Source organism: Halorubrum salipaludis, from assembly GCF_002286985.1.
In the GTDB taxonomy this organism is placed as follows: domain Archaea; phylum Halobacteriota; class Halobacteria; order Halobacteriales; family Haloferacaceae; genus Halorubrum; species Halorubrum salipaludis.
On record NZ_NSKC01000002.1, the window covers coordinates 447,723 to 505,393 of the forward strand.

Here is a 57,671-nt window from a genome sequence, read left to right on the forward strand (position 1 = left end):
GGCCGGCCGACGCCGCTCCAGCGCGCCGACCGGCTCTCGGAGCGCTACGACACGGAGGTGTACCTGAAACGGGAGGACCTCGTGCACGGCGGCGCGCACAAGCTGAACAACGCCCTCGGACAGGTCCTCTTAGCGAAGTACATGGGCAAAGAGCGGATCATTGCCGAGACCGGCGCCGGCCAGCACGGCACCGCGACCGCGATGGCGGCCGCCCACCTCGACATGCCCTGCACGATCTACATGGGCGAGCGCGACATCAACCGCCAGCGCCCGAACGTCTTCCGGATGAAGCTCAACGGGAGCGAGGTGAAGCCGGTCACCACGGGCCGCGGGACGCTGAAGGAGGCCATCTCCGAGACGATGCGCGACTGGGCGGCGACGGTGGAGGACACCCACTACGTGATCGGCTCGATCGTCGGGCCACACCCGTTCCCGGTGATGGTCCGCGACTTCCAGGCGGTCATCTCCGAGGAGGCGCGCGAGCAGTCGATCGAGAAGACCGGCGGCCTCCCGACGGACGTGGTCGCCTGCGCGGGGGGCGGCTCGAACACGATGGGGTCGTTCGCCGAGTTCGTCGACGACGAGGCGGTCGACTTACACGCCGTGGAGGCCGGCGGCTCGACGCTGGAGGTCGACGAGGAGGCCGGTGTCGCCCCGAACTCGGCGTCGCTGTTCGCGGGCGACGAGGGCGTGCTCCACGGCGCGCGCACGAAGCTCCTGCAGGACTCCGACGGCCAGATCATGGAGAGCCACTCGGTGTCCTCCGGGCTCGACTACGCCGGCGTCGGCCCGGAGCTCGCGTACCTCGTCGACGAGGGGCGGGTGAGCCCGGTCGCGGTCGACGACGACGCCGCGCTGGAGGGGTTCCACCGGCTCTCCTCGACCGAGGGGATCATCCCGGCGCTGGAGACCGCACACGCGTTCGGGTTCGTAGAGGAGCACCACGAGGAGCTCGGCGAGCGCGTCGTCGTGAACGTCTCCGGGCGCGGCGACAAGGACCTCGACGCCGCCATCGAGGAGACGGACAAGCGCGACATCGCCGGCGCGCCCGACATGTCGATGTTCACGGGGGGGATCTGAATGGCGGACGCCGGCAACTCGGCCGCGATCGCCGAGGCGTTCGCCGACGGCCCCGCCTACGTCCCCTACCTCGTCGTCGGCGACCCGGACTACGACTCCTCGAAGGCGTACGTCGAGGCGCTCGACCGCGGCGGCGCCGACGTGATCGAGCTCGGGCTCCCCTTCTCCGAACCCATCGCTGAGGGGTCGACGATCCAGGAGGCGCTCGTTCGCTCGCTCGACGCGGGGATGACGCCGGACCGGTTCTTCGCGTTCGCGGAGGAGCTGGACGTCGACGCCGCCCTAGTGTGTATGACGTACTACAACCTCATTTATCAGTACGGGTCCGGAAAGGCGCGAAGCGCCTCGGACGCGAGCGGTGAAACCGCGAGCGCCGGCCCGCGCCCCTTCGTCGAGCGCGCCGCCGCCGCGGGCATCGAGGGGCTCGTCGTCCCGGACCTCCCGGCGGAGGAGGCCGACCCGCTGCGGGAGGCCTGCGACGAGTTCGGGCTCGATCTGGTGTTCATCGTCGCGCCGACCACACAGGGAGACCGCCTCGACCGGATCATGGCCAACGTCTCGGGGTACGTCTACGTCCAGGCGCGGCTCGGGACCACCGGCGCGCGCAGCGACGTGTCCGACCAGACCACCGAGAGCCTCGACCGGCTCCGCGAGTACGACGTGCCGAAGGCGGTCGGGTTCGGCATCTCGACGGGCGAGCACGCCGAGCGCATCGTCGCCGGCGGCGCCGACGGGATCATCGTCGGCTCGGCGCTGGTCGACATCGTGGCCGAGGGCGTCGAGGACGACCTCTCGACCGCGGCGGTCGCCGACCGGCTGGAGGCGCTCTCGCGGGAGCTGAAGGACGGCGCGGAGCGCGGCTACGCCGCCCGCGTCGAGGCGGCGGAGGCGGCGGAATCGACTCCGCCCGAGTCGCGGTGACCCCGGCTTCGAGCCAATACGTCCCCGAACGAAACCCACTTACCTACGATTGCCACACTCTCACACAACGACCGACACCAATATGACAGCAGGACTCTCGGCACGACTCGACCGCATCTCCACGAACGACCGATACCTCATCGTCCCCATGGACCACGGGCTCACGATGGGCGCCGTCGACGGCCTCGTCGACATCGAGTCGACGATCGACGGCGTGACGAGCGGCGGCGCGGACGCGGTGCTCACCCAGCGGGGGATCGCGCCGCGCGTCCACGAGCACAAGAACGACGCGGGGTACATCGTCCACCTCAACGGGTCGACGACGATTGGGCCCGACGAGAGCGACAAGCGCGTCACCGGGACCGCGGAGGATGCCGTCCGGGCCGGCGCCGACGCCGTCTCCTTCCACATCAACGTCGGCTCCGACCACGAGCCGGACCAGATCGAGGAGCTCGCGGAGCTGACCGCCGACGCCGAGCGCCTCGGCCTCCCCGTCCTCGCGATGGCCTACGCGCGCGGCCCGGGCGTCGACGAGACCGACCCCGAGGCGCTCGGGCACGCGGTGCGGCTCGCCGAGGAGGTCGGCGCCGACGTAGTAAAAACGGGATACTCCGGCGACGGCGACTCGTTCGAGCGCGTCACCGAGTCGACGCGGCTCCCGGTCGTCATCGCCGGGGGGTCGAAGGGGACCGACCGCGACACGGTGGAGATGGTCCGCGGGGCGATGGACGGCGATGCGGCCGGCGTCTCGATGGGGCGGTCGATCTTCCAGCACGAGGACCCGGAGGGGATCGCCCGCGCCGTGTCGGCGGTCGTCCACGAGGACGCGTCGGTCGAGGAGGCGCTCGCCGCGGGCGGGTTCGTCGAGGCGTAGACGTCGAGCCGTAGGCGTCGAGGCGTTTCGGCGGCCCGGCTCAGCAGGCGGCCCGCATCTGCTCTTCCGGCTCCGGCTCGCCCACCGGTCCGTTCGGATCCACCGGCTGCTCGACGTGGAAGACGGTCACGGACTCCACGCTGCGGTCCGTTCGCTCACAGACGTAGTCCGCCACCGGTCGATACCGCGACTCTCCGGCGTTCTTCATCCTGAATCCGAACTGGTGCCAGAGGGTCGTCGGATACGTCTCCGCCGCGTCCGGCGGCGGGTCGTACGTGACCGCCTCCCCGTCGCGCATGTCGACCGAATCGCCCGATTCGAGCGTCCCCCGGACGACGTACCAGCCGGAGGCGTCCGGCGGGTTCGGCGCGAAGAACGACCAGCTCACTTCCGACAGTTCACCGCTCGATTCCGACGCCGGGAGGTCGACGAGTCCGATCCCCGCGGCCTGCCACCACACGAGCGCGAGGAAGAAGCCCACGAGCAGCAGGGCCGATCCCACCCGGATCCCGCGACGCACCCGTGAGGGAGCCGGAGACGCGGCCGCGGTCGCGCTTTCGCCGTCGCTTCGGTCGTCCCACTTTGCGCGTCCCCCGTCGCTGCGGGACGCGCGCTCGGTGGGTCGAGCGGAGCCGCGGAGCTTCGACGTGGCGGCCTCGACGAGGTTCCAGGCCCCGGGCGGGAAAAACAGGAGCAGGACCGAGATCATGACGAACGGGAACACGGCGAGCCGCATCGTCGCGGCCATGCCGAGGTGCGCGGAGACGAACGCGAGCGCGACTCCGGCCCTGAGCCACCCGGTCGCGACGACCAGCAGAACGGACGCCGAGAGGAGCGCGATCCAGAGCCAGTTTATGATCGCGAGGACTGCGGCGTGCTCCGAGACGAACGGACCCATCCCCACGATAAACTCCTCCAACTGGAAGATACGAGGGACCGCGACCCCCGACATCCACGCGTCGCTCTGGTACTTAGAGACCGCGTTCGCCGCGTAGATCGACACGAGCGTCAGGAGCGTGACGGCCGTTCCGAGCGAACAGACTCGGGGATCGGCGCCGTGCTCCGGCTCGTCACCGGCCTCTCCCCCGGCGTCGTCCCGATCGGTATCGCCGCTCCGGCGATCCGCGTTGAGCGACCACCGAGCGTCGAGCGGGAGAAAGAGGCTCAGGAAGAGGAACACGACCAGAATCGTGTTCCCGCCGTTGATCACGTACGGGTTCCGAGCGTACAGCGACGCGAGCAGGACGAGCGAGAGACCCGTCGATGTCCGCGTTCGATAGCCGACGAGCAGGCAGCCGGCGGCGCAAACCGCGGTCGCGAGGAGCCCCGTCTGCACCCACGCCGAACCCGACACCGCGTGGATCGAAACGCGCTCTAACAGCGGCAGGACCTCCGCGAGCGTCGAGCGCGGCAGGACGCCGTCGTCCGTGTAAAACGTCCGTACCGCCGGCAGCCGATAGACCAGCAGGTCCCCCAGAAGGAGGAGCGCCACCGCGATCCGGAACGCGCCGAGCGCTCGGGGATCGATCCCGAGGTGCGGCCTGGCGCGCTCGCGGAGGGTGTCGCGCGCCGCGGCGCATCGAGAGCGCGCCTTCGAGAGGCGCTTGCGTGGTGGCGTCATTCGGGTGTGTGATCTAAACGATGTGATCTCTCTGATAAGTGCTTTGTCGTCTCCGAGGCCCCCCTATCGAGCGCAACGCCCGACCCTTTCGCAGTTTTCAAGCCCGCCCGCCGTGAGGTTCCGACAATGACACGCACGGTCTGGGTGAAAGCCGACGGCGAGGTCGGCGACTGGGAGGCGCGCAAGCGACGGATCACGGCCGCCATCGAGGCCGGCGCGGACTGGGTGCTCGTCGACGAGGGCGACGTGGGGCGCGTCCGAGAGCTCGGCGACGTGAACGTCGCCGCCTTCCGTTCGGACGCCGACGTGATCGACGACGCCGAGAGCGACGCCGAGGCCGACGCCTACTTCGTCGGGAAGGGCGGCGAGGGCGACGGCACCATCGACATGCCCGAGGACCTGTCGGGCTCCGCGGACCTGACCACGCTCCGCCGGCGCGACGACCGCGCGCAGGGCGCGTACGTCCGGGTGCTCGGCACCGAGTACGAGCGCTTCGCGCAAGAGGCGGCCGCGGACGCCGAGTTCACGGTGATCGTCGGCGAGGACTGGTCGATCATCCCGCTGGAGAACCTGATCGCGCGGGTCGGCGAGGAGACGCACCTCGTCGCGGGCGCGACCACCGCCGCGGAGGCGAAGACCGCCTTCGAGACGCTGGAGATCGGCGCCGACGGCGTCCTCCTCGACGCCGACTCCCCGGACGAGATCCGCGGCGCTGTCGAGGCCCGCGACGCCGCCGACCGCGAGACGCTCGACCTGCGACACGCCGAGGTGACCGAGATCGAACAGACCGGGATGGCCGACCGGGTCTGTATCGACACCGGCTCGCTGATGGACGACACGGAGGGGATGCTCGTGGGATCGATGTCGCGCGGGCTGTTCTTCGTCCACGCGGAGACCGCGGAGTCGCCGTACGTCGCCTCGCGCCCGTTCCGCGTGAACGCCGGCGCGGTCCACGCGTACGTCCGCAACGCCGAGGGCGGCACCAACTACCTCGCGGAGCTGGCGAGCGGCGACGAGGTCCAGGTCGTCGACACCGACGGGCACACCCGAGAGGCGGTCGTCGGCCGCGTGAAGATCGAGAAGCGCCCGATGTTCCGGATTCAGGCCGAGGTGGAGACGGACGAGGGGACCGACCGGATCGAGACGCTCATCCAGAACGCCGAGACGGTGAAGATCGCCACGAGTGAGGGGCGGAAGGCGGTCACAGAGGTCGAGCCCGGCGACGAGGCGCTCGTCTACTACGAGGACGTGGCGCGCCACTTCGGCGAGGCGGTCGAGGAGAGCATCATCGAGAAGTAGCGAGACTGAGCGAAGCGAAGTCTCGTACGCGAACGGCGAAGCCGCGAGCCGAGCGGCCAACCGAAGGGAGGCCACTACCGAGGGGGATCCGGCGGCGACTCTTCGCTCCGGATCCGGTCGGCGTCGCGTCGACCCGAACGCATTTGTGTGACACGTCTGACTGCTGTCACATGGCAGTCGCGAACGAGCGCCGGCAGGTCGCAGAGTTGGGCTTCGTCGATCGGATCCGCCACCTCGCGGACGCCGCGAATCCGGCGTTCGCGGCCGGGAGCTTCCTCGTGCCGCTCGCCTTTCTCGCCGCGAGCCTCGCGCTCGCGAGCACGGAACTGCTCTTCTACACCCACGTCGCCGCGGGCGCGGTGTGGTTCGGCTTCGCCATAATCTTCCCCGCGATCATCGGCCCGACGCTCGGCGGCCTCGACGAGGAGGCGGCGGCCGCGGTGAACGCCACGCTCATTCCGAAGGCGGTCTTCTTCCTCGTCGGCTTCTCGCTGACGACGGTCCTGTCTGGCACGGTGCTTCTGACGCCCGATCTCGGGCTCGGCTACGGGTTCGTCGGCACGTGGTCGTCGATGGCGCTCGGCGTCGGCTGGGGGCTGTTCGCGTTCGGGCTCGCCGTCCCGCACCGGCTGCAGCTGTCGGCGTACTACGAGACGCTGTCGCCCGATCCGGACGGCTCGCGGCTCGAGTCGATCGAGAAGAAGAACCTCGTCGTCGGGCTGTTCGAGGGCGCCGTGATGCTCGGACTCGTCGTGTTGATGACCGGGTTCCGGCTGTAGGACGGGGCGGCGGAGTCCCGACCGTCTCGGCTCAGATCCCGTACAGCTCGCCGTACTTCTCCTCGACGTAGTCGGTGAACGCGTCCGCCGAGAACTCCTCGCCCGTCGCGCGCTCGACGAGCTCGTTCGTCTCGTAGCGGGCGCCGTGCCGGTGGACGTTCTCGCCGAGCCACTCCCGGAGCTCGTCGAACTCGCCGGCGGCGATCTTCCCGTCGAGGTCGTCGATGTCGTCCTCGGCCGCTTCGAACAGCTGGGCGGCCATCACGGAACCGAGCGAGTAGGTTGGGAAGTAGCCGAAGTTGCCGTGGCTCCAGTGGATGTCCTGCAGGCACCCCTCGGCGTCGTTCTCGGGGCGGATCCCGAGGTACTCCTCGTACTTGTCGTTCCAGACCTCCGGCACGTCCTCGACCGCGAGGTCGCCGCGGACCAGGTCCCGCTCGATCTCGAACCGGACGACGATGTGGAGGTGGTAGGTGAGCTCGTCCGCCTCGACGCGGATCAGGTTGTCCTCGTGGACCTGATTGAACGCTTGGTACGCGTCCTCGACGGTGGCGTCGTCGGTCTCGGGGAAGTGCTCTTTGAAGGTCGGCAAGAATAGCTCCCAGAACTCGCGGCTGCGACCGACGTGGTTCTCCCAGAGCCGCGACTGCGACTCGTGGACCGAGAGGTCTCGCGACTGGCCGAGCGGGGTCCCGAACTCCTCCTGCGGGAGCCCGAGGTTGTACTGCGCGTGGCCGAACTCGTGGACCGTCGAGCCGATCGCGCCGAGCGGGTCGGACTCGTCGAACCGGGTCGTCACCCGGCAGTCGAACTGGTTGCCCGCGGTGAACGGGTGCGAGGAGACGTCGAGCCGGCCGCGGTCGAAGTCGTAGCCGACCAGTTCGAGCGTCTCGCGCGCGAGCGCCTCCTGCTCCTCTTCGGGGAACGTCCCCTCGAAGGTGTCGACGGCGAGGTCGGCGTCGGACTCGCGGATCGCGTCGATCATCGGGACGAGCGTCTCCCGCAGCTCCGTCAGGATCGACTCCGCGCGCTCCATCGAGAGGCACGGCTCGAACTCCTCGAAGAGCACTTCGTAGGGGTCCCGGTCGGGGTCGATGTGCTCGGCGTACTCGCGTTTTAGCTCGACGTGCTTCTCAAGGTGGGGGGCGAACGTATCGAAGTCGTCCTCGGCCTTCGCCTCCTCCCACGCCTGCAGCGCCTCCGTACCGGTCTCGGAGATCTCCTCGACGAGGTCGACGGGGACGGCGTCGGCGCGCTCGTACTCGCGCCGGACCTCGCGCACGACGGCGGCCTGCTCGTCGGTGAGGTCGGCGTCGGCGAGTTCGTCGAGCAGCTCGCCCGTCTCCGCGTCGGTGACCATGTCGTGGCGGACCGAGGAGAGCGTCGAGAGCTGCTTCGAGCGGGCGGGGGTGCCGCCCTCGGGCATCATCACCTGCTGGTCCCAGCCGAGCACGCCGGCCGCGCTCCCGACCGCGTTCCACTTCCGAACCCGGTCTAAGAGGGCGTCGTACGCGTCCGGGGCGTCGGCTGCGTCGTCGGCCGCGGCTTCCGTTGCCATACCTCGCGGATCGGCCGCGTCGGTTAAGAAGGGACCGGACGCGGAACTCCGACGAGCCCCCCGCGTTCGGAACCGTTCCGCGACGACGCGGCGGTTCCTCGAACGCGAGATATATCCGAACCGCCGCTGAACGACCACCAACCGATGCCCGAAGCCGACGACGAGTTCATCGACCTGCGGTCCGACACCGTCACGACGCCCTCGGAGGCGATGCGCGAGGCGGCCGCGACCGCCGAGGTCGGCGACGACGTGTACCGCGACGACCCCACCGTCAACGAGCTGGAGCGCCGCGCCGCCGACGCGGTCGGCACCGAGGCCGCGCTGTACGTCCCCTCGGGGACGATGGCCAACCAGATCGCGGTCCACGTCCACACCGAGCCCGGACAGGAGCTCCTCTTGGAGCGCGAGTCGCACATCTACCGCTGGGAGCTGGCGGGCGCCGCCAAGCTCTCCGGCGCTCAGACCCGGACGATCGACGCCGGCGAGCGCTGCGTCCCGACGCCCGACGCGGTCCGAGAGGGGATCGTCGGCGAGGACCTCCACCGCCCCGGCACCGGGCTCCTCGCGCTGGAGAACACCCACAACTACCGCGGCGGGACGGCGATCCCGGTCGAAGCGATCGCCGCGGCCGCCGAGGCCGCTCGCGACGCCGACGTGCCGGTCCACCTCGACGGCGCGCGCGTGTTCAACGCCGCGGTCGCGCTCGGCGTCGACGCGAGCGAGCTCGTCGCGCCCGTCGACACCGTCTCCTTCTGTCTCTCCAAGGGGCTCGGCGCGCCGGTCGGCTCGATCGTCGCCGGCGACGAATCGTTCGTCGAGGAGGCCCGCCGCGTCAGGAAGCTGTTCGGCGGCGGGATGCGGCAGGCCGGACTGATCGCCGCGCCGGGCCTGCTCGCCTTAGAGAACGTCGAGCGACTCGCGGACGACCACGCCAACGCCGAGCGGCTCGCGGCCGGACTCGACGCCCTGGACGGGGTCGACGCGCCCGCTCCCGACACCAACATTGTCGTCGCGCACACCGACGACGCCGGTATCGCAGCGTCCGACCTCGTGGCGGCCTGCGAGGACGCCGGCGTCGGCTGCGTGGAGTTCGACGAGTACACGACCCGGTTCACCACCCACCTCGACGTCGGCCGCGACGACGTGGACGCCGCGGTCGAGCGGGTTCGCGACGTGATCAGGGAGCTGGCGTAGTTCCGGGGTTACACGCGACGCCGCGATCGGTTATCCGGGTTTTACTGAGGCGATTCCCAAGAGAATGTACATCCCGGTTCTCACCAGTACAGGCCGGCAGCGATCGACATCGGGGGTGAATGTAGCGAATTGGCTGATCGGTTGTTTATAAGTCAGGTTGCGACATCGCTGGCAGGCATTTATAAATGATTGACGGCTTAGGAGTGAGGGGCTGCAAAGCTCCAGTCGCTGCGGGCAGCGCACACTCGCTGTCGTCCGAAAGGCGCTTCGCACCTCTGGCAGTCGAGCAAAATTCGACCCGGCCGCGTCGTTCGTTATAAGTGCCCGTCGCTGTCGCTCACTGTCCGTTTAAAAACCGTCTTGCCACCGCCGATCTGCGAGACTCGCTCCCGCAGTTGGCGCAGGCTCGGACATCGAATGTCGACCGCGGACGTTTTCGGTCAACGTCGACCGCGGACGTTTTCGGTCAACGTCGACCGCGGACGTGTTCCGTCGGGCGATACGCACTCCTCGCCGACCGGCTGTTGGACGCGATACCGTCTCTGAACGAAAGGACTTCGACGGGGCCGGGAGCGTGACCCTCGGAACGACCCGCCCTACTCCCGGACGAGCAGTTCGATCTCGTGGCCGTCCTGGTCCTTCGTGAACGCGTAGTTGTGGTCGCAGGACTCCGGATCGCGGTAGTCGGGCGCCTCGCGGGTCATCAGGTCGTCCCACGCCTCGTCGAGGTCGTCGACTCGGACGCAGAGGTGGCCCCAGCCGTCGCCCATCGTGTACTCGCGGCCGTCGTAGTTGTAGGTGAGCTCCAGCTTCATCGCCTCCTTCGGCGCGTCCTCGGGGGCCATGAAGTAGTTCGAGAAGGTGTCGGCCTCCCAGCGCCCGGCCGGCTGCTCCGTGTACTCGAACTTGCGGGTCCAGTAGCCGAGCGCCTCGTCGGCGTCCTCGACGCGGATCATGGTGTGGTCGATGCTCCACTTCGCGCCGTAGTCGCGCTTGACGATCTCGATCTCGTGGCCGTCGGGGTCCTTCACGAACGCGTAGCGGTTGCCGCACGACTCGGGGTCGCGGTAGTCCTCGACGCCCTCGTCCATCAGCTGGTCGTACGACTCCTGGAGTGCGTCCTCGGGGACGCGCACGGCGATGTGGCCCCACGCGTCGCCGACCTCGTAGGTGTGGTCGCCGTGGTTGTAGGTGAGCTCCAGCGTCGCGCCGTCCTCGTGCAGCTCCTCGGGGCCGAGGTAGACGTTGGTGAAGGTGTCCGCCTCCCAGCGTCCCTTCTCCTCGTAGTTCAGGTGGGTCTGGTACCAGTCGAGGCTCTCCTCTAAGTCCTCGACGCGGATCATCACGTGATCGAAGGTTCCGTCCATACGCGATCCGTCGGTCGCTCGCCCCAAAAGCGTACTGAAGGGATCGGCGCTGGCCGCGATCCGGCCCCGCGGGGGAGCCGTCACGGCAAACGCGTTCCGCGTTTTCTCCGGTTATTTCCGTATTAATTGATTGGTACCGGAGATTGATACGTAACCGGCGGGACGCGCCGCGAACGGCGCCGCTCGCCGATCGATGCAAGACAAACGAGATCCGCCGTCGACCGCGATCGACGGCACCGACGAGTCGTATCACGCTGAAGCAACACTCGACGCGGCGTCGACCTCCCGGTCGAAGCCGATCGGTACCGAGGCGACGGTCGCGGCCGCGTCCGCGCCGACCGGCGCGGCGAGCGAGGCGAAGCCGACGCGCTCGGCCGAACCGAATGTGACCGAACCGAACGCGACGGAACCGAACGTGACCGAACCGACCGGCCCCGGACACGGGCTCCTGCAGTCGCTCGTCGGGCTCGCCTCCGGATCCCCGTTCGTGGCGGTCGTCGCCGCGCTCGAAACGGTCATCGCGACCGTCCTGCTGGGGGTGCCGCTCTCGGCCGCGCCGGCCGTGGTCGGGCTCGTCGCGTTCGCGGTGTACACCGTCGACCATGTCGCCGACGCGGCGGCGGACGCCCGGTCGACGCCGGGTCGCGCGCGGATCGCGCTCCGGTACGGCGATCAGCTGATGATCGCCGCCGCCCTCGCCTACGGGCTCGCGGTGGCGCTTTCGATCGCGGGCGGACCGCTCGCGCTCGGCGTCGCGCTGCTTCCGGGAGCGCTCTGGATCGCGTACGCCTCCGACTGGCTCCCGAACGCCGGGCGGGCCCTCCGATCGCTCGCGCCGGAGGCCGGACTCGGGACCGGACTGCGGCTCCCGCGCCTGAAGGAGGTCCCCGTCCTCAGTTCCGTCGTCGTCGCCGCGGGGTGGGCGATCGCGGTCACGCTGCTCCCGCTGGCGTTCGCCGGAGGTCCGGGCTCGGGCGCCCCGACGGCTGGTCTCTCGGTATTCGGCGCCGCGCCGATCGAGCCGGTCGTCGCGGTCGCATTCGCGTACTTCCTCCTGCGGTCGTTCGTCGACACCGAGCTCCCGAACGTCCGCGACGTGGAGGCGGACGCCGCGGCGGGCGTCTCGACGCTCCCCATCTCGCTCGGCGTCCCCCGGACCCGGCGCGTGCTGTACGGGGTCGACCTCCTCACGGCCGCGACGCTGGCGGCGGCGACCGCGACCGGGGTCCTCGCGCCGGGGATCGCCGCGGCGCTCGGCGTCGGGCTCGCGGCCTCGCTCGCGGTCACCGCGCTCGCCGGTCGCGTCGACGACGCAGGGGTGCTGGGGGTCGCCCCCGACTGCACGTACCTCGTCGTGGCGGTCGCGCTCGCGCTCGTCGCGGCGTGACGGACCGGCGGGTGTGACCGGGCCGCCGAATCCGATCGGGCGCCGCCCGACATCGGCGCGGCCTCGCTGTCCCCGCGTTTCGTTCGCAGAAGGCGGCCGCGGACGGAACGGAACTGTCTGTCCGCCGGAGTAAAATGATTTATATCCTGGACCTCTGCAAATAACCGTGATCGGCCTCAGCCCGCTTTCGGTCGCGCTGCTATGCGCCGTCGTTACGGGTACGTCAGCGGGGATCCTCGCGTGGCGCGAGCGGCCGGAGGCGGGCGCGACGTGGCTGACGTTGCTGCTCGTCGGGCAGGTCTGGTGGACGACCTTCCTCGTCTTCGAACTGGAGGCGTCGACCCTCGCGGCGAAGTCGCTGTGGTACGACGTGCAGTGGCTCGGGGTGGTGATCATCCCCGTCGGATGGCTGCTGTTCGCGCTGGAGTACACGGGCCGGGAGCGGTACGTGACGCCGCGGCTCGTGGCGGGGGTTTTCGTCGCCCCGATCGTCACCCTCGTCGTCGTCGCGGTCGGCGACCCGTGGGGCCTCATCGTCGCCGACCGCGAGGTCGCGTCGACCGCGGTCGGCTCCTTCCTCCGCGTCGAGACCGGGCCGTGGTACTACGTCATCGCCGGGTACACCTACCTGCTCGGGCTGTTCGGGTCGATTCCGATCCTCCAGCTCGTTCGGGACGACGCGCGGCCCTTCCGGGGACAGAGCGCCGCGCTGATCGTGGGCACGGCGGCGCCGTGGGCCAGCAGCGTCTTCCACCTCACCGGGTCGCTCCCGGTCGCCGGACTCGACCCGACACCGCTCGCGTTCGCGGTGTCCGGGGTGGCGTACCTCCTCGCGCTCTCGCGGTTCCGGCTCCTCACGCTCGCGCCGGCCCCGCGCCGTCGCGCGCGCCAGCTGGTGTTCGAACACCTCCACGATCCGGCGTTCGTGATCGGGACGGAGGGGCACGTGATCGACCTGAACCAGAGCGCGGCGGACACGTTCGGGATCGACCGGCGGACCGCGATCGGAGAACCGGCCGACGCGGTCGTCCCGCGGTACGACGACGTCTCCGCCGAGGAATCGGACCGGTCGCCGCTCTCCATCGTCGGATCGGAAGGGCGGCGCCCCTACGACGTCACCCTCCGGCGCATTACCGACGGGCACGACCGCCCGACCGGCGAGGTGGTGGTGTTCCACGACATCGGCGAGTACCTGGGGCAACAGCAGCGGCTGGACGTGCTCAACCGGGTGTTCAGACACGACGTGCGGACGGAGACGAACCTCATCACCGGGTACGCCGACCGACTGCACGCGGATCCGACCGACGAGCGGGCGCTGTCGGTGGTCAAGCGGAGCGCCGCGCGCATCCTCGAGCTCAGCGAGCGCACCCGGACCGCGAGCGAGCTGTTCAACCCGATGACCGAGGCGCCCCCACCCGTCGCGCTCGGGGCGCTCGTCGACGAGACGGTCGCGGCGCTCCGGGCCGAGTTTCCGGCGGCGAACGTCTCCGTCGAGGGGGCGGTTCCGGCCGTCCGCGTCCCGGCGGTGGTACGGGTGATCGCGGAGAGCCTGTGTTCGAACGCGGTCCGGCACAACGACAGCGACCCCCCGTCCGTGTGGCTCAGCGCGACCGCGGAAGCGGGGTGGATCGAGCTCTCGGTGGCCGACGACGGTCCCGGGATCGACGAGGCGGAGCGCGAGGTCCTGAAACGCGGCACGGAGACCCCCCTGGAACACGGCAGCGGGCTGGGCCTGTGGATCGTGAAGTGGGGGACCAATCAGGTCGGCGGGAACGTCGCGTTCGACGACCGGGAGCCCCGCGGGACGATCGTCACCGTCTCGGTGCCGGTCCGGGGGGACGCCGACGGGGATGCGGACGCCGACGCCGACGCCGACGCGAACGCGGGCAGGGCGGAGACGCGAGCGCGATGACGACCGCGGGTCGGTAGGCACTTGTCCGCGGCCTGTCTTGCGAAAACCATGGACACGTATCTCCCGTACGCCCTGCTCGCGATGGGGGCGTACGCGCTGGTCTCGCCGCTGATGCGCGTCGCGACGACCGGTCCCGACGCGATCCCGAGCGACGTGGCCGTCGTCGTCTCGAACACGCTCCTCATCTGCATGGCCGTCGGAGTGCTCGCGTACACTGGACAGGGGTTCGGCGAGCACCTCGCCTCGCCGAAGATCGTCCACGTGCTCGCGGCCGGCGTCTTCCTCGGGATCGGCATCCTGGCGCTGTACCGCTCGCTCGCGCTCGGCCCGGTGAGCGTCGTGACCCCCATCTTCGCGATGTTCCTCGTCTTCTCTTCGGTGATCGGCTTCCTCTTCCTCGGCGAGTCGTTCACCGCCCGGAAGGCGCTGGGCATCGCCTTCGCCGTCGCGTCGGTGTACCTCGTCTCCGGCGCGTAATTCGCCTCCCTCCGCGTTCGTCCGCGTTCCGGTCTCCATCGATCGACTGCGCGCCGATCCGGGACGAAGTTTGAACGGAGTTTGGAGGGAGTTCGGCCGAAGTGTGTTCGACTGTTGAAAAATCCCTTTAGCCCGTGGCGACCCGTTGGAAGGTATGACAGCACACGAGAGCCGCCGGCGCGACGCGGCGGTGTCGGTCGCGGCCGGCGTCCTCGCGGTCGCCGCCTCCTACGCCGTCGCGGGCGCCACGGCGTCGTTCGTCGCCTCGCCCATCGACCGCGCGATCGTCGACGGGACCCCCGGAGCGATCGTGACGTTCATGATCGAGAACGTCGGCGAGCCGGCGCACCTGCTCCACCTCGGCGGGGCCGTCGCCGTCGCGGTCGGGCTGTTCGGGGCGTGCGTGTTCGGCGGGCTCCGCGTCGCTCACCGGGTCGGAAGACCGCTCGGCGGGACCGTCCTCGCCGCCGGCGCGGCGTGGCTGCTCGCGACCGGCCTGACCGGCGCGCCCGTCTCCGCGGTCGCCGCCGGACTCTCCGCGGGCGTCGTCACCGCGGCCGGCGTCTCCGGGGCGGTCCCGGACGCGGTCGACCCGAGCCGCCGTCAGGCGCTCGCGGCGGTCGCGGCGATAGTCGGCGTCTCCGGGGCGGCGGCGCTGATCGGACGGAACCGAGGGGGCGACGCCGCTCCGGCGGCCGCCCCCGCTCCCGGCGCTGCGGGCGCGGAGGCGCGGCTCGGCGAGGTCGAGGCGGCGTCGCTCGACGTCGCCAGCGACGACCTCCACGGGCTCGTGAGCCCGATAGACGAGTTCTACAGCGTCGACATCGCGGAGTTCGAGCCCGAGATCCCGGCCGCCGAGTGGTCGCTGACGTTCACCGGCGAGACCGGGAGCGACCTGACGGTCGACTACGACGAGCTGACCGAGCGGGAGGCCGAACACCGCCTCGTCGCGCTCCGGTGCGTCGGCGAGGACATCAACGAGCGGAAGCTCGACGCCGCGGTCTGGACCGGCACGCCGATCGCCCCCCTGATCGACGCCGTCGACCCCGAGGGCGCGTGCGACTGCGCGATGTTGCGCGGCGAGGACGGCTACTACGTCCAGTTCCCGGTCGATGTCCTCAGTGAGGGGTTCCTCGCGTGGGGGATGAACGGGCGGGCGCTCCCCCCGACTCACGGGCGCCCGGTCCGCGTGCTGATCCCGGGCCACTGGGGCGAGACGAACGTCAAGTGGCTCACGGAGATCGAGCTGCTCGAGACCGAGGAGGACGGTTACTGGGAGGAGCGCGGCTGGGAGGGGACCGGTCCGGTCAACACCGTCGCCAAGCTCTGGGACGAGGGTATCACGGACCTCGGCGACGGGCGGACCGAGCTCGCGGGCCACGCCTACGCCGGCACCCGCGGAATCGACCGCGTCGAGGTCTCGACCGACGGCGGCGAGACGTGGACGGACGCGGAGCTCTCCGCGGAACTGCCGGACGAGGACGCCTGGCGTCAGTGGCGGCACGTCTTTGAGCCGGACGGCGCCCACGAGGTGGTCGTCCGCGCGACGGACGGCGAGGGGACCCTCCAACCGGCCGCGGAGTCGGGCTCCGTGCCGTCGGGGGCGTCCGGCTGGGTCTCCCGAACGGTGAACGGATGACTGGCCCCGCCCGACTCCCCGGGCTCACCGGCCCCGCCCGCCGCCGGTCGCGTCCCCGTGACGAAACCGCTTTACAGGTACCGTGAGACGGGCAGACGTGACATGGAGAAGGCCCTGTGGTACCTCTTCGCCGGGAGTCGCGGCGGTCCCAACAGGGTCCGCATCGTCAGAGAACTCACCCGTCGCCCGCGGAACGCGAACGAACTCGCCGAGGAACTCGGCCTCGACTACAACACGGTCACGCATCACCTAGACATGCTACGAGAACACGGCGTCGTCGAATCCGGCGACCACGAGTACGGGAAGCTCTACTTCCCCACCGACCGGTTCGAGGAGCACGCGGACACGTTCGAGGAGATCGCGGCGGAGGTGGAGTGACCGTGGCGATGGGATTCCCGACCGCCCTCGCGATGGCGATCACGGCCGTCAACAGCGTCTTACTCGCCGTCCTCGTGGCGGTCTGGGCGTCGAACTACCGCCGGTTCAAGACCACGATGGTGCTCGGGCTGTTAGGGTTCGCCGGCGTCCTCCTCGTCGAGAACCTGGTCGCGCTCGCGTTCCTGTTCAACGGGATGCGGACGCTGTACAGCATGGACCCGTTCGTCGGGCAGGTCGTCGTCGGCATGCGGCTGCTGGAGCTGCTCGCCGTGAGCCTCCTGACGTACGCGACCCTGAAGTAGCCGTTCGGCGCGGCAGGGACCCGTGGCGCTTGGCACCGTCGACCCTGTCGCACCATCGCGACCGCGACGCGGTCACGTGCCCCATCCGGAGACGCCTGCCGGGTGACGAAAGGACTTTGCCGCGGCCCTGAAAAGGGGCGTGTCCGCCGTGTCTCGCCTCCAACGACTCGTCTCCTCGCTCCCGAACCCCTTCCGGGCACTCATCCTCTACATCGGCTTCGCGCTCGCCCGGGCGGGACTCATCGATCGCCACCGGGTGGTCCGGACCACGGACCTCGCGTGGCCGCGGATCGTCACGGGGATCGCCCGGATGTCGAAGAACGCGGTCGACGTGGCGATGGTCGGCGTCGCGGTCGGCACCAGCGCGGTCGCCGGCGTCGGCTTCGCCGGCCCCTACTGGGGGCTCGCCTTCGCGCTCGGCGGCGGCGTCGCCGGCGGCACCATCGCCCTCGTCTCCCAGCGCTTCGGCGCGGAGGCGTACGGCGAGCTCGGCGACGCCGTCCGGGCGAGCGTCCTCCTCGCGATCCTCATCACGATCCCCGTCTCGGTCACGTTCTGGACGTTCCCGACGCGCTTCATCGACGTGTTGAGCAGCAACGAGCGGGCGATCGCCTTCGGCGCCGACTACCTCCGGATCGTCGGGCTCGGCGTCCCCTTCGCCGCGCTCAACCTCGTCGGCAGCCGGGTGCTCGTCGGCTGCGACGACGCGTACACCGCGATGCAGGTCCGGGCCGGCGGCGCGGTCGCGAACATCGTCCTGAGCGCGCTGTTCATCTTCGGGTTCGGGTGGGGCGTCGAGGGCGCCGCGCTCGGCACCGTCCTCTCGAACGTGCTCGCCGTCGCCGGCTTCACCGTGGGGCTCGTCCGCGGTCGCGCGCCGGGGATCGGGGAGTTCCCGGTCGCGATCGACCCGTTCGGTTCGTTCGTCAACCCGGACATGCTCCGCGACCTCGTCGAGATCGGGCTCCCGGTCGGCGCGCGCAACCTCGTGTGGACCGTCGCCGAGTTCCCCATGCTCGCCATCCTCGACGTGTTCGGCGAGAACACCGTCGCCGCGTTCGTCATCGCGCGGCGCATCTGGGGGATCATGAACACCCCCGGCTGGGGCTTCGGGCTCGCCTCGTCCAGTCTGGTCGGCCAGGAGCTCGGCGTCGAGCGCCCCGAGGAGGCCGAGGCGTACGCCCGCGACATCATCCGCTTCTCGGTGGCGACGTACGCCGTCTCGGCGGTGCTGATCGCGATATTCGCGACCGACATCGTCTCGCTTTTCGCCGAGTCGCCCGACAGCCCCGAGATCCCGATCGCCGTGAACCTCGTGTACGCCGCCTGCGTGGCGGTGATCTTCCAAGGCGTCTCCGGGGGCGCGGCGGGGCCGCTCGACGCGGCCGGCGACACGAAGATCCCCTTCGCGAGCCAGTTCCTCGGGATGTTCTGCGTGTCGATCCCGCTGGCGTACGTCGGCGCGCACGAGGCGACGCCCGCCCTCTCGGTGCCGGGGCTCGGCGTGACGATCCCGGAGATCGCGCTCCCCGCGATCGGGCTGTGGGGCGTGTACCTCGCGTTCCTCGCGGAGACGACGATCCCGGCCGCGATCAACTACTGGCGGTTCCACTCCGGGAAGTGGAAGAAAATAAGCGAGGCGTACCGGCCGGACGCGCCCGCGGACGATTAAGCGGAGACAGCTCTGTCAAGCGGAGACAGCTCTGTCAAGCGGAGACAGCTCTGTCAAGCGGAGACGGTTCTGTTGAGTTAGCAGCCCCAAGCTCCCTATCGAGGTTCGTCGATGAACGCCATCACAGCTAGTTTTTTGCACGGTAGCGCCGTCGTCTCCTTCATGAACGGAAGGACCAAGGGGTTATGTGTCGGTGCGCTTTCCGCAACGATACTCATATCCACCGCGTGGATAGTTATCGGTCCCCGAGAGGCGATCATTTTCGCGATATTTGTGATTGCATACCCCCTTCTGGCTGAGATCCTCGGACGACGGACGCCGTACTCCTGAGGACGCGACCGGCCGTTCTAGGGACAACGCATCTGGCTGTCAGAGAGGCCTTCCGTCTCTCACTACTCGCGCCCGGTGGGCGCTCGGAGGCGCGCGCCATCGCATCGGCTACTTATAAACGGCTCACCACGCCTCGCGGAGCACGCCCTCGATCGCCTCGGGCGTCGCGTCGAGGTCGGTGGGCGCGCGGTCCATCGACCAGTCGTCCGCGATGTACTCGGCGATCGCGGGGAAGTCGTCTTCCTCGACCGGTCCGAGGTCGCGGAGCCGCGAGGGGACCGGGAGGGAGTCGCGGACGGCGGCGACCTCCCGCACCACGTCCTCGGCGATCGCGGCGTCGTCTCGGCCCGCGGTCGCGACGTCGAAGGCGTTCGCGAGCGCACGCCGGCTCGCGTCCACCTCGTCGAAGAGGTACGCGAGGACGTGCGGCGCGACCACCGCGTGGACGTTCCCCTGTTGCACGTCGTACCGGCGCGCGAACCCGTGCCCGAACGCGTGGATCACCGAGATCTTCCGGTCGAGCTGGACGAGCAGCGCGCCGACCACGGCGCGGTCGGTCGCGGCCGGGTCCTCGGGCCGGTCGCCGGCGACGTGCGGGAGCGCGTCCCGCAGGAGCCGGGTGCCGTGGACCGCGGTCGCGTCGCTCACGGGCGAGGCGTCGGCGGCGTACGGCGTCTCGATCCCCTTGTCGAACCCGTTCATCGCCGAGCCGGCCAGCGCCGACCGGGGCGTCGTCTCGAATAACGCCGGGTCCGCGAGGTCGATGGTCGGCATCGCGCCGCCGCCGCTGACGGTCATCGGCTGTCCGGTGGGCGACGCGTCCGCGGGGAGCACCTCCAGCGACCCGCCGGTGGAGAGGTCCGCGCCCGCGAACGTCGTTGGGATCACGACGAACGGGAGCTCGGGGTCGGTCCCGGGCGCGAGGTCGCCGAGCGCGTCCGCCCCCTCCTCCGCGTCCGCGCGGAGGTCGTCGAGGTCGCGCCCGTCGACGTCGAGGAGGGTCGCCTGCCGGGCCACGTCGAGGCTGCTCCCGCCGCCGACCGCGACGAGGCAGTCCGCGCCGACCTCGGCCCGGCGATCGAGCAGGTCGAACGCCTCCTCGACGCGCTTGTCCGGGGTCGTCCCGTCGACCACCCCGGCGAACCGGTCGCCGAGCCCCTCGCGTATCGGGTCCATCAGGTCGTCGTTGGCGCCGACGTTCGAGCCGCAGACGACGAGCGCGTCGCCCATCCCCCGCTCGCCGAGAACGTCGCCGAGCTCGTCGACGCGCCCGCGCCCGTACCGGATCTCACAGCCCTGATAGTCGTGCTCGAAGGAGTCCGCGATCGGTAGCATCGGGCGTCGGTACGCCGGGCGGCGGCTTGTAGCTGTGGGAACGGGCGGCACACGCGGTCGAAATCGGACCGCCCACCGGGCCTCCCCGGCGACCCCCAAGAGCCAACCCCCTCCGGAACCCACGCTTCGACGACTCACCGTCGCCCATCCATGCGCTCGTTTCCACCCCTCCCCGACGTTCACGGACCGCAGGCCGCAGAGGGCCTCCTCACGGGTCACCTCTGGCTCCTCGAACTGATCGACGGGACGGGGCTTCGCTTCCGGATGGACGACTCCGGGCTCCTCCGTTTCGGCGACCCCGAAACGACGTTCGCGGGTCCGGAGGCGGTTCCGGTCGCGCTCCGCCCCGCCGTCCGAGCGGTTCGCGAGCGGTTCGACCGCGAGGCGCTCCGGGAGGCGGTCGACGACCCGGAGGAGGTGGTCTTCTTCGGCGTCGCCACCCACCACCTGGGGACCGACTACGACTGGGACCGGATCCCGGCGTTCCTCGGGACCGACGTGTGGATCGGGGAGCGGGAGGGGCCGGACTCGGATGCCGGAGCCTTCCGACCCCCCGACGCCGCCGCGGCCATCTTCGAGGGCGTCGGCCTCGCCCCGGTCAACGCGGTCGAGCGCGAGGTGAACGCCCGTGACTTCGACCCAGAGGGGTACGCGGTCCCCCGATCGGCGTGGCGCGACGGTCCGGCCGCCGGAGTCGTCGTCCGCAACAAGCGCGGCGGCAGGGGGAAACTTCTCGTCGGGGACGAGACGACGGCCGCGAGCGAGAACGGCGCGGGCGGCGACCGCGACGGGCCAGACGCTGACGGTCCAGACACCGGGGATCTAGACGCCGACGACCCCGAGGCGATCGCCGCGCGGTACGCCACCGACGACCGGTTCGACCGCGTCGTCGAGGGAATCGAGCGGCGGGGCGAGGCCGCGACCGTCGACCCGATCGCCGATCGGGTGGTCGAGGCGATCGCGCGGGAGACGCCCGTTCGGTTTGGGGACGGCGGCGGGAGCGCGGACCCGGAGCGGGTTCGCGCCGCGGTCATCGAGCGAGCGCGAGCAGTTTTCGAGGGGCGATAGATCGGCCGGGTGCGTCACCAATTGTTGCTTCTCGCTCACACGCCCGCGCGCGTGCGCCGGCTTTATAACCCGGCACCATCTACCTCCGCCAAGTTCTATGCCAGAGCAGAGCGACTACGGAGCCGGCCAGATCCAGGTCCTCGAGGGCCTGCAGGCCGTCCGTAAACGTCCGGCGATGTATATCGGGTCCACGGACGGTCGGGGGCTCCACCATCTCGTCTACGAGGTCGTCGACAACTCCATCGACGAGGCGCTCGCGGGGTACTGCGACGAGATCAGCGTCACGATCCACGACGACGAGTCCGTCAGCGTCAGCGACGACGGTCGCGGGATCCCGGTCGACACCCACGAGAAGTACGACCGCCCGGCGCTCGAAGTGATCATGACCGTCCTCCACGCCGGCGGGAAGTTCGACTCCAAGTCCTACCAGGTCTCCGGCGGCCTCCACGGCGTCGGCGTCAGCGTCGTCAACGCCCTCTCCGAGCGGCTGGAGGTCGAGGTGAAACGCGACGGCGGCGTCTACCGCCACGAGTTCGCCCGCGGCGAGCCCGCCGAGGACGGGTTCGAGCGCGTCCGCGACATGGACGACGGCGAGGACACCGGGACCGACATCCGGTTCTGGCCCGACGACGAGATCTTCGAGACGACCGAGTTCGAGTTCTCGACGCTCGCCAACCGCCTGCGCGAGCTGGCGTTCCTCAACTCCGGCGTCGCCGTCTCGCTGGTCGACGAGCGCGATCCGGAGACCGTCGGCGACGCGGGCGACGCGGAGACGTTCCGCTACGAGGGCGGCATTCGGGAGTTCGTCGGCTACCTCAACGAGACGCGGACGCCGATCCACGAGGAGGTCATCTACTTCGAGGACGAGCAGGACGACATCCACGTCGAGGTCGCGATGCAGGCGACCGAGGAGCTGCAGGGCTCCGTCCACGCGTTCGCGAACAACATCAACACCCGCGAGGGCGGCACCCACCTCACCGGCTTTAAGACCGCCCTGACCCGCACCGTCAACGACTACGCCAACGAGCACGGGCTCGTCGACGACCTCGACGCGAACCTCAAGGGCGAGGACGTGCGCGAGGGGCTCACGGCGGTCATCTCGGTGAAACACCCGGACCCGCAGTTCGAGGGCCAGACGAAGACGAAGCTGGGCAACAGCGAGGTCCGCGGCATCGTCGAGTCCGCGACCCACGAGAAGCTCGGCACCTTCTTCGAGGAGAACCCCGACACCGCCCGGAAGGTCGTCCACAAGGCCGCCGAGGCCGCCAGGGCGCGCAAGGCGGCGAAGAAGGCGGAGGAGCTGACCCGCCGGAAGTCCGCGCTCGAGTCGTCCGCGCTCCCCGGCAAGCTCGCCGACTGCCAGACCCGCGACCCCACCGAGGCGGAGCTGTTCGTCGTCGAGGGCGACTCGGCCGGCGGCTCGGCGAAGCAGGGCCGCAACCGCGAGAACCAGGCGATCCTCCCGCTCAAAGGGAAGATCCTCAACGTCGAGAAACACCGGCTCGACCGAATCCTGGAGAACGACGAGATCCGCGCGCTGATCACGGCGATCGGCGCGGGGATCGGCGAGGAGTTCGACATCGACGACGCCCGGTACAACAAGATCATCATCATGACGGACGCCGACGTCGACGGCGCCCACATCCGGACGCTCCTCTTAACGCTCCTGTACCGCCACATGAAGCCGCTGCTCGAAGCCGGCTACGTGTACGCGGCCCAGCCGCCTCTCTACCGCGTCCGCTACCGCGGCGAGACGTACGACGCGATGACGGAGGAAGAGCGCGACCGGCTCGTCGAGGAGGAGTGCGACGGGAACCCGGATCAGGTCCAGCGGTTCAAGGGGCTCGGCGAGATGAACCCCGACCAGCTGTGGGACACGACGATGGACCCCGAGAACCGGCGGCTCAAGCGGATCAACGTCGACGACGCGGCCGCCGCCGACCGCATGTTCAACGTGCTGATGGGTGACGCCGTCGAGCCGCGCAAGCAGTTCATCAAAGAGCACGCCACCGAGGCGGAGTGGGTGGACATATGAGCTCGGACGTGCCCGACGTCGACCCAGACGACGTCCGCGCCGCGCAGGTGACGAACGCCCGCATTGAAGACGAGATGGAGCAGTCGTACATCGACTACGCGATGTCGGTCATCGCGGGCCGCGCGCTCCCCGACGTTCGCGACGGGCTCAAGCCCGTCCACCGACGCATCCTCTTCGCGATGCACGAGGCGGGCGTCACCAGCAACTCCTCACACCGCAAGTCCTCCTCCGTCGTCGGCGAGACGATGGGTGACTACCACCCGCACGGCGACAGCGCCATCTACGACACGCTCGCGCGGATGGCTCAGGACTTCTCGATGCGGTACCCCCTCATCGACGGCCAGGGGAACTTCGGCTCCGTCGACGGCGACCCGCCGGCCGCGATGCGGTACACGGAGGCCCGGATGTCGCCGATCGCGGAGGAGCTTCTGGCCGACATCGAGCGCGACACGGTCGACTTCTCGTCGAACTACGACGATCGGCTCGAGGAGCCCGAGGTGTTGCCTTCGGCGTTCCCGAACCTGCTCGTCAACGGCTCCTCGGGGATCGCGGTGGGGATGTCGACGAACATCCCGCCGCACAACCTCGGCGAGGTGATCGACGCCACCGTCGAGCTGATCGAGAACCCCGACTGCACCGTCGAGGACCTGATGGAACACGTCAAGGGGCCGGACTTCCCGACCGGCGCGAACATCGTCGGCCGGAACGCGGTCCACAAGGCGTACAAGACGGGCCGCGGGCGCCTCCGCGTCCGCGCCGAGTTCGAGGTCGACGAGGAGGAGGGTCGGATCGTCATCTCGGAGCTCCCCTTCCAGCAGAACAAGTCCCGGCTCGTCGAGCGCATCGCCGAGGACGTCAACGAGGGCGCGATCGAGGGAATCAGAGACCTCCGCGACGAGTCCGACCGCGACGGGATCCGCGTCGTCGTCGACCTCAAGCGCGACGCGATGGCCGAGGTCGTCAAGAACCAGCTGTTAGAGAGCCACCTCGAGCGCACCTTCGGCGTCATCAACCTCGCCCTCGTCGACGGCTCGCCGCAGGTCCTGAACCTCAAGGAGACGCTCGAACACTACGTCGAGCACCGCCGCGACGTGGTCCGGCGGCGCTCCGAACACGAGCTCGACGAGCGGAAGGACCGCGCGCACATTCTGGAGGGGCGGCTGAAGGCGCTCGAACAGGTCGACGACGTGGTCGAGACGATCCAGGACTCCGACGACCGCGACGCCGCGAAGGCGGCGCTCGAAGCGGACTACGAGTTCTCCGAGGCGCAGGCGGCCCACATCGTCCGGATGCAGCTCGGGTCGCTCACCTCGATGGAGACCCAGGAGATCGAGTCGGAGTACGAGGACGTGACCGCCCGGATCGAGCGGCTGGAGGCGATCCTCGCCGACCCCGACGAACTCGATCAGGTGATCGTCGACGAGCTCCGGGAGATCAAAGACGAGTACGACGACGAGCGCCGCACGAGCTTCATCGAGGACGTCGGCGACGTGACCCACGAGGACCTCATCCCCGAGGAGGAGTGCGTCGTCGTGATGAGCGAGGACGACTACATCAAGCGGATGTCCCTCGATACCTTCCGCGCGCAGAACCGCGGCGGCAAGGGGATCATCGGCACCGGACTGAAGGAGGGAGACCGCGTCTCCTCCGTGTTCGCCGCCAACTCCCACGACTACCTCCTCGTCTTTACCAACCGCGGGCAGATCTACGAGCTGAAGACCTACGAGATCCCGGAGATGTCCCGGACCGCCCGGGGGAAGTCCGCGGTCAACCTCCTCGATCTCGACGACGGCGAGGAGATCGAGGCGGTCGTCAACACCGAGGACTTGGACGACGATGAGTTCCTCACGATGGTCACCCGCGACGGGTACATCAAGCGGACCGCCGTCGACCAGTTCGGCAACATCCGGTCGACGGGGATCCGCGCGATCCGGCTTGAGGACGGCGACGAGCTCGTCGACGTGGAGGTGACCGACGGCGAGCGCGACATCGTCATCGGGAGCCGGAACGGGATGGCGATCCGGTTCGACGAGTCGGAGGCGCGCGCGATGGGGCGCACCGCGCGCGGTGTGATCGGCATCGACCTGCGCGAGGGCGACGCGGTCGCCGGCGTCGCCGCCATCGACGAGGCGTACCACAACTGGGTGCTCACCGTCACGGAGAACGGCTACGGGAAGCGCTCCGACCTGGACGAGTACCGCCTGCAGTCCCGCAACGGGAAGGGACTGATCGATATCAAGACCGGCGACCGCAACGGCGAGGCGGTCGCCATCGAGGCGGTCACCCACGGCGACCACCTGATCGCGATGAGCGACGACGGCCAGATCATGCGGACCCGCGTCGAGGAGATCTCGACCGTGAGCCGCAACACGAAGGGCGTCATCGTGATGAACCTCGATCCGGACGACGCGGTCGCCTCCGTCGACATCGTCCCCGAGTCGGCGTACGCCGACGAGGAGGCGGACGAAGCGGTGGCCGACGACGGAGAGGAGATGGCGGATGAGAGCGACGAATCGGTCGATTCCGACGACGAGTAGGCACCGACCGGGACGCCGCTGACGGCTCATCCGTGTTCTGCCCGTCGGGCTCGTTGTCGTCCTCAGTGGGCGAGGCGATCGGTCCGGTTTCGGTTCCCAGGGACAGCGTGGCGATCGACTGCGGGAGTGGGTATAGCAAATCGGTGGGGACGATACGGTATTTAAATAGCTGTGAGCGACAGGGATGATCGCTTATAAAGGACGCCGCGGTGGCGTGCGCCTCCGAGCGGGCCAAAGGTCCGCGAGGAGACCGCACGAGGGAGTCGGCGGCGACCAACGGGAGCCGCCGACGAGGCTGGGGAGGCGTGAGGCTGCGGTTGCTGTGCGGGGTGGGGCTCAAAGGGGCAGGCGTGAGGCGCCCAGAGGCGATGTAAGCACCGCAGGAACGAGTGGAACGAGTGACGAGGAGCGCAGCGAGTGTCTGGGCGCCTCACGCCTGGGGCTTTGGAGGTCCTCGCCGCCGATCTCCAGTTAACCGTTTATAAGTGATCGCCTGGGGCTTTGCAGGTCTTCACCGCAACACCGTCGATCACTTATAAACACTCGTCAGCAACACCACAACTCCACTTATAAATAACCGATCAGCCAATTTGCTATACCCACTCCCGCTATCGATCGGTCGAGCAGTCGCGTGTGCGGGATTCAAGTTCCGTAGCGACGAGTCTCGACTATGCGTCGACGAGAGCTCCTCACCGGGACGGCCGCGCTGGCGACCGCGGCCGCGGGCTGTCTCGGGTTCGGCGAGAACGACTCCGGACGACTCGATCTGACGGTCCGAAACGACGGTGACGAGCCGGTCGACGTGGAGGTGGTCGTCGAGGGTGACGACGGGACGACGTATGTAGAGGAGTCCGACCGCGTCGACGCCGGCGTCGCCCGGGCGTTCGAGGTGACCGTCGGCGCGACGGGCGGTCACGAGGTCGTCGTGACGGGCGCCGACTGGGAGGGGCGGCTCGCGTGGGACGCCGGCGTCTGCGCCCTGTACGACGGGACCGTCGCCGTCGAGGCCGAGACCGTCTCGGTCGCCGGCGAGTGCGTCGATCCGCGGTAGCCGAACGTTCAGGAAAATTACTTACGGTCACCGCGAAAACGGCCGGACGAGATGGACGAGTACGAGGGGATAGACGAGGTCGTACACGAGCCGAGCGCGGCGTTCGCCGAGTCGACGAACGTCGCCGCGTTCATGCGCGAGTACGGGATCGACGACTACGAGGAGCTAATCCGCCGGACCACCTCGGCGGTCGCGGGCGAACCCGAGTCCGGCGTCGACTGGTTCTGGGACGAGATCGTCGACTACCTCGACATCGACTTCTACGCCGATTACGACGCGGTGCGAAACAACGCCGACGGCCCGCAGTTCACCGACTGGTACCTCGGCGGCGAGATCAACGTCGCGCACAACGTCGTCGACCGCCACGCCGCCGTCGACTCCCCGGACCGCAACCGGGTCGCGCTGATCTGGGAGGGCGAGCCCGGGGACGTGCGGGAGGTGACGTTCCACGAGCTCAAACGCGAGAGCGACCGCGTCGCCAACTACCTGGAGTCGGTCGGGATCGAGGCCGGGGACACGGTCGGGCTGTACATGCCGATGGTGCCCGAGGTCGTCCCCATCCTCTACGGCTGCCTGAAGGTCGGCGCGATCGCGGTGCCGATCTTCTCCGGGTTCGGCACGGAGGCGACGGCGACCCGGATCGCGGACGCCGAGCCGTCGGTCCTCTTCACGGGAGACGGGTTCTACCGCCGCGGGAGCGAGGTGCGGCTGAAGGCGACCGCAGACGCGGCGATCGAGGAGGCGGGCCACGTCGAGCACGCCGTGGTGTACGACCGGCTCGGCGCGACGCCGGGAAGCGACGGGGAGACCGCCCCCGAAGACCCGATTCCGTGGAATCCCGACCGCGACGTGACGTGGGAGGCGGCGGTCGCGTCGCAGCCGACCGGCTACGAGACGAAGCGGCTCCCCAGCGATCAGGAGTCCATGCTGCTGTACTCGTCGGGGACCACCGGCGAGCCGAAGGGGATCGTCCACACCCACGCGGGCGTCCTCACGCAGTGCGCCAAGGAGATCCACTTCGGCTTCGACCAGAAGCCCGCGGACCGGTTCTTCTGGGTGTCCGACATCGGCTGGATGATGGGGCCGTGGACGCTGATCGGCAACCACGCGTTCGGCGGGACCGTGGTGATGTACGAGGGCGCGCCCGACCACCCGGAGCCGGATCGCTTCTGGGAGATGATCGACCGGCACGCGATCACGCAGTTCGGTATCTCGCCGACCGCGATCCGCGCGCTCCGCAAACACGGCGACGAGTGGGTCGAGGGCCACGACCTCTCCTCGCTCCGCATCCTCGGCTCAACGGGCGAGCCGTGGGACCCCGAGTCGTGGCGCTGGTTCTACGACGCGGTCGGCGGCTCCGAGTGCCCGATAATCAACATCTCCGGCGGCACGGAGATCTGCGGCTGCTTCCTGATGCCGATGCCGAACCAGCCCCTCAAGCCCTGCACGCTCGGCGGGCCGGGGCTCGGGATGGACATCGACATCGTCGACGAGAGCGGCGCGTCGGTCAGGGAGTCGGGCGAGCGCGGGTTCCTCGTCGCGCGCGACTCCTGTCCGTCGATGACGAAGTCGCTGTGGTCGGGCGACGAGCGCTACCTCGAGGAGTACTGGTCGACGTGGGAGGACCTGTGGGACCACGGCGACTTCGCGCAGAAGGACTCGGGCGGCTTCTGGTTCCTGCACGGGCGCGCGGACGACGCCCTGAACGTCGCCGGCCGGAAGGTCGGGCCGGCCGAGATCGAGGGCGTGCTCATCGACCACGACGCCGTCAACCAGGCGGCCGCGGTCGGCGTCCCCGACGACACCACGGGGACTGCCGTGGTCGTGTACGTCGTGCTCGAACCCGGCGTCGAGCCGACCGACGAGCTCCGCGAGGAGCTGCGAGCGCTGGTCGGCGAGGAGCACGGGAAGCCGTTCCGGCCGCGCGAGCTGCTGTTCGTCGACGCCTTCCCGAAGACGCAGTCGGGGAAGATCATCCGGCGAGCGATCGAGTCCGTCTACCGGGGCGAAGACCCGGGCGACCTCTCGTCGATGGAGAACCCGGAGGCGCTCGAGGGACTGCGCGATCCGTCCTGAGGGCCGTGCCGGTTCAGGCCGCCTCGCCGACCGCCTCCGCGAGCGCGTCGTAGTCGGGCTCCTGTCCCGGGTCGTCCGCGAGCCAACGGTAGCTCACGGCGCCGTCGCCGTCGATCACGAAGACCGCGCGCCGCGCGATCGTGTCGACGCCGTAGCGCTCGAAGCTGTCCTCGCTCACGTCGTACGCCTCGATCGCTCGGTGGTCCGGGTCCGCGACGAGGCCGAAGGGGAGGTCGTACTGCGCCCGGTACGCCGCGAGCGCGTGCGGGAGATCGGTGCTCACGCCGAGCAGGGTGCAGTCGTCGCGGTCGAACTCGTCGCGGAGCGCCTCCATCTCGTCCGTGCAGGTGTTCGAGAAGGCGGCCGGGAAGAAGGCGAGGACGACCGGCTCGCCGCCGAGGCGGTCGGACAGGTCGAACGGTTCGATCTCGTCGGTCACGAGCGAGGCGGTGAACGCCGGAGCGTCGTCGCCGATATCGGGCATACGGATCGGTCACCGCGGCGGGGTATCACCGTTTCGCCGCCGGCAGCCGATTCGGACCGGCACGGACGGGAGCGCTCTTCGGATCCGAGACCGGCGCGATCGATGAGCTCGAGACCGCTCGGACGGGATCTTCGGGTCATGTATCGAGGCAAAAAGACTATAGTCGCCAGAGAGCTACGGTCGTGTAGAGATGGTAAGTGCGACTCCACTGATCGGCGGCATCCCGGCGGGCCCGGAGCTCCTCATCATCCTGCTCGTGTTGGTCCTGCTATTCGGGGCGAACAAGATCCCGAAGCTCGCTCGATCGACCGGCCAGGCGATGGGCGAGTTCAAGAAGGGACGCGAACAGGTCGAGGAAGAACTACAGGAGATGCAGGGCGACGACGAGGAGTCGACGGTCCAGACCGACTCCGCGATCGACGACGAGGACGACACGGTCGAGACCGAGACCGAGAAAGAGACCAGCGCGTAATCGGCTCCGCGGCGCCGACCGATCCCCGCAGCGACGTTTTCTCCGCTCTTCACCGACTCGGGCGCGTGGCCTAGCGGACAGGGCGAGAGGTTCCTAACCTCTCGATCGCGGGTTCGAATCCCGCCGTGCCCGCTACTGCGAACGACGTGAGCAGTAGCGGTACAAGCGGGATTCGAAGCAGGGAACGAAGCGAGCGCAGCGAGCGGAGTGAGTGAGGTTCGAATCCCGCCGTGCCCGCGACTGAGCGAAGCGAAGGAGCGGGCACGGCTGACCCCCACTCGCTCGCTTCGCTCGCTCGTGGGGATCCCGCCGTGCCCGCTACTGCGAACGACGTGGGAAGTAGCGGCGACTGTTACTGATCCTCGCCGAGCCGCCGGAACGACCGGCTCGCGAGCCACACCGATCCGACGCCGATCGCGAGCGTCGCGGCCGCCAGCAGGGGGCCGGGCTCGTAGAGGAGCGGCGGGTGGTAGCCGACCGCGTAGTCGAGGGCGACGTTGACGACGGCGAGCGCCAGCGCCAGCGCCAGCGCGCCGCGGGTGGTCCGGCCGAACGCCGGGAACAGCAGCGCGAGCCCGACGAAGAGCAGGTGGGTGCCGAGGACTCCCCAGTAGTAGATCCACGCGTCGGGGGCGGCGACGTACTGCGAAAAGGCGAGGTTCAGGGAGACGAGCGGCCAGAGCCCGAACTGGACCAGCCAGACGAACGCGACGGTCTGGAGGTACGCGAGCCCGCGCGAGGTCGGGGCGTCGGTCACGCGCTCCCCGCGGCGGACCGTGGGAACGAGGCTTAAAAGGACGATCCCGCCGAGCCCGACCGCGACGGCGGAGTCGGCGTATAAGGGCCACAGCGGGACCGGGACTTCCCCGGCGGTCGGCGCGTAGTACCCGATCCCGACCGCGAGCATGAACGCGGCGAACCCGCACACGACCGCGAGGCTCCGCGGCGTGCCGAGCAGCTCCTCGGCGATCGCGTCTCGGACCCGCCGCCGGACCGGCGCGCGTCGGAGCCGACCGAGCGACCGGATCCCTCCCGAGGCGTCGGAGCGTGTCACACCGCCCGTTTCGCCCGCGACGACCTAAAGGGCCCCCCTCTCCGCCTGACCCGGTTACTCCCGTTGCAGTTCCAGGGCCTGGGCCGTCGGGAGGTTCCAGCCGTACGTGACCGCAGCCAGCCGGGTTCCGACGGTCACGACCGCGCACGCCGCGGCGGCGGTCCCGCCGCTCGCGCCGATCAGCCCGACGGCCCAGTACGCGGCCCCGCCGAGGACCGCACAGCTCGCGTAGAAGTCCTCGAAGAGGATGAAGGGGGCCCGGTCGAGGAGGATGTCCGCGAACGCGCCGCCGCCGACGGCGTTGATCGTCGCGATCGCCACGACGCCGAACGCCGACACGCCGACCTCGGTCGCGACGATCGCGCCCGCCGTCGCGAACGCCGCCAGCCCGACGGCGTCCGAGACGAGGGTCACCGGATGCGTCTCCGGAGCCGACAGCACCGCGTTCAGCCCGATCGCCAGCGCGACGCCGACCAGCCCCAGCCCGATCTCGACCGGGGACTGGAGCGCGAGCGGAACGCGAGCGACGAGCAGGTCCCGGGTCGCGCCGCCGGCGAACGCCATCGCCAGCCCGACAACGACGATCCCTAGCAGGTCGAACTCCTCGCGGATCGCCTTCGACGACCCGACCAGCGCGAACGCGACTAATCCGACCGTGTTCATCGCGGCGAACGGGTCGCCGAACAGCGCCGCAGCGAGACCTGGACTCACTGCGTTCGGTTACGACCGCGAGACGCATGAGTGTGCCGCAACAGCGACGGGGCGGACCGGAACCGGCGGGACGAACCGACTCTCCGACCGGGGATTATCAGTCCCGGTGTTTTGCGAGACACCTTTTTCAACGGGAGAACCGTGGTTGGAGCTATGGAACCCGAGGACGCCGAGCGTTCGCCCCTCTCGTCCGACGAGACGGCGGGATCGCCGGCGTCCGATCGCTCCCCGTCCGATCGTCCGACTTCGGACCGATCGGCGCCGGAGCGCCCGCCGTCAGAGCTGCCGGTCTCGGTGGGCCGCTACTCGTGGCGCTCGTTCCTCCGCGAGCGCGGCCGCGACGAAGCCGCGGACGAGCTGTACGCCGACATCGGCGAGGAGCCGGTCGTGCCCGCGACCGCCGTCGAGGCCCACCTCGAAGCGGGCGTCGACCGGGTGGTCCGCGCCGCCGGCGTCGACGAGCCGTACGAGGCGGACGGCGACACTCCCGTCCCGGGACACGGGACGCTCGAGGCGGGCACCCTCGTGATCGGTCCCGACCACGTCGTCCTCAGCGGCGCGGCCGTCGTCCCCGCCGGGACCTCGACCGCGGCCGCGGCTCCCGATCCCGAGCGGTCGGCCGACGAGACGGGAGAACTGGACGACGCGGACGGCGGTGACGACGAGAACACGGACGACGCGGACGCGGACGACGCGGACGATTCAGACACAGACGGCGCGGACACGGACGACGCTGATGACGAGGACGACGCGACGGTCGACGACGGCGTAGAGGACGAAAGCGGTCGCGATGCGTCGGACGAGCCCGCGGACCGCCCCGGTATCGCGGTCGACGGCGCGGGCGTCCCCGGGGCCGTGGTCGCCGCGGGCGCCGACGTGGAGTCGGTCCCGCGCCGCGCGCCGACGAGCGAGGAGTGGGACCGGATCGGCGTCGATCCGAGCGAGTTCCTCGGGTTTGACCCCTCGGAGACGGGGTACCGCGTCGGAGCGGCCGCGGCGGTCGGCGACGCCCTCTGGGACCTGTGTTCGGCGCGGTACGACCTCTACTCGGTGCCGGTGCTCAAGGGGTACTACACGTGGGACGACTACCGCGACGAGTACTTCCTCGACGAGGACGGGAACCCGCCGACGGTCGAGAACGAGGAGGGGGAAGAAGAGCCGCTGGAGTTCACGCACGAGGACAAGGTCGAGGCGCTGGGGTTCGACCCCGACCGGACCGAGGAGCTGCTGGGCGCGGGCGGGAGCGCCGCGGCCGAGCTCGCGGAGCTGGTCGACGAGCGCACGGTCGACGTGAACCCCGAAGTCGACGAGGACGCGTTCTTCTCGACGGACGAGGGCGACACCACGCTCGCGAACCGGTACGACCTGGAGAAGGCGGTGCCGATGCCGAAGAAGCGGCACTTCCGCGAGATCGAGCGGTACTGGGTGAACAAGCCGTACGCGTTCGTGATCGTGTTCCGGTCGCGGAAGGAGAACGAGGTGAAGTACTACGCGGTCCAGCCGCACCGGACCGAGATCGAGACCGACTTAGTCGAGTTCCTCACCGGGAAGCTCCGGACCTCGATCAAGTACGCCGACGAGTCGATCGCGGGCGGCGACGAGGCGTTCCGCGAAGGCGTGATCGTCGACGAGACGCTGACGCTGCTCGACCGGTACGACCTCTACGAGCGCGACGACGACGCCCGCGGGGCCGTCGACGACCTCGTGGACGACCTCGCCGACCGCTTCGGCTTCGACCTCACCGAGGGGATCACCGGGCGCATCTCCGAGTCGCTCGGGTACGAGCCGCCGACGGAGTCGACGTCGACGCCCGCGAAGGTGCTCGCCCGGCCCGAGCCGGCGGTGCTTGCCGAGGACCCGGAGACGCTCTCGGAACACCAGGTCGAGAAGCTGCTCTACTACCTCAAGCGGGACTTCATCGGCTACGAGCGCATCGACCCGATCAAGTACGACATCAACGTCGAGGACATCTCCTGTGACGGGTACAACTCCCCCGTCTTCGTCTACCACTCCGACTACGAGCAGATCATCACCAACGTCTACCACGGCACCGACGAGCTCGACGACTTCGTCGTGAAGCTTGCGCAGCGCTCCGGGAAGGGGATCTCGAAGCGGCGCCCGCAGGTGGACGCCACCCTGCCGGACGGCTCCCGCGCACAGCTCACGCTCGGCCGCGAGGTGTCGGACCACGGGACCAACTACACGATCCGGCAGTTCAACGACGTGCCCTTCACCCCGATCGACCTGATCAACTGGAAGACGTTCTCGCTCGACGAGATGGCCTTTCTATGGCTCTCGATCGAGAACCACAAGAGCCTGATCTTCGCGGGGGGCACCGCCTCCGGGAAGACGACGAGCCTGAACGCCGTCTCCCTCTTTATTCCCTCGAACGCGAAGATCGTCTCGATCGAGGACACCCGCGAGGTCGAGCTCCCCCAGCGCAACTGGATCGCCTCCGTCACGCGGCCCTCCTTCTCCGACGACGACAAGGGGGACATCGACGAGTTCGACTTACTGGAGGCCGCGCTCCGCCAGCGCCCCGACTACATCGTCATGGGCGAGATCCGCGGCGAGGAGGGACGGACCGCCTTCCAGGTGATGTCGACCGGCCACACCACCTACACCACGTTCCACGCCGACTCCGTCGGCGAGGTGCTCAAGCGGTTCACCACCGACCCGATCAACGTCTCGAAGACGATGTTCACCGCGCTCGATCTGGTCTCCGTCCAGACCTCCACGCGGGTGCAGGGCAAGAAGGTGCGCCGGAACAAGTCGCTGACCGAGATCAATCACTACGACGCCGAGAACGACGAGATCAACGTCCAAGACGTGTTCCAGTGGCAGGCCGAGACCGACGAATTCCTCCAGATGGGCGACTCGAACACGCTCGAAGACATCATGTTCGACCGCGGGTGGAGCCGCGCGACGCTCGACGAGGAGCTGCGGAAGCGCCGCGTCGTGCTGGCGTACCTCATCGACCGCGGGCTCAACAGCTACGCGCAGGTGGCCGCGACGTTCCAGGCGTTCATCAACGACCCGGAGACGGTGCTCGCGCTGATGGCCAACGAGGAGCTAGAGCGGTCGCTGGAGGACCTCCGCGAGATGGAGTCGGTGCTGATCAACGTCGACCGCGACAAAGAGGAGATGGTGCCGCGGCCGGAGCCGGACGAGGCCGGCCGCGAGGAGGTCGAGCGCATCCTCGCAGAGGCCGAGGACCTGTTTGCGGAGTACCGCGGCCGGATGCCGGACTCCGTCGCCGACGCCCTGCTCGACGTCGCCCCGGCTCGCGACGTGGAGGCGGAGCCGGGCGCCGACCGCGAGGCGCTCGCGCAGGCGGCCGACGAGGCCGCGGCGCTGGACACGAAGATGGACCGGGAGCGCGACGCGGCACCCGCGACGGCCGAGCCCGGCGACGAACGCGCCGACTCGGAACCGCCGAGCGACGGGTTCGGAACCGGACCGGAGTCCGAAAGAGAATTCGCGGACCGGAGCCCGACGGCGGCGGCCGCAGACGACGGGATCGATGAGGTCGACGAGGGGGAGACGGTCGACGAGAGGCAGGCAGTCGACGAGGGGCAGGCGGCCGGTGCGAGCGACACCGCCGGCACCGACGATGCGGACGCCGCCGTCAACGCCGACGCCGACGACGGAATCGACTTCGACGAACCGTTCGACGAGGGGATCGACGTGCTCGATCCGAGCCCGGCCCCGCAGCCCGACGGAACCGACTCCGGGGGGAGGGCGGACGTCGACGGCGGCGCGGTCGACGGCGGAGCGATCGGCACGGACGACGCCGAGATGGTCGACGGGGGCCCGGAAGACGACGCGGACGACGCTATCGAAGCGGGGACGGACGACCCCGCAGAGGGCGCGGACGACCCCGCCGAGGACGACGGCGAAAACGGCGACGACACCGACGACGGCGACATCGACGACTGGGGGTTCGGCTCCGTCGAGTCCCCGGAGGAGCGGTAGTCGCATGATCCGGACGAGGTGGGCGGCGTGAGCCTCGACACCGGCGTCGGCGACGGCTCCGTCGACGGGAACATCCTCGCGGAGCTGTTCTACCCCGTCTTCGAGCTGCTCTTCGACGCCGACGGCGACTTCGTCGGCGACATCGAGCGCAAGCTCGCAGAGGCCCGGATGCCGGACCAGGTGGAGATGTACGTCTCCCGGGCGCTGGGCGTCGGGCTGCTCGTCGGCGGGGCGCTCTGGGCGCTCGGGACGCTGACCGGCTACGGCGTGTTCTCGCTCGGGCTGATCGACCCCGACACGCTCTCGCTCGGCGTGCCCGCGCCGACGCCGGCGGTTCAGGAGTTCCTGCGCTCGCTCGTCGTGCCCGCCGCGGTCCTCGTCAGCGGGCTCGTGTTCGGGTCGATCGGGTTCGCAATCGGGTTCGGCGGCGTGCTCGCGATCCCCTACTCACGGGCGTCGGCGCGAGAGCGCGAGATCAACCTCCTGCTCGCGGACTCGGTGTCGTTCATGTACGCCCTCTCCGTGGGAGGGCTCAACCAGCTGGAGATCCTGCGATCGATGGCGACGGCGGAGGACACCTACGGCGAGGTGTCCCGGGAGTTCCAGAGCATCGTCAACGAGACGGAGTACTTCGGCACCGACTACCGGAACGCGATCCGCCAGCAGTCGCTGGAGACCCCGTCCGACGAGCTCTCGCAGTTCCTCGCGGACATGCTCTCGATCGTCAACTCCGGCGGCGACATGGAGAGCTTCCTGAAGGACAAAAAGGAGAAACACCTCCGCACGTCAAAACAGGAGCGCGAGATGACGCTGGAGACGCTGGAGCTGTTCGGCGAGATGTACATGACGCTCTCGCTTTTCCCCCTCCTCCTCATCATCATCCTCGTCATCATGGGGATGATGGGCGAGGCCGACGACCGCCTGCTGTACGCGACGGTGTACGTCCTCATCCCGCTGACCGGCGCGGGCTTCCTCGTGCTCGTCTCCACCGTCAAGCAGGACGAACCCGGCGACGGCTACCTCCACCCCGACGGGGGAAGCGAGCGGCTGCGGCAGACCAGCCAAGAGGGCCTGCTCCACTTCGGACTGATCGAGGCGTTCGTCGGTCGATTCGGCGTCTTCGACCGGATCCGCGACCGCGAGGGGACGTACAAGACCAAACAGATCGTCGCCGCGCCGCACCTGTTCCTCCGGGACAACCCGCTGTACACGCTCGCGTTGACCGTGCCGGCCGCGCTCGTCATCGTCGGCGTCGCGGTCGCCTCGGGGAACGCGCCGACGACGTTCGACGGGTGGGTGGACCGGCCGGTGTGGTCGACGTTCGTCTGGGTGTACGTCCCCGCGTACCTCGTGATGGGGCCGCTCGCGGTGTTCCACGAGTGGAGCCAGCGGTCCAAGCGGGCGATCACGGGGAAGCTCTCCGAGAGCCTCCGGAAGCTCTCCTCCGCGAACGACACCGGCCAGACCCTGCTCGAATCGGTGCAGACGGTCTCGGAAACGTCGAGCGGGAAGCTCGCCGAGGAGTTCGAGGTGGTCCACGCGAAGGTGAACTACGGGATGAGCCTGCGGGACGCCCTCGTCGAGTTCAACAACAAGTACGCGGTCCCGCGGCTCGCACGGACGGTGAAGCTCATCTCGGAGGCGCAGGAGGCGTCCTCGCAGATCACAGACGTGTTGACCACCGCAGCGCAGGCCTCCGAGAACCAGGACGACATCGATCGCGAGCGCATCTCCCGGACCCGGATGCAGGTGGCGATCATCGTGATGACGTACGTCACCCTGCTGGGCGTGATGGCGATCCTCCAGACGCAGTTCATCGACGTGATGGGCGGGCTCTCCTCGCAGGCCGACAGCGGGGCGGCCGCCGGGGGCGCGGGCGGCGCCGGCTTCGGGGGCGGCGGGGGCGTCGACCCCGAGGTGCTCTCGCTGTTGTTCTTCCACGCCGTGACGCTGCAGGCGATCCTCTCCGGGTTCATCAGCGGCTACATCCGGAGCGCCGACATCGTCTCCGGCGTCAAGTTTGCCGTGGTCCTGATGACGCTCGCGCTGGGGGTGTGGATCTATGTGGGATAGGCGGCTCTCACCGGTCAAGCGCCGGGACCCGACGGTCGCCCGCGCGCAGACCCCGATCGACTTCGCGGTCGGCGCCGGCGTGTTCCTGCTGACGCTCGCGTTCGTGATCGCCTTCGTCCCGACCGTGTTCGATCCGTTCTCCGGGGCGGCGACCGCCTCGCCGGTGGTGAGCGACCGCGTCGCGGCCGGGCTCGCGAGCGACGTGCTGGCCACGTCGCCGACGGAACCGGGGGTGTTGTCGCCCGCGTGCACCGCCGCCTTCTTCGAGGGGAACGCCAGCCTCGCCGCCGATGCCGGCTGTCCCGAGGAGACCGAAGACGACGCCGCGTCGCGGTTCGGCCTCGACGAAGAGGTGCTGGTCGTGGTCCACTCGCTGAACGAGTCGGCGCCGATCGGCAACGCCTCGACGGTGGCGATCGACACCCGCCACGCGAGCCGCGACGTGACCCTGAGCCGGACCACGGACGATCCCGCTGGCCTCGCTCGCCGGGACGTCAGCGTCTCGCAGCGGATCGTCTCGATCCACGGCGACCAGTACCGGCTCACGGTGTGGGTGTGGTGACGATGTCCGGCACAGAGGACCGCGCGCAGGCGCACACCCTGGAGGCGTTCGCCGCCGCAATCTTGATCGTGGTCGGGCTGACGTTCGCGCTGCAGGCGACCGCCGTCACGCCGCTGTCGGCCAGCACGTCGAACCAGCACCTGGAGAACCAGCAGCGCGCCGTCGCCACCGACCTGCTGGAGACCAGCGCCGCGAACGGGGACCTCGAGGACGCCCTGCTCCGGTGGGACCCGGAGAACGAGTCGTTCACCGCCGACGGGAATCCCGACCACTTCGCGCGGGGCGGGCCGCCGAACGGGTTCGGCGAGGCGCTGGACCGGACCTTCGGCGAGCGGCGGATCGCGTTCAACGTCCGCGTCGCGCACGGCGAGCGGAACGAGGAGGTGACGACGATGGTGAACATGGGGTCGCCGAGCGACAACGCCGTGACGGCGACTCGCACCGTCGTGCTCACCGACGACGCGAACCTCACCATGCCCGGGTACGAGAACGCGACGCTGGCGGGGCTGTCAGACGGGAGCGACCCCGGGGAGTTCTACGCCGTCGACGCCGCCGACGGCGCGATCTACGACCGCATGGAGGTGCGCATCGTCGTATGGCAGCTGTGATCGGCGGCGACGGCGCTGACGGCGGCGACGGCTCCGGCGGCGACCGCCGTCCGGCCGACCGTCGCTTCCGGGACGCGGACCGCGGCCAGCTCCTGTTGATATCCGGGCTCGTCGTCGCCGTCTCGCTCGTGGCGCTCGTGGTCCTCCTGAACGCGAGCATCTACAGCGAGAACGTCGCGACCCGGGGCGTCGAGGCCGCCGACGGGGAGGCGCTGGAGGTCCGCGCGGCCGCGGTCGAGGAGACCGGGGCGCTGATCGACGCCACCAACCGGAACGGGACCGCGACCGGCGCGGAGATCGAAGCCGGCGTCGACGAGCTCAACCGGAACCTCTCGGGGCGGTACGCGAGCCGGGGCGGGATCGCGGTCGTCGAGCCCGTCGACACGACGCCGGGGTGGTACCTCTCCGGCCCGGTCAACGACTCGACGACCGCGCCCGACGTCGATCGGATCCGCGCGTTTTCGCTCACGAACGAGAGCGCTCTGCCGTCGACGGACGCGGCGAACGCGAGCAGCGAGGCGTTCGCCGCCGTGTTCAACCGCTCTGCGGCCGGCGGCACCCGCGAGGTGTACCTCTACGAGAACGGGGGAGACGTGGTGGTCGCCGGCGGCGAGAACGGCTCGACGCCGACCGAGCTGTGTCGGTCGGCCGCGACCGGAGACCCCGTCACGCTCGATCTCACCGGCGACCGGCTCGACGGCGAGCCGTGTCCCGGCGTCTGGCCGGCCGACTTGGGCGACGACGAGTACGACATCGAGTTCGAGAACGCCGACGGCGTCGGGGCGGCGGCGACCGCGACCGTGGAGTCGGCCACGGAGCCCGCAAGCGACACCGCGCTGACGGTGCGAGAGGCCGTGTACGACGCGACGATCGACCTCCGCTACCGGACCGCCGACCTCCGGTTCGAGACCACGGTTCGGGTCGCCCCGGGTGAGCCCGATGCGTGATCGGCGGGGTCCCGAGCGCCCGCGGTTCGGCGGCGACGAGCGGGGGGTGAGCACCGCAGTCGGGTACGTGCTGACGCTCGCGATCGGCGCCGTGCTGCTCTCGGGCGTCGTCATCGGGATCGGCGGGGTCGTCGACTCGCAGACCGACCGGGTGGTCAGGGGGGACCTCGAAGTGACCGGGCAGACGGCGGTCGCGAACCTCGAGAGCGCGGACCGCCTCGCGCGGGCGGCGGAGTCGGGACGCCCGGCGGGCGCCGCGCCGGCGAACGTCTCGGTCGCCGTCGACCTCCCGACGCGGCTGGCCGGGCGTCCCTACCGGATCGCGGTCACCAACGCGAGCGTGACGCTGCGGACCGACGACCCGGAGATGGCCGTCGAGATCCCTCACGCGGCGAACGTGACCGTCTCCGAGTCGAACGTTCGGGGCGGTCCGGTCCGGATCCAGTACGACAGCGGGACGGAGACGCTGGAGGTGGCGGAGCGATGAGCGACCGACGCTCTCGGACGGTTTCGATCGGAGGGATCCCCGGCGGCCCTTCCCTCGTGGAGGACGAGCGGGGGGTGAGCGACGTCGTCGGCTACATCCTCGTGTTCTCGCTCATCACGATCACCATCGGCACGGTGTTCGCCGTCGGGATCTCCGGCGTGGAGGACCGGCGGGAGGCCGAGCGCGTCGACAACGTCGAGCGCGCGTTCGAGGTGTTCGACGACAACCTCCGGGACATCCAGCGGTACGGCGATCCAAACCGGGCGACTGAGGTCCGGCTGGCCGGCGGCACCCTCTCGGTCACGGGGGAGACGCGGTTCACCCTCGCGAACACCAGCGATCCCGGCGAGGTCGACAACCGCACCGTCGCCGCGTGGACGTCGAGGCCCCTCGCGTACCGGGACGGCGGGACGACGATCGCGTACGACGCCGGGGCCTTAGTCCGCGGCGACGGGGACGGCTCCGTGATGCTGTCCGAACCCCGCTTCGTCGCCGCGGACGACCGGACGACGATTCCGATCGTCGCGCTCGTTCGCGGCTCCGGCGGCGACAGCGTCGCCGGCGAGGGGACCGTTCAGATCACGACGGTCGAGGACGCGACCACGAACTCGGAGACCGAGCGCTTCGAGGGGGACGGGGAGACGCTGTACCTCTGGGTCGAGACCGAACACCCGGACGCGTGGGGGCGGTACTTCGAGGAGACGGACGGGTTCGGGAACGCGACGCCCGCCGGGACGGAGGGGGTCGCCGTCGCGGAGCTTGGACACTCCGAGACGGTGTACGTCCGCGAGACCGTTCGGATCATCGAACTGCGTCGGTGACCGGGTGCGGACCGATCGAACGGTCGTCTCGGTCGTCTCGGCCACCGTCTGGGGGGTTAGTCGCTCTCGATCGTCACCCGGTGCGTGGAGACGTGGAGGTGGCTCACCACGGGGACCGAATCGCCTTCGAACGGCTGCAGCGTGGCGAGCGACTCGTCGTAGTGGAGGCTGAGGTCGGCGTCGTCGAACTCGAAGCTGGCGGAGGTGAACGACCCCTTGAACGTCATATCGTCTTGGAGTTCCACCCCGCTCGTCGGAGCGTACAACACCCCGGCGAAGTCGATTCCGTCGCCCTGGTCGCCTTCGAAGTAGATGTCCGCCGCGCTCGAATACCACCAGAGGTTCCGGGTCACGTCGCCGTCGGCGGCGATCGTCGCCTGGTCTTCCACGTTGACGGCGCCGGTGTTGTACAGCTCGAACCGGGTGGTATCGTCGGTCGCGATCGCGGCCTCGCCGACGATGCCGACCGGGCCGTCGACGAACAGCTGGTTCCGGTTGTCTTCCACAGTCTCTCCAGGCTCTCCAAGGTCCCCACCCACCGAGCTGATCGCGGCCGTATCTTGCATCGCGAGCTCGTGTTCGACCAAGACGGCGACGTTACCGCCGGCGTTGTCAAACACGACCTCGCTCGACCCGCTCACGTCGAGGTCGCCGCTGATGTGAACGGTCGCGCCGTTTTCGATCCGGAGGGTGCTTCCGTCTGAAACTTCCACGCCGCCGTTGACGTAGGTGTCCTCGTCGATCGTCATCTCCGAGCCGTTGTCGTGTTCGAACCCGTCCCTGAACGCGCCCTCAGACGCGAGGTTCTCGTCGCGGATCCGGTCCATGCGCGCAGTTATCGCCCCGGAGATGGGATCGACGCTCGCTCTTCCGTCCGATTGTATCAGATCGCCGGAAATATTCGTGTTATCTTGCCAGACATCGCTAGTTCTCGACGGGCTGAATGATGGAGCCACGACGTCCCCGCGCACCGTGATCGAGTCCGGATCGCCGCGCCCGCCCCTTGCGTTGAGGTGGAATTTCCCGCTCGTCTGTATCCGAGCTCCGTCTCTTGCGGAGCTCGAATTGTACGAGCCGTCCGACGAGTCGTAGCTGTCGGCGTACAGACTGGTTACCTCACCGAGGGCGAGCTTCGAGCTCGCCGTCGCCGAGACGCTCGTGCTGAGTGTCGGATGGACCGTCTCCGTGCGGAGCGCGACCCGGACCTCGGTCTCCGAGAGCTGCGTGACGTTCGCCGACGTGCGGGTTTCGAAGAAGCGACCCCACGCCTCCGCGTACTCGCTCTCGACGGTGATCGTGACGTTCCCGCCGAGCAGCGGGTTCGAGACGTTCTCCGAGGGGAACAGTCCCTCGGGGTGTTTCGTGTCGCCCGCGACGACCGCGGAGTCGTCGAGCCGCCCGTCCCCGTCGACCGTCACGAGCGGGAGCGTGAGCGTGTCGCCGCGGTAGTGGAACTCCGGCGGGGAGACCATCCACGACCCGTCCCCGTTCGAGCGCCAGACGCCGCCGCCCTGATACGCCACGCGGTCGTCGCCGCGCTCGTAGACGACGGCCCCGAGGGTGACGTTCTCCGTTTGCGTCTCGATGTCGCCGTCCTCGTTTTCCGCCTCCACCTCGATCCGCATCGTCCCCGCCTCGCCGTCGACCCGCACGTCGGCCTCGCGACTGGGGTCGAGCCGGACGCGCTGGCTCGTCGACCCGCCGTGGGCGACGAGGCTCGCCTTCGAGTCCACCTGCGTCATCGACCCCTCGATACGCTCGATGTCGGCGGACGACTGCGCGTCCGCGAGCGCGGTCGACCCCACCCCGACGGTGATCCCGATCGCCGCGATCGTGAGCCCCAGGAGCAGCACGGTCCCGATGACCTCGCTCTGCGCGCGCTCGGGGCTGTTCATGCGGGCACTACGTCCGGAGCGCTGATAAACGTCGACATCCGAATATCGGATCTGAGAGCAGTTTTGCCCCGATGGCGGTCGGCGGTTCGCGCCCCCGAGGGGAAGCGCCGCCGGGCGCACCACTGAAGCCCGCGGCACCGCAACGTCCGGGCATGACCGAGGAGCTCTACCTCGCGGACGACGCGGTGACGACGTTCGAGGCGACCGTCGAGCGCGTCCTCGACGACCGGGTCGTCCTCGACCGGACGCACTTCTACCCGACGTGCGGCGGTCAACCGCACGATACGGGGACCCTCCGGGTCGCGGACGAGAAGGATCATTCGGACGGCGGCGCGGCGGATGACGGGAATGCCGGCCGACGCTGGCGCGTCGTCGACGTACAGAAAAAGGACGCCGTCTACCACACCCTCGAGCCCGCGGGAGGCACGGGGTCCGGAGTCGCCGACGACTCCCCCGCCGAATCGCTCGACGACGCCCCGGCCGGCGACGCCCTCTCCCTCCTCGAACCCGGAACGACCGTCGTTGGCGAGGTCGACGCGGCGCGGCGGCGCGCGCACTCCCGGTATCACACCGCCCAGCATCTGCTTTCGGCGCTGCTCTTGGCGGAGTTCGACGCGAGGACGACGGGGAATCAGCTCTACGACGACCACGCGCACCTCGACGCGGCGTACGAGCGCTTCGACGACGGCGACCTCGCGCGGATCGAGGACCGGCTCAACGAGCTCGTGGGCGACGAGCGCCCCGTGCGTAGCTACACGATGGAGCGCGAGACCGCCGAAGCGACGCTCGACACCGACCGCACGCGGATCGATCTCCTTCCCGACTCGATCGACGAGCTGCGGATCGTCGAGATCGGCGGAACCGGTCCGGACGCCGCCCCCTACGACCGGACCGCCTGCGCCGGAACGCACGTCGCGAACACCGCCGAGATCGGCGAGGTCGTCGTCACCGGTCGAGAGACGAAGGGGGCGGAAGAGGAGCGCGTCCGGTTCGCGCTGGCCGACCACGTCGACGGCGGAGACTGACGGCGGCGGCACGAGGTCGCACTCCTCGGCCCGCGATCCCGCCGCTTATATACGATCCGCGGTTGGTTCCGCCATGAAGTTCTGCGACGAGTGCGGATCGATGATGAAGTCCGGCGAGGGCGAGGACCACTGGGTATGCGACTCCTGCGGCTACGAGATCGGACGCGAGGAGGAGGACGATCAGTGGACCACCGAGTCGCAGGTCGAGTCGGAGATCGTCGACGTGAGCGACGCGGAGGACAAGGGGCTTCCGCAGACGACGGCCCACTGTCCGGAGTGCGGAAACGACCGCGCCTACTGGTACATGCAGCAGATCCGCTCGGCCGACGAGTCCGAGACGCGCTTCTTCGTCTGTACCGAGTGCGAGCACAAGTGGCGCGAAGACGACCACTGAGCGAGCGACCCCGCCGTCGGCCGAGCGCCGGTTCCTTTTAGGGGGCTCGGCGGAGAACGCCGCCCATGGAGCCGCCCGTCGTTCCCAGCGACCGCCTCGAGGGGTGGCAGCGCGTCGACGAGACGACGGAGCGGGCGTTCGCCGCGGGCCCCGTCTCGGTCGACGCGAGCACGGTGCGGTACGAGCGCGCCGCGCGGGAGCCGCCGCGCCCGTTCTGTTTCGCGAGCCGCCTGCGCATCCGCCCGGCGACCGCGCCGAACTCCGGGCTCACCGCGCTCGTCGAGCGACGGGCGCGGTCGGGGTTCCGGGATCGGCTCGCCGAACGCGACATCGAACGGATCGAGCACCGCGGCGACCGGGAGATCGCGATCGACGATCCGAGAGCGTCGCGGGCGACGCTCTCGACGTTTCGCGGGGTCGCCCGCGCAGGTCCCGGAGACGGCCGGGTCCCGATCGAGGCGCTGCTCGCGGTGTGGAGCGCAGACGAGTACCTCCTCGGCGGCGGTGCGTATCCCCTCGACGAGGTGTCGTATCCGGCCGGAGCGGGTCCGGAAGCCGCCCGTCGAGAGCTGCTCGGGATCGTACGCGGAATCGAGTCGCCCGGCGACGGCGGGGGACGTTCGGTGTGACTCACGGCGGCGATCTCGCTCAACCGGACTGCTCGGGAGAGACGCATCCGACGGGACCGTCGAGCCGTTATTCGGCGGGAACGTCTCGGGAGAGGGTCCGACGAGCATAGCGGTCGCGATCGGCAAGATCGAGAGCGCGTTCAGGAGGCTCTCCCGGGGAATCGAAAACTACGTGCGACCCCACGCAGCGCCCGCCACTTGGCGGCGACGAACCCCGCGAGGATGAACGCGAACCCGGCGACGGTCGCGGGCGTCACTTCCTGTCCGAGCACGAGCCAGCCCGCCAGCGCCGCGAACACGGGGATCACGTACTCGATGAAGCTCATCTCGATCGGGCCGAGGTCGTCCAGCAGCGTGAAGTACAGCAGGAAGCCGCCGACGCCGGCGACCGCGGAGAGGTACGCGAGCGCGCCGAGCGCGGACGGCGTCCACGTGGCGGTCGCGAACGATTGCCCGGGGAGCGCGAACACGGCGGCGTGGAGGACGACGGCGCCGGTGGCCATCATCCACGCCTGCGTGGAGAGGAACGGCATCGACGGCGATCGGCTGTGCGTGACGACCGCGGCGACGGCGAACGCGAGCGCGGAGGCGAGCACCAGCGATACGCCGAGGACGCTGTCCGCGAAGTTCGTGGGGTCGGGGTCGGCGATGACGACGACGCCGGCGAACCCGAGCGCGACGCCGACCGCGGTGGCGGTGGTGAACTCCTCGTCGGTGGAGACGAGCCGCGTGAGCGCGGGCGTCACCACGGGGACAAGCCCCAACAGCACGGCGGCGACACCGCCCGTGACGTACTGCTGGCCGGCGAAGAGGAACGCGTGGTGGGCCCCGATAATGAGCGCGCCGCCGACGAGCACGTAGACGTAGTCGTCCCGAGTCCGAGGGCGGACGTCCGCACCGGAGGCGAACACGGCGGCGAACAGCAGCGCGGCGGCGACGTCGAAGCGCACGGCCGCGAACGGCACCGCAGGGAGATCGGCCAAGCCGACGTCCGTCGCCATGAACGCCGTTCCCCAGACGGCACACAGGAGCACGAACCGGCCGGCCGTCCCGTAGCGACTCATTCACGCGGAGGTCGCCGCCAACGGCGAAATATGCGTCGAACCGCCCCGACACTCTGAACGTCAGGACGCGGTTGGCGAGCGCTCCGACGAGGAGCAGTAAGTACACCGTCTTCCCCGAGGCTTTCTCAACGACTATTCTTCGAGGGACCTGCGAATCGCTCGGATCTCGTCACGGACTTGCTGCCACTGCGTCAGATCCCCAGGGATAGCGGATTCCCGACGATTACTCCCGCCGACACCGTCGTCGTTCGATCCCGTTCGATCGACGAGCGCCCGGATTGCACGAGGGTCTTCGATCGCTCGGAACGAGAGGTCCTCTCCGCCAGCGATTTCGAACGTAACTGAGCCGTATCCGAAGATGGACCCCGTGATGTCCTGTCCAAACGAGCTGTTCTGGACGGTTTCGAGGTTCGCCTGAGTGACAGATCGGGACAACACGCCGCATTTCACGTAGAGTGCTTCGTCCGTTATCACGTACTGCACGCCTCGGAGAGCGAAATACTTCCAGACCGGGATCGCAACGCCGAATGGAACGACTGCGAGGAAGATCGGGGCCCCTTGAGTAACACTGACCACGATTCCGGCGACGACGAGGAGAACGCCGATCACGACTGTCGGGAGGATGGTAGTGATCCGCGGGCGGCCGGACCATTCGACCGACTCGTCGGGGTCGAGCGGGATCGCCGGATCGATCGACTCCGTCATGGCTGGCTATCGTTCATCGGCCGACTCTCGATCGGCGGGAGAGTTCCCGGCTCTCTGGTTGCTACTCTCGATCTCGTTCCGGTTGGCGGTGTCCTCGCCGGTCGATCGTTCGCCTGCCCCATCGCCGACGTCGGAGGTCGTAGCCGACGTGGATCCCGTCGTCTCCCGTTGTGCTTCGAGAGTGGAGCGGATCTCCCTGAGTTCGACGAGGATCTCATCGAGTACGTCGCGCTTGGTTTCGCCCGATTCCGTCGTCGGTTCGCCACGACTCCCCTTCACTCGCTTGTTGATGAGCTCCTGAATCTCGCGCGGGTCGGGGACTGACCGGAACTGCATCTCGATACCCGAACCGCCGGCGGTCGAGATATCGACGTTTCCGTAACCGAACCGGGAACCGAAGAAATCCTGGCTGTAAGAGGTGTTCTGCACCTTTCCGAAATCGATGCGCTGGACGTCACGCGAGAGGATTCCCGTTTTCGTGTATAGCCCGTCTGTCGTCACAACGTACTGCGTATTCTCGCGTTGCAGATAGGCCCCGGCGATGATGAACAACCCGATGAGGACGATCGAGAGGGGCAGTCCGACGACGAGCGCCGGGATCAAGCTACTCTCGTGGGGTTTCCCAGACCAAATAATCTCTTCATCCGCGTCAAGAGTTAACCAGTCAGCAGTGTCTGGGTCGAGAGTGGACGACTCGGACATGGGTGGCAGTTTGTCAGATGGCTGTATTAAACTCCCGACGGAGCGAGAACACCGTCGCGATCGTGGCCTCTCGTTTGACTACCCGCCCCGGATCGCAGGTGAGACCATCCGTGAGACGCTCTCAAGTAGCAAATCGTCGGGAACGACGAAAGAGTACGCCTCGTGTGGTGTGGAGATCAGCGCGTGTCTATAAAGCGCGTCGTAGATACGGGAAGCTTCGGGGCCGTACCGAAGTCACAGCTTCCGTGACGACGAGAGACGCCCTCGAACCACTCGGCTCCGAGGCGATTCACGCTGACATTCCTTCGAGCTTCGTCGCAAGTGCCCCGAGTTCATCCGTCTCGTCGATCGCAGCCGACCATCGGTCCGGGAGCTGCGACGCTCCAAATCGCGCGCCGGCGACGGCACCGGCAATCGCGCCGATCGTATCAGCGTCCCCGCCACGGTTCACGGCCGTCGCGATCGCCTCTTCGGCGGTCTCCGCTCGGAGCCCATCGTGGAGCGCCGTCTGTAGCGAATGGACGACGTAGCCTGACGTCTCCAACGTGGCGGGCGTCTCGCCGCGAGCCACCGGTTCGAGCGCCGTCACGAGCTCGTCGGGCACGTCTGAGCCGACGTGATCGAGCGCAGCCTGTAACGGCGCGTCTGCGTCGTCGAGAAGACCCGCGATCGTGAGGTTCAGAACCGCACAGCCGTCGGTACACCGCGGATCGGCGTGCGTGATCTGCGAGGACTGACGGCTCACCTCCGCGAGTCGCTCCCACTCCGTCGAGTACGGGATCGCGAGTGGTGCACACCGCATCACGCTTCCGTTGCCCGCGTTCTGGCCTTCTCGGCTCTGTTCCCAGACGTGTTTTCCCGCTTCGTCCAACGCGTCGCCGCGTTTGAGCCGGCTGAGCGACCTCAACGTCATCCCTCCGATGTCGAACGGTCCGCTGTCGTACCAGTCAACGAACCGGGCCGCGACGTCCGCCGGATCGAACGCCTGCTGATCGACGAGGCTGCGGGCGATACACAGCGCCTGTTCGGTATCGTCGGTGATCGTCCCGGCGGGCTGGTTCCAGGTCCCGTCCCCGACCATCTCGTCGAGGCGACCGTGTTCGGCACTGATCGCCGACGCCGATCTGAACTCGACCGGCCGCCCAAGCGCGTCGCCACACGCCAACCCGAGGAGGACACCGCGTGCTCGGTCCGGATCCATACGTCATCAACGACTACTGCCGCGAAAAATGTAGGGTCGCAGTCACGCGGCGGGGTTCGTTCCTGTACGGGGGTTTCCCGGTATTCCGCCCCTGCTCGATACAGCTCTCAGAGGGTGAAGCGCCGAGAAGTGCGCTGGCCGAGACTCTCGCGAGCGAACGGAGTGAGCGAGGGTACGGGCGGCGATCTCTCTCACTTCGTTCGAGAAATGCGCCGGCCGGGATTTGAACCGGAATCAGACGTGCTCGCTCGCTCCGCTCGCTGCGCGCGACTGATAGGGTTCAAATCGGGTGGCGATTTCTCTCACTTCGTTCGAGAAATGCGCCGGCCGGGATTTGAACCCGGGCCATGAGCTTGGAAGGCTCAGGTCCTACCACTAGACCACCGGCGCGCGTGGATGCGTCCGTCGCTGAACGCGTCTACACGTAGGCCGAACAGTTCTCATAAACGTTCCGTGTTCTCGACGACCGGTCCGGGAAACCCGACGATCGATCGTCCGGTACGGTATTTAAAGACCCACAATATTGAGGGCCGTTACAGCACTCTTAGAACCGTTTTCAGAGGCTTAGAAGCGTTCTGGGTACATATGTGTGTACCCACCCAACGTACACCCGTAAGGTGACGACGATGTCATACCAATCGAGCAATCCCCTGGTCGACGAGGTCGAGTTCGCACTGGACGGCCCGTGGGCGGCGTACTGGATCGCCTTCCTGCGCGTCGTCACCGGCTGGTGGTTCTTCCACGCCGGCATCACGAAGATCATCGAAGACGGGCTCTCGTACACCTACGGGACGATGTACATGCAGGAGATGTCGGGCACGGCGCTCGGCGGCATCCCGGTGTGGATGGGGAACAACCTCGGGTGGCTCATCGAGCCGGGGGTTCCCCTGTTCGAGACGCTGATCGGGCTCGCGCTGATCTTCGGCGCGCTCACCCGGCTGGCGGCGTTCGGCGGGGTGATCTTCATGGTCCTGTTCTGGCTCGGCAACGCCGAGTTCGGACACGGGCTCGTCAACAGCGACCTCATGGGCCTGCTGTTGTTCATGACGGTGATCATGCTCGCGGCGGGTCGGTACTACGGCCTCGACGCGGTCATCGAGAAGCTCGACGTGGTCGAACAGCACCCGAAGCTCCGGTACCTGCTCGGTTAAGAGGTGACATCCAATGACAGACATCATCGACAAGGCGGCGATGGCGCTGAGCGCGGGACTAATGCTGCTCGGGATCGTCGGCATGGGTCTCCTCGAGATCCTCGTCGGCGCGCCGTACAGCCCGGTCCCGCTGACCAACGAGGCGGGCGACGTGATCGCGACCCCGCTGTTCTCGCCGCAGCTCCGGACGGGGGTCGTGCTGGCCGGTATCGCGGTGCTCGGACTGTACGCGGCCTACAAGATCGTGACCCCGCTGGCCGAGGACGCGCGGACCGGTCACGAGACGGTCGCCGACTGAGACGACCCGCGGCTCGGCCGCCGGTAGGCGGTGCGGCTACTTTTCTGCGTTCCCGCCGGACGCGTCGTCGAGCGTCGCGTTCGTCTCGTTCGTCTTGTCCGTCGCCACCGGATCGTCCGCCTCGCGAGCGACGCCCCCGTCGGCGCTCACCGACGGGTCGGTCTCGTCCGCCGCCTCCGCCGCGTCTGCGCCGAATGCGAACGCCGAGTCGTCGGAGTTCGCTTCGGCCTCCGCTTCCGCTTCGATCGCTCTGTCCCCGTCAGCCTCTGCGCCGGCTTCGACCCCCGTGTCAGCCTCGGCTTCGACCGCCGCGGCGGCGTCCGCACCGGTGTCGGCTCCCGCGTCGATTTCGGCGTCCGTCTCGACGCTCCCCTCGAGGTCGTTCCCCTCCTTCTCCACGTCGAACTCGTCGGTCATCCGACGCAGATCGCGTGCGCGCTCCGTCAGGTCGTGCGCCTGCTCGGAGACCTCTCGCAGCGTCACGGCCTGCTCCTCGGCGGTCGACGCGACGGTCGTCGCCTCGGCGGTCGTCTGCTGGCTCACGCCGGCCAGGTCGTCGACGGCGCCGGTGACCTCGCTGACCGACGACGCCTGCGCGTCCATCGCGCCGGAGATCTCCTGGACCCCGTCGTCGGCCTCGGTCACGCGGTCGGCGACCGCCTCTAACGCCTCCTCGGCGTCCTCGACGGTGTCGACCCCGTCACCGACGCCCTCGCGGATCGCGGCCATCTCGGCGACGCTCTCGTCGGTGCGCTCGCGGAGGCCGGAGATGAGCGCCTCCACCTCGGCGGCCGACTCCTGCGTCTCCTCCGCGAGCGACTTCACCTCCTCGGCGACGACCGCGAAGCCGGAGCCGGCCTCGCCCGCGCGGGCGGCCTCGATGGAGGCGTTCAGCGCGAGCAGGTTCGTCTGGTCGGCGATCTCCGAGATCGTCTCGACGATCTCGTCGACCTCCTCCATCTCGGCCTCCAGCCGCTCGACCGTCTCGGCGGCGGACTCCGAGCGCTCCTCGATCGCGTGGAGCTCGTCGACCGCGTCGCCGGTCGCCTCGCGGCCCCGCTCCGTGAGGTCGCTCGCCCGCTGCGAGGTGGTCGCCACCTGTTCGGCGGAGGCGGCCACCTCCTCGACGGTCGCGGACATGTCCTCCATCTCGCCGGCGACGTCGGCGAGCTGCCGGCTCTGGCGTTCCGCGCCCGCCGAGATCTCGTCGACCGCGTCGCTCGTCTCGCGGCCCGCCTCGGCGACCTCGTCGGTGCCGTCCGTCACGGCCTCGCTCTTTGCGGCCACCTCGCCCGCGAACGCGTCGACCTCGGCGATCGTCGCCTCCAGCTCGTCCATCGCGTCGTTGAACCCGTCGGCGATCTCGCGGAGCGCCTCGGGGTCGTCGGGCTCGGCGTCGAGCCGCGCGGTGAGGTCGCCGTCGGCGCACTCTCCCATCGTCGCCCCGAAGGCCGCGGCGCGCTCCTCTAAGGTCCGCGCGAACGCCTCGCTCTCCGCCTTCGCCGCCTCCGCGCGCTCCCGCTGCGTCTCCGCGGACTCGATCTCCTCGCGCAGCGAGTCGCGCATCGTCGAGAACGAGCCGTAGAGGTCGCCGAACTCGTCTCGCCGACTCGTCTCTAAGTCCACGTCGAGGTTCCCGGCCTCCAGCTCGCGCGCCCGGTTCCCGAGGCGGTTCAGCTCGACGACGGTCCCTCGGCCGAGCGTCGCGCCGAGCAGCCCGAGCCCGACGATCGCCACCCCGATAATCAGGAGGAGGTTCCGGCCGATCATCCCGGAGAGGGCGTACGCCTCCGAGAGGGGGACGTGGACCGCGACCGACCAGTCCTCGGAGGGGACCGGCGCGTACGCGACGAAGTACTCGGCCCCGTCGGCGAAGCCGAACGTCGCGGACGCGACGTGGCCCACCGGGTTTTCCTCGTCGAACAGGGCCGTCTGGATGCCGCCGTTGTACCGCTCGCCGGCGATGCCCTCGCGGTCGCTGGCGGCGACCGTCCCGTCCGACTGCACCAGCGTCGTGAACGCGCCGTCGGTCGGCTGCCGGAGGTCCGCGACCACCGGCGCGAGGTCGACCTCCATGACGAGGTAGTCGCGCATCGGCGTCAGCGCGACGTACGCGATCCGGTGTTCGCCCTCGACCTCGTAGGTGGGCGTGGTGAAGACCTGATCCCCGTACAGCAGGTTGTCGTCGAACCACTCCTGGCTCGTGACCGCGGCGCCGGCGTCGGAGTCGTCCTGGCTCGACGCGATCACGGTCCCCTTCTTCGGGTCGACGTGGTGGAGGGCGATCACTTCCTCGGTCGTCCGCGATTTGTGCGAGCTGAGGTACCGCGCCGTCACGTCCGCGTCGCGGGAGAACGCCTCGTTGTCCGCGATGTCCCGCACCGTCGATCGCCGGGCGCTCGTCCAGCCGTCGAGCTCGACGCCGCCGAGCTCCGCGACGGCGGTGTAGTCCTCCTGTGCGGTGGCCTCGAGCTGCTCGGTCGTCTCGGCGTAGGTGACCGCGCCCACCGCGCCGATGGCGGCGACGACCACGAGCACGACGACCGCGAACTTCGCGAGGTAGCTGCGGGTGACCGCGTCGGGACTGATCCGACGCAGAAGTCGATCCAGACGAGTAGAACTCATTACATCGACGCGGTCGTCACTGTCTCTTTAATCCACCTACGTCGGTATCGGACTTGATAATCAGGTGTCCGAAACGGTGACGGTCGCGTAGCAGTTCCCGCTCGACACGTCCACGTCGACGGTTTCGAGGGCGCTCTCGCCGATGTCGGCCTCGAACTCCTCGGGCGAGTAGATGTGATAGTACCGCGGCACCGTCTCGCCGCCCGGGAGGGTCCAGTCGATCGTCGTGTCGAACCCCTCCGCCCGGTCGAACCGGTCGTGCGCCGTGCTCCACGCGCTCACCAGCGCGATCCCGCCCGGCACGAGGACCCGGGCCAGCTCGTCGAGGCTCCGGACCCGCGCCTCGCGCGACGGGAGGTGGTGGATGGTGGCGACGTAGACGGCGAGTCCGACCGCGTCGGTCGCGATCGGCAGGGCCGCGGCGTCGCCGTGGACGAACGACGCGCTCGCGTCGAACCCGTGATCGCGGGCCCGGTCGACCGCCTCGCCGAGGAGCTCGCGGCTGAGGTCGACGCCGACGACCGCGTCAGCGCGCTCCGCGAGCAGCTCCGCGTGGCGCCCGTTGCCGCACCCCAGATCGAGCGCGCGGGCCGCGGCCCGCCTGTCGAGGAACGACTCGACCTCCGGCCACGCGTACTCCCGCGTCTTCGAGAAGTGCGCGGCGATCCGGTCGTACGTCGACCGCGGGTCGCCGGCGGACTGGGGATCCATACCGGGCGGTCGCGCCGGACCGATTTAGCTCCGATGGACTCAGACCATCCCGATGACGAGGAACGTGACGAGCGTCAACACCAAGAGGACGACGACGTGTTTCGCGCCGTCCTTGACCGAGCCCTCGCCCAGCTGCCCGGCGACGAGCCCCGAGCAGACCGCCTGTATCGCGGCGGCGTGGAAGAACAGCTGCTCGTAGGCGCTCGCGTCGATGTCCCCGAGCCCGTCCGTGATCCCCGAGGGGCCGCCCGGCGCCCCGGGGAGGTCGCTCGCGCCGGTTCCGGCGCCGGAGACCGCCGCCTCCTCGATCGCCGGGATGAAGGACACCGACAGCGAGGCGATGATCCCCAGGAAGACGAGGAAGGAGATGTAAATCACGATGAGGTACGTCAACATTACCTGTCGGCGCTCACGGCGGAGCGACCACGTCGCGCGCGCCTCGTCGGCCGCGATCCGGAGCACGGGGCCGATGTCGCCGCTGGCGCGCATGGCGTTGGTGATCAGCGCGACCGCCCGCGAGGTCATCGGCGACCGCACCCGGCGCTCCAGCCGCCGGAGCGCGGTGCCCACGTCGGCGCCCCAGTCGATGTCGCGCCGGGTCCGCTTCAGGTCGTCGCTCAGCGCCTCCAGGTTCGAGTCCGCGACGCGCCGGACGCTCCCGACCACGGAGGTGCCGGCCTCGTTGACGCTGGCGAGCCGGTCGAGGAAGTCGGGGACCGCCGACTCGATCCGCCGGACGCGACGCTTGCGCGCCTCGTAGACGACGGCGTAGCTCGCGAACACGAACGCGGTCGCGGCGACGACCGGCGTCTCGACCTGCGCGACCATCTCGGTCGGCGGTCCGAGCGTGATCGGGAAGGCGGTCGCGAGCAGGCCGACGACCGCGAGGGGGACGGAGAGGAGGAACACCGTCTGCGGCGCGTCGAGCACGCTCTCGACGGGCGAGGCGACCCACCGGCGGAGCGACCGGATCCCGTCGTACGCCCGGAGGCGCTCGCGGCTCGCGGTCCAGCGGCCCTCCGACGACGACCCGCGCGGCGCGCCGCCGTCGGCCTGCATCGGGTCGTCAGCGGGAGCCGCGTGGACCGCGTCGTCCGTGGGTGCGTCGCCGGCGGCGGCCGACCCGGCGTCCGAGCCCCCGTCACCGCCGCCTCCCGACTCGTCCTCGAGCGCCTCCGAGAGGTCGACGGTCTCGGTGCCGCCGACGCCCTGCGTGACGCTGTCGACGTACACCACGAACCCGAACGTCGCCAGCGGCACCCCCAGATACACCACGGCGCGCAACAGCGGCAGGGTGTCCTCCAGCACGAGCCCGATCACGACGAGGATGGTGATGAAAAACAGCGGGCCGGCCACCAGCGCGGTGACGTACGCCTCCGCGAACGTCGACAGCAGTTCGAGGTACTGCTTTTGTTTCGACTCGGCCTCCTCCTGGTACAGCTCGTACTGGTCGCTGAGGAACGTCGAGATGGGCTGACCGGTACCGAGCACGGACGCGAGGTTCTCCGCGAAGTCGGCCAGGTCGTCGCTGGGCGTGCGCCGGGAGGTGCGCTGGAGCGCGGTGAGCGCGTCGGTGCCGAAGGCGTTCATGTCGCGGACCGCCACCGACAGCTCCGTCGCGGCCTCGCCGTACACCGCCTCGTTCTCCGCGAGGGTGTCCATGACGCGCGGGAACGGCATCCCCGACCGCGAGAGCGCGTACATGAACGCGACGGTGCGCGGGAGGGTGGCGTCGACCTCCGCGCCCCGGGCGTGAGCGCGCTGGTCGAGCAGCTCCCACCGCCCGTAGTACGTCCCGATCGCGAGCGCGGCGCCGAGGGTAGCCGACGACAGCGTCAACAGGAGGAACAGCTCCGGCAGCCCCAGATCGGTGAGCCGGGTCACGCCGGCGACGAAGCCGAGCGACGCGGGGAGGGTCCCGCGGAGGGCCGCCTCGCTCACGTCGAGCGCCGAGAGGAGCCCGGCGGCGGCGTACACGCCGAGGACGCTGCCGGCGACGCCGAGCACGCCGGAATACAGGAGCGTCTTCGCGGCGTACTCGCGGTGGGTGCCGGCGACGTGGGCGGCGCGCATCCGGTCGCGCTGGCGCTGGCGCCGCGGCCCCTCCTCGGCGACGTAGTCGCCGAAGATCAGCAGCGCGACGCGGGTGACGGCCAGGTCCGCCCCGTCGTCGACCGCGGGCAGCACCAGCGCCAGACAGCACCCGACCGCGGCGAGTAAGGGGAGGTACGCGATCATCCGTCGGTCCGGTCCCCCGGCGGCCCGGAGCGGTCGGACGCCTCGGAGCCGCCGTGCGCGCCGTCGCTCCGCTCCTCGAGCCGGTCCATCACGCGCTCGGAGTCGGCGTAGTACTCGTTGACGAGGGCGGTGAACGCCCGGTAGTCGGTGACGCCGAGCTCGCGGAGCAGTTCGAGGAACCGCTCGCGCCGCCGGATCTCGCGGAGCAGTTCGGAGCGGGACCAGCCGCGCTCGTCGGCGATCTCCTCCATGAGCGACGAGTCGTTCCGGCTGAACTCGTCGGTCTCGGCATCCCACTCGAACGCGGAGGAGTAGTCGAGCTCCCCGGTCCGCTGGTCGATGCCGCCGATCTCGCCGATCGTCTTCGCGCGCCGGACGCGCTGGTCGCCCGAGCGGGTCAGCGTCTGGATCGACAGCATGTCCAGCGACTGGACCATCGCGCGCGGCACGTTGATCGGGTCGTTCTCCAGCCGGTTGATGACCGTCTCGATCGAGTCGGCGTGCATCGTCGAGAAGGTCGTGTGACCCGTGTTCATCGCCTGGAACAGGGTGATCGCCTCCTCCCCGCGGACCTCGCCGACCACGATGTACTCGGGGCGGTGGCGCAGCGCGGACCGCAGCAGGTCGTACATGTCGATGTCGGCGCCCTCGTAGCGGCGCTCGCGGGTGACCGAGGAGAGCCAGTTGTCGTGGTACAGGGAGAGCTCGCGGGTGTCCTCGATGGTGAGCACCTTCGCGCGCGGCGGGACGAACATCGACACCGCGTTCATCGAGGTGGTCTTCCCGGAGGCGGTGCCGCCGGCGAAGATGAGGCTCTTGTTGTGCTCGATACAGAGCCAGAAGTACGCCATCTGCTCGACCGAAAACGTCCCGTATTCGATCAGGTCGATCGGCGTGAACGGGTCCTCGGCGTACTGGCGGATCGTGAACGCGGACCCGCGGGGCGTCACCTCCTCGCCCAAGGCGAGCTCCGCGCGCGACCCGTCGGGGAGGGTCGTTTCCACCATGGGGTCGCCGACGGAGATGTGGCGCCCGGACTGCTGGGCGAGGCGGATCACGTAGTTGTCGAGCGCCGACTTCCCGAACGAGACGTTGGTCTCGATGTCGGTGTAGTCGTCGTGGTACACGAAGATCGGGAGGTCGTAGCCGTCACACGAGATGTCCTCGATGTGGCGGTCGTGAAGCAGTGGGTCGACCTTCCCGTAGCCGCGGAAGTCCCGGTAGAGGTAGTACGAGAGCGCGTGGAACGTGTCCATCCCGACGTCGACGCCGTACCCCTCCAACAGGCTCTCCAACTCCGCCCGCAGGGTCTCTTCGTCGGTCCGCCCGGTGCCCTCGCGGTACAGCAGCGGGTCGCGGATGTCGTCGACCACGCGGTCGAGGAGGTCGCTCTCGAACCGGTCTAAGTCGGGCTCGACCGCGTAGTACCGGTGCTCGCTCTCCGCGTCGTCGTGGGTGATCACGACGTACGCGTACGGCGCGTTCACCCAGTACCGGTCGACCTCGCGCTCGCCGTCGGGGACCGCGAAGCCGGAGAGGGGCCCGTCCTGCCCCGGTCTGAAGGGGCGGACATCGAGGTCGGCCCCCCGGAGCACCTCCCACGTCCGCGAGAGCCGCCGCCGGAGGGCCTCGATGCGGTCTTCGACACCGTCCCCGCGAGCGTCACTCGCCATCGTCGTTACGGAGCCGTATGCGGCGTGGCGGTTTAAAATCCCCCCGGCGATTATCACCGGCGACACCGAGACCGTCCGATTCCCTCGTCGCCGCCCGCCTCGCCCCTCACCGTCCCGCACGCTGACCCGGCGGGCGCCGCGCTACTCGCGGTCCGGCGGCGATCCGCCCGTTACGTTCATACGGGACGACCGCAAAGGACCGCACAGGCAATGCGGCGTGACTACTTCGAGTTGACCGTCGAGGGCGTCGACGATGGCGACCGGCAGGCGACGC

49 protein-coding genes and 2 tRNA genes (2 of these 51 cut by a window edge) are annotated in these 57,671 nt (G+C 69.3%); 34 read left to right on the forward strand and 17 right to left on the reverse strand.

Annotated features, from left to right (window positions below; all coding sequences use genetic code 11):
* The 3 genes from trpB to CK500_RS04905 form a co-directional block, all read left to right on the forward strand.
* Nucleotides 1-1,080, forward strand: partial view of a tryptophan synthase subunit beta gene (trpB, locus tag CK500_RS04895; protein WP_095636130.1) — the 3' portion only. It extends 225 nt beyond the left edge of the window; 1,080 of the gene's 1,305 nt are visible here — the last part of the coding sequence; its start codon lies off the left edge, out of view; its stop codon occupies nt 1,078-1,080.
* On the forward strand, nt 1,081-2,001 hold the full coding sequence (trpA, locus tag CK500_RS04900) for a tryptophan synthase subunit alpha (protein ID WP_095636131.1): 921 nt from the start codon (nt 1,081-1,083) through the stop codon (nt 1,999-2,001).
* 82 nt (nt 2,002-2,083) lie between these two features.
* Entirely contained in the window at nt 2,084-2,875 is a 792-nt protein-coding gene (locus CK500_RS04905) for a 2-amino-3,7-dideoxy-D-threo-hept-6-ulosonate synthase (RefSeq protein ID WP_095636132.1), read from the forward strand.
* 40 nt (nt 2,876-2,915) lie between these two features.
* Here CK500_RS04905 and CK500_RS04910 read toward each other — a convergent pair whose 3' ends face one another.
* Nucleotides 2,916-4,496: an HTTM domain-containing protein gene (locus tag CK500_RS04910; RefSeq protein WP_095636133.1), complete on the reverse strand. Its 1,581-nt coding sequence runs from the start codon at nt 4,494-4,496 to the stop codon at nt 2,916-2,918.
* 126 nt (nt 4,497-4,622) lie between these two features.
* On the opposite strand from CK500_RS04910, the gene CK500_RS04915 reads away from it, so the two are divergent.
* Together CK500_RS04915 and CK500_RS04920 are read left to right on the forward strand one after the other, a co-directional pair.
* Nucleotides 4,623-5,795, forward strand: coding sequence for a 3-dehydroquinate synthase II (locus tag CK500_RS04915; RefSeq protein WP_095636134.1), 1,173 nt, complete (start codon nt 4,623-4,625; stop codon nt 5,793-5,795).
* Nucleotides 5,796-5,965: 170 nt separating this feature from the next.
* Complete coding sequence (locus CK500_RS04920; protein ID WP_095636135.1) at nt 5,966-6,574, forward strand: hypothetical protein; 609 nt, start codon at nt 5,966-5,968, stop codon at nt 6,572-6,574.
* A 31-nt stretch (nt 6,575-6,605) separates the two neighbouring features.
* Here CK500_RS04920 and CK500_RS04925 read toward each other — a convergent pair whose 3' ends face one another.
* Nucleotides 6,606-8,132 (reverse strand): carboxypeptidase M32, encoded by a 1,527-nt coding sequence (locus CK500_RS04925; RefSeq protein WP_095636136.1) that lies wholly within the window; start codon nt 8,130-8,132, stop codon nt 6,606-6,608.
* Nucleotides 8,133-8,276: 144 nt separating this feature from the next.
* On the opposite strand from CK500_RS04925, the gene CK500_RS04930 reads away from it, so the two are divergent.
* Nucleotides 8,277-9,326 carry a threonine aldolase family protein gene (locus CK500_RS04930; protein ID WP_095636137.1) on the forward strand — a complete coding sequence of 350 codons (1,050 nt, stop codon included), beginning with the start codon at nt 8,277-8,279 and terminating at the stop codon, nt 9,324-9,326.
* 596 nt (nt 9,327-9,922) lie between these two features.
* Here the strand turns inward: CK500_RS04930 and CK500_RS04935 are convergent.
* The gene (locus tag CK500_RS04935; protein ID WP_095636138.1) at nt 9,923-10,693 is read right to left on the reverse strand and encodes a VOC family protein; all 771 of its coding nucleotides are present in this window, start codon (nt 10,691-10,693) and stop codon (nt 9,923-9,925) included.
* A 193-nt stretch (nt 10,694-10,886) separates the two neighbouring features.
* Here CK500_RS04935 and CK500_RS04940 point away from each other — a divergent pair, with 193 nt between their 5' ends.
* From CK500_RS04940 to CK500_RS16785, 8 genes are all read left to right on the forward strand, one after another.
* Nucleotides 10,887-12,080, forward strand: a complete 1,194-nt coding sequence (locus CK500_RS04940) for a UbiA family prenyltransferase (RefSeq protein ID WP_198951494.1) — start codon at nt 10,887-10,889, stop codon at nt 12,078-12,080.
* Nucleotides 12,081-12,246: 166 nt separating this feature from the next.
* Nucleotides 12,247-13,992, forward strand: coding sequence for a histidine kinase N-terminal 7TM domain-containing protein (locus CK500_RS04945; protein WP_095636139.1), 1,746 nt, complete (start codon nt 12,247-12,249; stop codon nt 13,990-13,992).
* A 48-nt stretch (nt 13,993-14,040) separates the two neighbouring features.
* On the forward strand, nt 14,041-14,469 hold the full coding sequence (locus tag CK500_RS04950; RefSeq protein ID WP_095636140.1) for an EamA family transporter: 429 nt from the start codon (nt 14,041-14,043) through the stop codon (nt 14,467-14,469).
* 154 nt (nt 14,470-14,623) lie between these two features.
* Nucleotides 14,624-16,108 carry a molybdopterin-dependent oxidoreductase gene (locus CK500_RS04955; RefSeq protein WP_095636141.1) on the forward strand — a complete coding sequence of 495 codons (1,485 nt, stop codon included), beginning with the start codon at nt 14,624-14,626 and terminating at the stop codon, nt 16,106-16,108.
* 102 nt (nt 16,109-16,210) lie between these two features.
* Complete coding sequence (locus CK500_RS04960; protein WP_095636142.1) at nt 16,211-16,486, forward strand: ArsR/SmtB family transcription factor; 276 nt, start codon at nt 16,211-16,213, stop codon at nt 16,484-16,486.
* 8 nt (nt 16,487-16,494) lie between these two features.
* Nucleotides 16,495-16,788, forward strand: a complete 294-nt coding sequence (locus CK500_RS04965; RefSeq protein ID WP_095636248.1) for a hypothetical protein — start codon at nt 16,495-16,497, stop codon at nt 16,786-16,788.
* A 148-nt stretch (nt 16,789-16,936) separates the two neighbouring features.
* Nucleotides 16,937-18,460, forward strand: coding sequence for an MATE family efflux transporter (locus CK500_RS04970; protein WP_233138760.1), 1,524 nt, complete (start codon nt 16,937-16,939; stop codon nt 18,458-18,460).
* Nucleotides 18,461-18,571: 111 nt separating this feature from the next.
* Complete coding sequence (locus tag CK500_RS16785) at nt 18,572-18,790, forward strand: hypothetical protein (RefSeq protein ID WP_144049517.1); 219 nt, start codon at nt 18,572-18,574, stop codon at nt 18,788-18,790.
* A 123-nt stretch (nt 18,791-18,913) separates the two neighbouring features.
* Here CK500_RS16785 and CK500_RS04975 read toward each other — a convergent pair whose 3' ends face one another.
* Nucleotides 18,914-20,125 carry an iron-containing alcohol dehydrogenase family protein gene (locus tag CK500_RS04975; protein ID WP_095636144.1) on the reverse strand — a complete coding sequence of 404 codons (1,212 nt, stop codon included), beginning with the start codon at nt 20,123-20,125 and terminating at the stop codon, nt 18,914-18,916.
* Nucleotides 20,126-20,275: 150 nt separating this feature from the next.
* Here CK500_RS04975 and CK500_RS04980 point away from each other — a divergent pair, with 150 nt between their 5' ends.
* The 5 genes from CK500_RS04980 (at nt 20,276) to CK500_RS05000 (ending at nt 28,892) form a co-directional block, all read left to right on the forward strand.
* The gene (locus CK500_RS04980; protein WP_095636145.1) at nt 20,276-21,193 is read left to right on the forward strand and encodes a hypothetical protein; all 918 of its coding nucleotides are present in this window, start codon (nt 20,276-20,278) and stop codon (nt 21,191-21,193) included.
* A 97-nt stretch (nt 21,194-21,290) separates the two neighbouring features.
* Nucleotides 21,291-23,228 (forward strand): DNA topoisomerase (ATP-hydrolyzing) subunit B, encoded by a 1,938-nt coding sequence (gene gyrB, locus CK500_RS04985; protein ID WP_095636146.1) that lies wholly within the window; start codon nt 21,291-21,293, stop codon nt 23,226-23,228.
* Complete coding sequence (gyrA, locus tag CK500_RS04990) at nt 23,225-25,765, forward strand: DNA gyrase subunit A (RefSeq protein WP_095636147.1); 2,541 nt, start codon at nt 23,225-23,227, stop codon at nt 25,763-25,765. The genes gyrB and gyrA overlap by 4 nt, the downstream gene beginning before the upstream one ends.
* 670 nt (nt 25,766-26,435) lie before the next feature.
* Nucleotides 26,436-26,816, forward strand: a complete 381-nt coding sequence (locus tag CK500_RS04995; protein WP_095636148.1) for a hypothetical protein — start codon at nt 26,436-26,438, stop codon at nt 26,814-26,816.
* A 51-nt stretch (nt 26,817-26,867) separates the two neighbouring features.
* On the forward strand, nt 26,868-28,892 hold the full coding sequence (locus CK500_RS05000; RefSeq protein ID WP_095636149.1) for an AMP-binding protein: 2,025 nt from the start codon (nt 26,868-26,870) through the stop codon (nt 28,890-28,892).
* Nucleotides 28,893-28,905: 13 nt separating this feature from the next.
* Here the strand turns inward: CK500_RS05000 and CK500_RS05005 are convergent, their stop codons facing one another.
* On the reverse strand, nt 28,906-29,376 hold the full coding sequence (locus CK500_RS05005) for a redoxin domain-containing protein (RefSeq protein WP_095636150.1): 471 nt from the start codon (nt 29,374-29,376) through the stop codon (nt 28,906-28,908).
* A 190-nt stretch (nt 29,377-29,566) separates the two neighbouring features.
* Between CK500_RS05005 and CK500_RS05010 the strand changes: the two genes are divergently transcribed.
* A complete protein-coding gene (locus tag CK500_RS05010; RefSeq protein ID WP_095636151.1) occupies nt 29,567-29,848 on the forward strand; it encodes a Sec-independent protein translocase subunit TatA/TatB in 282 nt (93 codons plus the stop codon).
* Nucleotides 29,849-29,907: 59 nt separating this feature from the next.
* Nucleotides 29,908-29,980: transfer RNA gene (locus CK500_RS05015), tRNA-Arg, on the forward strand.
* A 220-nt stretch (nt 29,981-30,200) separates the two neighbouring features.
* On the opposite strand, the gene CK500_RS05020 is transcribed toward CK500_RS05015, so the two are convergent.
* Entirely contained in the window at nt 30,201-30,902 is a 702-nt protein-coding gene (locus CK500_RS05020; protein ID WP_095636152.1) for a DUF1405 domain-containing protein, read from the reverse strand.
* 54 nt (nt 30,903-30,956) lie between these two features.
* On the reverse strand, nt 30,957-31,565 hold the full coding sequence (locus CK500_RS05025) for a trimeric intracellular cation channel family protein (protein WP_095636249.1): 609 nt from the start codon (nt 31,563-31,565) through the stop codon (nt 30,957-30,959).
* A gap of 201 nt (nt 31,566-31,766) precedes the next feature.
* On the opposite strand from CK500_RS05025, the gene CK500_RS05030 reads away from it, so the two are divergent.
* Genes CK500_RS05030 through CK500_RS05060 form a run of 7 tightly spaced genes read left to right on the forward strand, consistent with a single transcriptional unit; the run spans nt 31,767 to nt 41,086 of the window.
* Nucleotides 31,767-35,588, forward strand: coding sequence for an ATPase, T2SS/T4P/T4SS family (locus CK500_RS05030; protein WP_095636153.1), 3,822 nt, complete (start codon nt 31,767-31,769; stop codon nt 35,586-35,588).
* Nucleotides 35,589-35,615: 27 nt separating this feature from the next.
* On the forward strand, nt 35,616-37,661 hold the full coding sequence (locus CK500_RS05035) for a type II secretion system F family protein (protein WP_095636154.1): 2,046 nt from the start codon (nt 35,616-35,618) through the stop codon (nt 37,659-37,661).
* Nucleotides 37,651-38,223, forward strand: a complete 573-nt coding sequence (locus CK500_RS05040) for a DUF7287 family protein (RefSeq protein WP_095636155.1) — start codon at nt 37,651-37,653, stop codon at nt 38,221-38,223. The genes CK500_RS05035 and CK500_RS05040 overlap by 11 nt, the downstream gene beginning before the upstream one ends.
* Nucleotides 38,224-38,225: 2 nt before the next feature.
* A complete protein-coding gene (locus CK500_RS05045) occupies nt 38,226-38,831 on the forward strand; it encodes a DUF7288 family protein (protein WP_095636156.1) in 606 nt (201 codons plus the stop codon).
* Nucleotides 38,819-39,778: a DUF7261 family protein gene (locus tag CK500_RS05050; protein WP_144049518.1), complete on the forward strand. Its 960-nt coding sequence runs from the start codon at nt 38,819-38,821 to the stop codon at nt 39,776-39,778. The genes CK500_RS05045 and CK500_RS05050 overlap by 13 nt, the downstream gene beginning before the upstream one ends.
* Nucleotides 39,771-40,265: a DUF7266 family protein gene (locus CK500_RS05055; RefSeq protein ID WP_095636158.1), complete on the forward strand. Its 495-nt coding sequence runs from the start codon at nt 39,771-39,773 to the stop codon at nt 40,263-40,265. The genes CK500_RS05050 and CK500_RS05055 overlap by 8 nt, the downstream gene beginning before the upstream one ends.
* A complete protein-coding gene (locus CK500_RS05060) occupies nt 40,262-41,086 on the forward strand; it encodes a DUF7289 family protein (RefSeq protein WP_095636159.1) in 825 nt (274 codons plus the stop codon). Before CK500_RS05055 ends, CK500_RS05060 begins: the two co-directional genes overlap by 4 nt.
* 56 nt (nt 41,087-41,142) lie before the next feature.
* On the opposite strand, the gene CK500_RS05065 is transcribed toward CK500_RS05060, so the two are convergent.
* On the reverse strand, nt 41,143-42,981 hold the full coding sequence (locus CK500_RS05065) for a DUF7289 family protein (protein WP_095636160.1): 1,839 nt from the start codon (nt 42,979-42,981) through the stop codon (nt 41,143-41,145).
* Between the two features lie 152 nt (nt 42,982-43,133).
* On the opposite strand from CK500_RS05065, the gene CK500_RS05070 reads away from it, so the two are divergent.
* The 3 genes from CK500_RS05070 to CK500_RS05080 all read left to right on the forward strand — a co-directional run bounded on the left by CK500_RS05070 (nt 43,134) and on the right by CK500_RS05080 (nt 45,029).
* Entirely contained in the window at nt 43,134-44,006 is an 873-nt protein-coding gene (locus tag CK500_RS05070; protein WP_095636161.1) for an alanyl-tRNA editing protein, read from the forward strand.
* 73 nt (nt 44,007-44,079) lie between these two features.
* Nucleotides 44,080-44,400 (forward strand): transcription factor S, encoded by a 321-nt coding sequence (locus CK500_RS05075; RefSeq protein ID WP_095636162.1) that lies wholly within the window; start codon nt 44,080-44,082, stop codon nt 44,398-44,400.
* A 65-nt stretch (nt 44,401-44,465) separates the two neighbouring features.
* On the forward strand, nt 44,466-45,029 hold the full coding sequence (locus CK500_RS05080) for a hypothetical protein (RefSeq protein ID WP_095636163.1): 564 nt from the start codon (nt 44,466-44,468) through the stop codon (nt 45,027-45,029).
* A gap of 140 nt (nt 45,030-45,169) precedes the next feature.
* Here CK500_RS05080 and CK500_RS05085 read toward each other — a convergent pair whose 3' ends face one another.
* The 5 genes from CK500_RS05085 to CK500_RS05105 all read right to left on the reverse strand — a co-directional run bounded on the left by CK500_RS05085 (nt 45,170) and on the right by CK500_RS05105 (nt 49,091).
* Nucleotides 45,170-46,093, reverse strand: coding sequence for a DMT family transporter (locus CK500_RS05085; protein ID WP_095636164.1), 924 nt, complete (start codon nt 46,091-46,093; stop codon nt 45,170-45,172).
* A 132-nt stretch (nt 46,094-46,225) separates the two neighbouring features.
* On the reverse strand, nt 46,226-46,798 hold the full coding sequence (locus tag CK500_RS05090; RefSeq protein ID WP_095636165.1) for a PH domain-containing protein: 573 nt from the start codon (nt 46,796-46,798) through the stop codon (nt 46,226-46,228).
* A gap of 6 nt (nt 46,799-46,804) precedes the next feature.
* Nucleotides 46,805-47,500, reverse strand: a complete 696-nt coding sequence (locus CK500_RS05095) for a PH domain-containing protein (RefSeq protein WP_095636166.1) — start codon at nt 47,498-47,500, stop codon at nt 46,805-46,807.
* 289 nt (nt 47,501-47,789) lie between these two features.
* The gene (locus CK500_RS05100) at nt 47,790-48,701 is read right to left on the reverse strand and encodes an ADP-ribosylglycohydrolase family protein (RefSeq protein ID WP_095636167.1); all 912 of its coding nucleotides are present in this window, start codon (nt 48,699-48,701) and stop codon (nt 47,790-47,792) included.
* Between the two features lie 319 nt (nt 48,702-49,020).
* Nucleotides 49,021-49,091, reverse strand: a tRNA-Gly gene (locus CK500_RS05105).
* 236 nt (nt 49,092-49,327) lie between these two features.
* Between CK500_RS05105 and CK500_RS05110 the strand changes: the two genes are divergently transcribed.
* Both CK500_RS05110 and CK500_RS05115 read left to right on the forward strand, forming a co-directional pair.
* A complete protein-coding gene (locus CK500_RS05110) occupies nt 49,328-49,852 on the forward strand; it encodes a DoxX family protein (protein WP_095636250.1) in 525 nt (174 codons plus the stop codon).
* A gap of 13 nt (nt 49,853-49,865) precedes the next feature.
* On the forward strand, nt 49,866-50,150 hold the full coding sequence (locus CK500_RS05115) for a hypothetical protein (protein WP_095636168.1): 285 nt from the start codon (nt 49,866-49,868) through the stop codon (nt 50,148-50,150).
* Nucleotides 50,151-50,186: 36 nt separating this feature from the next.
* Here the strand turns inward: CK500_RS05115 and CK500_RS05120 are convergent, their stop codons facing one another.
* The 4 genes from CK500_RS05120 to CK500_RS05135 are packed head-to-tail and all read right to left on the reverse strand — an operon-like array spanning nt 50,187 to nt 57,397.
* Nucleotides 50,187-52,775: a methyl-accepting chemotaxis protein gene (locus tag CK500_RS05120; protein WP_095636169.1), complete on the reverse strand. Its 2,589-nt coding sequence runs from the start codon at nt 52,773-52,775 to the stop codon at nt 50,187-50,189.
* A 60-nt stretch (nt 52,776-52,835) separates the two neighbouring features.
* Nucleotides 52,836-53,486, reverse strand: coding sequence for a class I SAM-dependent methyltransferase (locus tag CK500_RS05125; protein WP_095636170.1), 651 nt, complete (start codon nt 53,484-53,486; stop codon nt 52,836-52,838).
* Nucleotides 53,487-53,525: 39 nt separating this feature from the next.
* A complete protein-coding gene (locus tag CK500_RS05130; RefSeq protein WP_095636171.1) occupies nt 53,526-55,724 on the reverse strand; it encodes a type II secretion system F family protein in 2,199 nt (732 codons plus the stop codon).
* Nucleotides 55,721-57,397 carry a type II/IV secretion system ATPase subunit gene (locus CK500_RS05135; RefSeq protein WP_095636172.1) on the reverse strand — a complete coding sequence of 559 codons (1,677 nt, stop codon included), beginning with the start codon at nt 57,395-57,397 and terminating at the stop codon, nt 55,721-55,723. Before CK500_RS05135 ends, CK500_RS05130 begins: the two co-directional genes overlap by 4 nt.
* Before the next feature lie 210 nt (nt 57,398-57,607).
* Between CK500_RS05135 and CK500_RS05140 the strand changes: the two genes are divergently transcribed.
* Nucleotides 57,608-57,671, forward strand: partial view of a DUF5793 family protein gene (locus CK500_RS05140; RefSeq protein ID WP_095636173.1) — the start only. It continues 395 nt past the right edge of the window; only the first 64 of its 459 coding nucleotides appear in the window; the start codon lies at nt 57,608-57,610; its stop codon lies beyond the right edge, outside the window.

Coding starts and splice junctions, on each gene's coding strand:
- CK500_RS04905 (WP_095636132.1), top strand. CDS start 2,084: ATGACAGCAGGACTCTCGGCACGACTCGACCGCATCTCCACGAACGAC.
- CK500_RS04950 (WP_095636140.1), top strand. CDS start 14,041: ATGGACACGTATCTCCCGTACGCCCTGCTCGCGATGGGGGCGTACGCG.
- CK500_RS04960 (WP_095636142.1), top strand. CDS start 16,211: ATGGAGAAGGCCCTGTGGTACCTCTTCGCCGGGAGTCGCGGCGGTCCC.
- gyrA (WP_095636147.1), top strand. CDS start 23,225: ATGAGCTCGGACGTGCCCGACGTCGACCCAGACGACGTCCGCGCCGCG.
- CK500_RS05055 (WP_095636158.1), top strand. CDS start 39,771: ATGCGTGATCGGCGGGGTCCCGAGCGCCCGCGGTTCGGCGGCGACGAG.
- trpA (WP_095636131.1), top strand. CDS start 1,081: ATGGCGGACGCCGGCAACTCGGCCGCGATCGCCGAGGCGTTCGCCGAC.
- CK500_RS05075 (WP_095636162.1), top strand. CDS start 44,080: ATGAAGTTCTGCGACGAGTGCGGATCGATGATGAAGTCCGGCGAGGGC.
- CK500_RS05005 (WP_095636150.1), bottom strand. CDS start 29,376: ATGCCCGATATCGGCGACGACGCTCCGGCGTTCACCGCCTCGCTCGTG.
- CK500_RS05065 (WP_095636160.1), bottom strand. CDS start 42,981: ATGAACAGCCCCGAGCGCGCGCAGAGCGAGGTCATCGGGACCGTGCTG.
- CK500_RS05060 (WP_095636159.1), top strand. CDS start 40,262: ATGAGCGACCGACGCTCTCGGACGGTTTCGATCGGAGGGATCCCCGGC.
- CK500_RS05025 (WP_095636249.1), bottom strand. CDS start 31,565: ATGAACACGGTCGGATTAGTCGCGTTCGCGCTGGTCGGGTCGTCGAAG.
- CK500_RS05070 (WP_095636161.1), top strand. CDS start 43,134: ATGACCGAGGAGCTCTACCTCGCGGACGACGCGGTGACGACGTTCGAG.
- CK500_RS05080 (WP_095636163.1), top strand. CDS start 44,466: ATGGAGCCGCCCGTCGTTCCCAGCGACCGCCTCGAGGGGTGGCAGCGC.
- CK500_RS05050 (WP_144049518.1), top strand. CDS start 38,819: ATGGCAGCTGTGATCGGCGGCGACGGCGCTGACGGCGGCGACGGCTCC.
- CK500_RS04965 (WP_095636248.1), top strand. CDS start 16,495: ATGGGATTCCCGACCGCCCTCGCGATGGCGATCACGGCCGTCAACAGC.
- CK500_RS05000 (WP_095636149.1), top strand. CDS start 26,868: ATGGACGAGTACGAGGGGATAGACGAGGTCGTACACGAGCCGAGCGCG.
- CK500_RS05120 (WP_095636169.1), bottom strand. CDS start 52,775: ATGAGTTCTACTCGTCTGGATCGACTTCTGCGTCGGATCAGTCCCGAC.
- CK500_RS16785 (WP_144049517.1), top strand. CDS start 18,572: ATGAACGCCATCACAGCTAGTTTTTTGCACGGTAGCGCCGTCGTCTCC.
- CK500_RS04935 (WP_095636138.1), bottom strand. CDS start 10,693: ATGGACGGAACCTTCGATCACGTGATGATCCGCGTCGAGGACTTAGAG.
- CK500_RS05100 (WP_095636167.1), bottom strand. CDS start 48,701: ATGGATCCGGACCGAGCACGCGGTGTCCTCCTCGGGTTGGCGTGTGGC.
- CK500_RS05125 (WP_095636170.1), bottom strand. CDS start 53,486: ATGGATCCCCAGTCCGCCGGCGACCCGCGGTCGACGTACGACCGGATC.
- CK500_RS04980 (WP_095636145.1), top strand. CDS start 20,276: ATGCGCTCGTTTCCACCCCTCCCCGACGTTCACGGACCGCAGGCCGCA.
- CK500_RS05090 (WP_095636165.1), bottom strand. CDS start 46,798: ATGACGGAGTCGATCGATCCGGCGATCCCGCTCGACCCCGACGAGTCG.
- CK500_RS04955 (WP_095636141.1), top strand. CDS start 14,624: ATGACAGCACACGAGAGCCGCCGGCGCGACGCGGCGGTGTCGGTCGCG.
- CK500_RS04930 (WP_095636137.1), top strand. CDS start 8,277: ATGCCCGAAGCCGACGACGAGTTCATCGACCTGCGGTCCGACACCGTC.
- CK500_RS05010 (WP_095636151.1), top strand. CDS start 29,567: ATGGTAAGTGCGACTCCACTGATCGGCGGCATCCCGGCGGGCCCGGAG.
- gyrB (WP_095636146.1), top strand. CDS start 21,291: ATGCCAGAGCAGAGCGACTACGGAGCCGGCCAGATCCAGGTCCTCGAG.
- CK500_RS05030 (WP_095636153.1), top strand. CDS start 31,767: ATGGAACCCGAGGACGCCGAGCGTTCGCCCCTCTCGTCCGACGAGACG.
- CK500_RS04975 (WP_095636144.1), bottom strand. CDS start 20,125: ATGCTACCGATCGCGGACTCCTTCGAGCACGACTATCAGGGCTGTGAG.
- CK500_RS05040 (WP_095636155.1), top strand. CDS start 37,651: ATGTGGGATAGGCGGCTCTCACCGGTCAAGCGCCGGGACCCGACGGTC.
- CK500_RS05115 (WP_095636168.1), top strand. CDS start 49,866: ATGACAGACATCATCGACAAGGCGGCGATGGCGCTGAGCGCGGGACTA.
- CK500_RS05045 (WP_095636156.1), top strand. CDS start 38,226: ATGTCCGGCACAGAGGACCGCGCGCAGGCGCACACCCTGGAGGCGTTC.
- CK500_RS04925 (WP_095636136.1), bottom strand. CDS start 8,132: ATGGCAACGGAAGCCGCGGCCGACGACGCAGCCGACGCCCCGGACGCG.
- CK500_RS05135 (WP_095636172.1), bottom strand. CDS start 57,397: ATGGCGAGTGACGCTCGCGGGGACGGTGTCGAAGACCGCATCGAGGCC.
- CK500_RS04910 (WP_095636133.1), bottom strand. CDS start 4,496: ATGACGCCACCACGCAAGCGCCTCTCGAAGGCGCGCTCTCGATGCGCC.
- CK500_RS04920 (WP_095636135.1), top strand. CDS start 5,966: ATGGCAGTCGCGAACGAGCGCCGGCAGGTCGCAGAGTTGGGCTTCGTC.
- CK500_RS04995 (WP_095636148.1), top strand. CDS start 26,436: ATGCGTCGACGAGAGCTCCTCACCGGGACGGCCGCGCTGGCGACCGCG.
- CK500_RS05110 (WP_095636250.1), top strand. CDS start 49,328: ATGTCATACCAATCGAGCAATCCCCTGGTCGACGAGGTCGAGTTCGCA.
- CK500_RS05085 (WP_095636164.1), bottom strand. CDS start 46,093: ATGAGTCGCTACGGGACGGCCGGCCGGTTCGTGCTCCTGTGTGCCGTC.
- CK500_RS04940 (WP_198951494.1), top strand. CDS start 10,887: ATGCAAGACAAACGAGATCCGCCGTCGACCGCGATCGACGGCACCGAC.
- CK500_RS05130 (WP_095636171.1), bottom strand. CDS start 55,724: ATGATCGCGTACCTCCCCTTACTCGCCGCGGTCGGGTGCTGTCTGGCG.
- CK500_RS05095 (WP_095636166.1), bottom strand. CDS start 47,500: ATGTCCGAGTCGTCCACTCTCGACCCAGACACTGCTGACTGGTTAACT.
- CK500_RS04915 (WP_095636134.1), top strand. CDS start 4,623: ATGACACGCACGGTCTGGGTGAAAGCCGACGGCGAGGTCGGCGACTGG.